The 48399-nt window shown below is 39.4% G+C and carries 46 protein-coding genes, 1 tRNA gene and 3 pseudogenes (1 of these 50 running past the window's edge); 11 read left to right on the forward strand and 39 right to left on the reverse strand.

Features of this window, described 5'->3' with window-relative positions; all coding sequences use genetic code 11:
* The 6 genes from PARA125_RS07885 to aroA form a co-directional block, all read right to left on the reverse strand.
* Positions 1 to 1686, reverse strand: partial view of an F-box protein gene (locus PARA125_RS07885; RefSeq protein WP_213158324.1) — the 5' portion only. 153 nt of this gene lie to the left of the window's left edge; 1686 of the gene's 1839 nt are visible here — the first part of the coding sequence; it begins with the start codon at positions 1684 to 1686; its stop codon lies beyond the left edge, outside the window.
* 442 nt (positions 1687 to 2128) lie between these two features.
* Positions 2129 to 3604: a shikimate dehydrogenase gene (gene aroE, locus PARA125_RS07890; protein ID WP_213158325.1), complete on the reverse strand. Its 1476-nt coding sequence runs from the start codon at positions 3602 to 3604 to the stop codon at positions 2129 to 2131.
* Positions 3585 to 4703 (reverse strand): 3-dehydroquinate synthase, encoded by a 1119-nt coding sequence (gene aroB / locus PARA125_RS07895; protein WP_213158326.1) that lies wholly within the window; start codon positions 4701 to 4703, stop codon positions 3585 to 3587. Before aroB ends, aroE begins: the two co-directional genes overlap by 20 nt.
* Positions 4700 to 5791 carry a chorismate synthase gene (gene aroC, locus PARA125_RS07900; protein WP_213158327.1) on the reverse strand — a complete coding sequence of 364 codons (1092 nt, stop codon included), beginning with the start codon at positions 5789 to 5791 and terminating at the stop codon, positions 4700 to 4702. Before aroC ends, aroB begins: the two co-directional genes overlap by 4 nt.
* Positions 5781 to 6314, reverse strand: coding sequence for a shikimate kinase (locus tag PARA125_RS07905; RefSeq protein WP_213158328.1), 534 nt, complete (start codon positions 6312 to 6314; stop codon positions 5781 to 5783). Before PARA125_RS07905 ends, aroC begins: the two co-directional genes overlap by 11 nt.
* Positions 6311 to 7597: a 3-phosphoshikimate 1-carboxyvinyltransferase gene (gene aroA / locus PARA125_RS07910; protein WP_213158329.1), complete on the reverse strand. Its 1287-nt coding sequence runs from the start codon at positions 7595 to 7597 to the stop codon at positions 6311 to 6313. The genes PARA125_RS07905 and aroA overlap by 4 nt, the downstream gene beginning before the upstream one ends.
* Positions 7598 to 7731: 134 nt before the next feature.
* On the opposite strand from aroA, the gene PARA125_RS07915 reads away from it, so the two are divergent.
* Complete coding sequence (locus PARA125_RS07915; RefSeq protein WP_213158330.1) at positions 7732 to 8400, forward strand: HAD family hydrolase; 669 nt, start codon at positions 7732 to 7734, stop codon at positions 8398 to 8400.
* On the opposite strand, the gene PARA125_RS07920 is transcribed toward PARA125_RS07915, so the two are convergent.
* A complete protein-coding gene (locus PARA125_RS07920) occupies positions 8390 to 8824 on the reverse strand; it encodes a YiiD C-terminal domain-containing protein (RefSeq protein ID WP_213158331.1) in 435 nt (144 codons plus the stop codon). The genes PARA125_RS07915 and PARA125_RS07920 overlap by 11 nt on opposite strands.
* 162 nt (positions 8825 to 8986) lie before the next feature.
* Here PARA125_RS07920 and PARA125_RS07925 point away from each other — a divergent pair, with 162 nt between their 5' ends.
* Complete coding sequence (locus PARA125_RS07925) at positions 8987 to 9433, forward strand: host attachment protein (RefSeq protein WP_213158332.1); 447 nt, start codon at positions 8987 to 8989, stop codon at positions 9431 to 9433.
* A 239-nt stretch (positions 9434 to 9672) separates the two neighbouring features.
* Here the strand turns inward: PARA125_RS07925 and PARA125_RS07930 are convergent, their stop codons facing one another.
* From PARA125_RS07930 to PARA125_RS07975, 11 genes and pseudogenes are all read right to left on the reverse strand, one after another.
* The gene (locus PARA125_RS07930) at positions 9673 to 10920 is read right to left on the reverse strand and encodes an MFS transporter (protein WP_213158333.1); all 1248 of its coding nucleotides are present in this window, start codon (positions 10918 to 10920) and stop codon (positions 9673 to 9675) included.
* A 166-nt stretch (positions 10921 to 11086) separates the two neighbouring features.
* Positions 11087 to 11557, reverse strand: a complete 471-nt coding sequence (locus PARA125_RS07935; RefSeq protein WP_213158334.1) for a hypothetical protein — start codon at positions 11555 to 11557, stop codon at positions 11087 to 11089.
* 417 nt (positions 11558 to 11974) lie between these two features.
* Positions 11975 to 13165: an MFS transporter gene (locus PARA125_RS07940; RefSeq protein ID WP_249274270.1), complete on the reverse strand. Its 1191-nt coding sequence runs from the start codon at positions 13163 to 13165 to the stop codon at positions 11975 to 11977.
* A gap of 549 nt (positions 13166 to 13714) precedes the next feature.
* Positions 13715 to 14230, reverse strand: a complete 516-nt coding sequence (locus tag PARA125_RS07945) for a hypothetical protein (RefSeq protein WP_213158335.1) — start codon at positions 14228 to 14230, stop codon at positions 13715 to 13717.
* Positions 14231 to 15611: 1381 nt separating this feature from the next.
* Entirely contained in the window at positions 15612 to 17120 is a 1509-nt protein-coding gene (locus PARA125_RS07950; protein WP_213158336.1) for a carotenoid oxygenase family protein, read from the reverse strand.
* A gap of 462 nt (positions 17121 to 17582) precedes the next feature.
* Positions 17583 to 17756, reverse strand: a complete 174-nt coding sequence (locus PARA125_RS07955) for an alpha/beta hydrolase (RefSeq protein ID WP_213158337.1) — start codon at positions 17754 to 17756, stop codon at positions 17583 to 17585.
* A gap of 51 nt (positions 17757 to 17807) precedes the next feature.
* Complete coding sequence (locus PARA125_RS10205) at positions 17808 to 18047, reverse strand: alpha/beta hydrolase (protein WP_249274292.1); 240 nt, start codon at positions 18045 to 18047, stop codon at positions 17808 to 17810.
* A pseudogene (locus PARA125_RS10025) lies at positions 18021 to 18446 on the reverse strand (thioredoxin domain-containing protein); the annotation flags it as partial. The gene PARA125_RS10205 and the pseudogene PARA125_RS10025, both read right to left, overlap by 27 nt.
* A gap of 261 nt (positions 18447 to 18707) precedes the next feature.
* The gene (locus tag PARA125_RS07965; RefSeq protein WP_213158338.1) at positions 18708 to 19409 is read right to left on the reverse strand and encodes a hypothetical protein; all 702 of its coding nucleotides are present in this window, start codon (positions 19407 to 19409) and stop codon (positions 18708 to 18710) included.
* A 499-nt stretch (positions 19410 to 19908) separates the two neighbouring features.
* On the reverse strand, positions 19909 to 20271 hold the full coding sequence (locus tag PARA125_RS07970; protein WP_213158339.1) for a hypothetical protein: 363 nt from the start codon (positions 20269 to 20271) through the stop codon (positions 19909 to 19911).
* A gap of 671 nt (positions 20272 to 20942) precedes the next feature.
* Positions 20943 to 21701 (reverse strand): annotated as a pseudogene (locus PARA125_RS07975) (IS5 family transposase); the annotation flags it as partial.
* A gap of 319 nt (positions 21702 to 22020) precedes the next feature.
* Here PARA125_RS07975 and PARA125_RS07980 point away from each other — a divergent pair.
* Positions 22021 to 23118, forward strand: a complete 1098-nt coding sequence (locus tag PARA125_RS07980) for a sialidase family protein (protein ID WP_213158341.1) — start codon at positions 22021 to 22023, stop codon at positions 23116 to 23118.
* Positions 23119 to 23546: 428 nt separating this feature from the next.
* Here PARA125_RS07980 and PARA125_RS07985 read toward each other — a convergent pair whose 3' ends face one another.
* Positions 23547 to 24047, reverse strand: a complete 501-nt coding sequence (locus tag PARA125_RS07985; protein ID WP_213158342.1) for a hypothetical protein — start codon at positions 24045 to 24047, stop codon at positions 23547 to 23549.
* Positions 24048 to 24645: 598 nt separating this feature from the next.
* Between PARA125_RS07985 and PARA125_RS07990 the strand changes: the two genes are divergently transcribed.
* Together PARA125_RS07990 and PARA125_RS07995 are read left to right on the forward strand one after the other, a co-directional pair.
* The gene (locus tag PARA125_RS07990; RefSeq protein ID WP_213158343.1) at positions 24646 to 25848 is read left to right on the forward strand and encodes a U-box domain-containing protein; all 1203 of its coding nucleotides are present in this window, start codon (positions 24646 to 24648) and stop codon (positions 25846 to 25848) included.
* A gap of 982 nt (positions 25849 to 26830) precedes the next feature.
* Positions 26831 to 28102, forward strand: a complete 1272-nt coding sequence (locus PARA125_RS07995; protein WP_213158344.1) for a flavin monoamine oxidase family protein — start codon at positions 26831 to 26833, stop codon at positions 28100 to 28102.
* 79 nt (positions 28103 to 28181) lie between these two features.
* Here PARA125_RS07995 and PARA125_RS08000 read toward each other — a convergent pair whose 3' ends face one another.
* Positions 28182 to 28559 (reverse strand): hypothetical protein, encoded by a 378-nt coding sequence (locus PARA125_RS08000; RefSeq protein WP_213158346.1) that lies wholly within the window; start codon positions 28557 to 28559, stop codon positions 28182 to 28184.
* An 874-nt stretch (positions 28560 to 29433) separates the two neighbouring features.
* Here PARA125_RS08000 and PARA125_RS08005 point away from each other — a divergent pair.
* The 3 genes from PARA125_RS08005 to PARA125_RS08015 are packed head-to-tail and all read left to right on the forward strand — an operon-like array spanning position 29434 to position 32001.
* The gene (locus PARA125_RS08005; RefSeq protein WP_213158348.1) at positions 29434 to 30078 is read left to right on the forward strand and encodes a pyridoxamine 5'-phosphate oxidase family protein; all 645 of its coding nucleotides are present in this window, start codon (positions 29434 to 29436) and stop codon (positions 30076 to 30078) included.
* Positions 30075 to 31115, forward strand: coding sequence for an aminoglycoside phosphotransferase family protein (locus PARA125_RS08010; RefSeq protein WP_213158350.1), 1041 nt, complete (start codon positions 30075 to 30077; stop codon positions 31113 to 31115). The genes PARA125_RS08005 and PARA125_RS08010 overlap by 4 nt, the downstream gene beginning before the upstream one ends.
* A complete protein-coding gene (locus tag PARA125_RS08015) occupies positions 31108 to 32001 on the forward strand; it encodes an aminoglycoside phosphotransferase family protein (protein WP_213158351.1) in 894 nt (297 codons plus the stop codon). Before PARA125_RS08010 ends, PARA125_RS08015 begins: the two co-directional genes overlap by 8 nt.
* Positions 32002 to 32102: 101 nt before the next feature.
* Here the strand turns inward: PARA125_RS08015 and PARA125_RS08020 are convergent, their stop codons facing one another.
* Complete coding sequence (locus tag PARA125_RS08020; RefSeq protein WP_213158352.1) at positions 32103 to 32462, reverse strand: pentapeptide repeat-containing protein; 360 nt, start codon at positions 32460 to 32462, stop codon at positions 32103 to 32105.
* Between the two features lie 42 nt (positions 32463 to 32504).
* Positions 32505 to 32645, reverse strand: a pseudogene (locus PARA125_RS10210) (pentapeptide repeat-containing protein); the annotation flags it as partial.
* 219 nt (positions 32646 to 32864) lie between these two features.
* Between PARA125_RS10210 and abc-f the strand changes: the two are divergent.
* Complete coding sequence (gene abc-f, locus PARA125_RS08025) at positions 32865 to 34463, forward strand: ribosomal protection-like ABC-F family protein (RefSeq protein WP_213158353.1); 1599 nt, start codon at positions 32865 to 32867, stop codon at positions 34461 to 34463.
* 182 nt (positions 34464 to 34645) lie between these two features.
* Here the strand turns inward: abc-f and PARA125_RS08030 are convergent, their stop codons facing one another.
* The 6 genes from PARA125_RS08030 to PARA125_RS08055 all read right to left on the reverse strand — a co-directional run bounded on the left by PARA125_RS08030 (position 34646) and on the right by PARA125_RS08055 (position 37113).
* A complete protein-coding gene (locus tag PARA125_RS08030) occupies positions 34646 to 34825 on the reverse strand; it encodes a hypothetical protein (protein WP_213158354.1) in 180 nt (59 codons plus the stop codon).
* A 177-nt stretch (positions 34826 to 35002) separates the two neighbouring features.
* The gene (locus tag PARA125_RS08035; RefSeq protein WP_213158355.1) at positions 35003 to 35242 is read right to left on the reverse strand and encodes a GrpB family protein; all 240 of its coding nucleotides are present in this window, start codon (positions 35240 to 35242) and stop codon (positions 35003 to 35005) included.
* 9 nt (positions 35243 to 35251) lie between these two features.
* Positions 35252 to 35680 (reverse strand): GNAT family N-acetyltransferase, encoded by a 429-nt coding sequence (locus PARA125_RS08040; protein WP_349305710.1) that lies wholly within the window; start codon positions 35678 to 35680, stop codon positions 35252 to 35254.
* On the reverse strand, positions 35677 to 36327 hold the full coding sequence (locus tag PARA125_RS08045) for a class I SAM-dependent methyltransferase (RefSeq protein ID WP_213158356.1): 651 nt from the start codon (positions 36325 to 36327) through the stop codon (positions 35677 to 35679). The genes PARA125_RS08040 and PARA125_RS08045 overlap by 4 nt, the downstream gene beginning before the upstream one ends.
* Before the next feature lie 4 nt (positions 36328 to 36331).
* Positions 36332 to 36898, reverse strand: a complete 567-nt coding sequence (locus PARA125_RS08050; RefSeq protein WP_213158357.1) for a hypothetical protein — start codon at positions 36896 to 36898, stop codon at positions 36332 to 36334.
* A gap of 20 nt (positions 36899 to 36918) precedes the next feature.
* Positions 36919 to 37113, reverse strand: a complete 195-nt coding sequence (locus PARA125_RS08055) for a hypothetical protein (RefSeq protein ID WP_213158358.1) — start codon at positions 37111 to 37113, stop codon at positions 36919 to 36921.
* Between the two features lie 171 nt (positions 37114 to 37284).
* On the opposite strand from PARA125_RS08055, the gene PARA125_RS08060 reads away from it, so the two are divergent.
* Positions 37285 to 37509 (forward strand): hypothetical protein, encoded by a 225-nt coding sequence (locus PARA125_RS08060; RefSeq protein ID WP_213158359.1) that lies wholly within the window; start codon positions 37285 to 37287, stop codon positions 37507 to 37509.
* Positions 37510 to 37521: 12 nt separating this feature from the next.
* Here PARA125_RS08060 and PARA125_RS08065 read toward each other — a convergent pair whose 3' ends face one another.
* The 8 genes from PARA125_RS08065 to PARA125_RS09860 all read right to left on the reverse strand — a co-directional run bounded on the left by PARA125_RS08065 (position 37522) and on the right by PARA125_RS09860 (position 43950).
* Positions 37522 to 37716, reverse strand: coding sequence for a hypothetical protein (locus PARA125_RS08065; protein WP_213158360.1), 195 nt, complete (start codon positions 37714 to 37716; stop codon positions 37522 to 37524).
* 88 nt (positions 37717 to 37804) lie between these two features.
* A complete protein-coding gene (locus PARA125_RS08070) occupies positions 37805 to 38857 on the reverse strand; it encodes an AlbA family DNA-binding domain-containing protein (RefSeq protein WP_213158361.1) in 1053 nt (350 codons plus the stop codon).
* Between the two features lie 154 nt (positions 38858 to 39011).
* A complete protein-coding gene (locus PARA125_RS08075) occupies positions 39012 to 39530 on the reverse strand; it encodes a metallophosphoesterase (RefSeq protein WP_213158362.1) in 519 nt (172 codons plus the stop codon).
* On the reverse strand, positions 39527 to 40405 hold the full coding sequence (locus PARA125_RS08080; protein ID WP_213158363.1) for a nucleotidyl transferase AbiEii/AbiGii toxin family protein: 879 nt from the start codon (positions 40403 to 40405) through the stop codon (positions 39527 to 39529). The genes PARA125_RS08075 and PARA125_RS08080 overlap by 4 nt, the downstream gene beginning before the upstream one ends.
* A complete protein-coding gene (locus PARA125_RS08085; protein ID WP_213158364.1) occupies positions 40402 to 40995 on the reverse strand; it encodes a type IV toxin-antitoxin system AbiEi family antitoxin domain-containing protein in 594 nt (197 codons plus the stop codon). The genes PARA125_RS08080 and PARA125_RS08085 overlap by 4 nt, the downstream gene beginning before the upstream one ends.
* A gap of 106 nt (positions 40996 to 41101) precedes the next feature.
* The gene (locus tag PARA125_RS08090; RefSeq protein WP_213158365.1) at positions 41102 to 43075 is read right to left on the reverse strand and encodes an alpha/beta hydrolase family protein; all 1974 of its coding nucleotides are present in this window, start codon (positions 43073 to 43075) and stop codon (positions 41102 to 41104) included.
* A gap of 90 nt (positions 43076 to 43165) precedes the next feature.
* Positions 43166 to 43450 (reverse strand): site-specific integrase, encoded by a 285-nt coding sequence (locus PARA125_RS10215; RefSeq protein WP_502920598.1) that lies wholly within the window; start codon positions 43448 to 43450, stop codon positions 43166 to 43168.
* Positions 43339 to 43950 (reverse strand): tyrosine-type recombinase/integrase, encoded by a 612-nt coding sequence (locus tag PARA125_RS09860; RefSeq protein WP_249274273.1) that lies wholly within the window; start codon positions 43948 to 43950, stop codon positions 43339 to 43341. Before PARA125_RS09860 ends, PARA125_RS10215 begins: the two co-directional genes overlap by 112 nt.
* Before the next feature lie 687 nt (positions 43951 to 44637).
* Between PARA125_RS09860 and PARA125_RS08100 the strand changes: the two genes are divergently transcribed.
* A complete protein-coding gene (locus tag PARA125_RS08100; protein WP_213158367.1) occupies positions 44638 to 45498 on the forward strand; it encodes an NUDIX domain-containing protein in 861 nt (286 codons plus the stop codon).
* Positions 45499 to 45538: 40 nt separating this feature from the next.
* Here the strand turns inward: PARA125_RS08100 and PARA125_RS08105 are convergent, their stop codons facing one another.
* The 3 genes from PARA125_RS08105 to PARA125_RS08115 all read right to left on the reverse strand — a co-directional run bounded on the left by PARA125_RS08105 (position 45539) and on the right by PARA125_RS08115 (position 47563).
* On the reverse strand, positions 45539 to 46576 hold the full coding sequence (locus PARA125_RS08105) for a Fic family protein (protein ID WP_213158368.1): 1038 nt from the start codon (positions 46574 to 46576) through the stop codon (positions 45539 to 45541).
* 125 nt (positions 46577 to 46701) lie between these two features.
* Positions 46702 to 47295: a site-specific integrase gene (locus PARA125_RS08110; RefSeq protein ID WP_249274274.1), complete on the reverse strand. Its 594-nt coding sequence runs from the start codon at positions 47293 to 47295 to the stop codon at positions 46702 to 46704.
* Positions 47296 to 47489: 194 nt separating this feature from the next.
* Positions 47490 to 47563 (reverse strand) — tRNA-Ile (locus PARA125_RS08115).
* Between the last annotated feature and the right edge of the window lie 836 nt (positions 47564 to 48399).

The following is a 48399-nucleotide window of genomic DNA, read 5'->3' on the forward strand; positions in this document are numbered from 1 at the left end:
TGAGAGAGCCTCGGAAGGGATGGCATTTCCAATTTCTAACGCCTTCTCTAAGTGACCAGCTTGTGCAAATAAAAGGGAAACATTTTCCAAAGTCGAACTTTTGCTACCTTTATTAGGAATTGTATGCGCAATTTCTAGCGCCTTCTCTAAGTGGCCAGCTTTGGCGAATAGAAGGGAAATATTTTCCAAAGCCAAACTTTGGCTATCTTCATGAGCAATGGTATACGCAATTTCTAGCGCCTGCTCTAATTGACCAGCTTGTGCAAACATATCGCAAATAGTTGTGAGAACTTCATTTTTAAAAAGTGTGTCAGGAATGATATTTTTAAAGTCCAATCCTTTTTCAACTTGTCTAGATTTGGCTAATTCCACGGAAAATTTATGGAAGGTTGTTTGTAATAGGGCGATATTCTTTTGATCTTCGGGTGAACAACCGCGAATCTCCCTACAGCCTATTTTCTTAAACTTTTTTGAAAGCTCCATTGCTTTATCCCAGTGGCCTTTTCTTACTAATGCCGCACATATCTTCAGAAAGATAAATTGACTGTCCTCATGTATTTTGTTAGCGACTTTAAAAGCTTGCTCACATTGATCGTGTTCTATTAATTTTAAAGTTACCCCTTCTAAAAAATTCGGATTTTCATCCAATAATTCTGCAATCTCCGTAACCTTATCAAATAAACTCTCACTTATGAGTTTTTCTATGCTACCTGTTAGGTGATTCTGGCTGTTTATATCAGGGCTAAAAATATCCTCAAAAAGCCAAGGCAGTTCTAAGGCTTTGGTTTGCTCTTTTAAATTTTCTAAAAACAATTTATTCCACCCCTGCCCCCAGGATCCTTTCATAGCAATCAAAAATTTAATTTTTTCGCAATAAATCAAACTTTTCAGTTTAATAAGTGTGGAAGACGCTGAAAAATTAAGGCTATTTTGTAGGCTGTCTAAATAGGCTAATGCTTTCTGATCAAAAACGCTGTTAAGAAATACCCAGGTCCTATATTTTTGCCAAAGACAGTTTTCGTTAACCGTTTTTTTTTGAATTTTATAGTAATCAATTATGAATTGAATAAAATTCTTGAAGAGTAAGGCCTCTTTCTTTTTAGCAATCTCTAATATAGTTTTATGCCATCTCCAATTTACTTCTGAGAAGCTTTTATAATTTTCACTTCCAAGGTTACTCAATATAAGTTCAAATATTTCCTGAGGGAGATCCTCCATCTCAAGAAACTTACTTATCGATTTAGTTTTTTCTATGACTTCACCCTGAACAGTGGGAAGAGGACTACCTTGATCGGTAACGCTAACTTGAATAGCCTTCTCTTGCTTGTCTACAGCTTCTTTAGAAGGAAGTTCAGGAATCGATTGGGGCGTGTTTAAAGTATTCAACGATTTTATTTTTTGAATGATAGCAATAAAAGCATTCTCTTTTTCCTCGGCGTATTTTTGACCTTTACTCTCAACGCTTTTTATTATGGTAGCTAAAATTTTTATATCCTTATTGGTTAAAAAGCGTTGGTTTTTTTTAGCTAGTCCGTAAACGGCTTTAGCTACTTTTAAGGGGTTTGCCGGATGATTGCTACTAGTTAGTTCAGTCGTCAAATAAAGATCATCCGCTCTGCTAATTGCTTTAATTCCCTCTAAATAATTACGAAATTCATCGCGATGATTGGCAATAAAAATTGACATACAAAACCTTTTTTATTGAAACTTTAATAACTAATTATTTTAATTAAATTTTTAATTATTATCAATAAAAAAATCTTCACAAGTTTTTGTTTTATACGTTGGAATTAAGCTTAGAAATGTGGTGGGTGACTTCAGCCATGAGGCGAAGACGTTGTTTTTTTTAGAAGAATAAAAAAAGAGTGATTTAAGAAACTACCAATAGAGACATTAGAGTTTCTAGAATCCAATAAAAGAGGGCAACCTGCCCAAAAATTTGCTTTTCTTAATTTAAGTTAAACAGGCCCGCTGATTTTAATAGTCAAATGACAGTTCAAGCAACCTCTTTTGTCATTTGACTATCACAAGGAATAAAAAAGCGGAGATTCTCCCAATTTTAGGGGCATGTAGTGCCTTAGAAACCCTTTCTTCTTGAAATTGTAGCTTTGGAGCCTCGCTAAAAAGCTTACTCATTCTGCCATAAGCAATTGATCACGCTTTTTTCCAAAATTTCTCTGCATGTATGAAGATTGATCTGGGGAAACCAGTGCCTAAATTGCCCTAACGCCTGTTGGATAAACATCTGATAGCCAAAAATAACCTGACATCCCTTGTCCAAAGCCACTTTTAAAAAAAGGGATTTTTTAGGCCTTGTTTTGATATCCATGATCACAGCTTGCGGAAGGATATCTTGGGGGCGTATAGGCATTTCAATGGGTGAACAATTAATTAAAATATCGTACCCTTCTGTTGTGCAAGCCTCTATTTCATTCAAAGCCTTAGCTTCACAACCAAACGTATGCGCTATCTGATGGGCTTTTTCAAAGGAGCGATTGAGGATGGTCACCTGCGCATTTTTCTGAACCGCTTCATAAATAATTGCCTTTGCGGCTCCCCCTGCCCCAATGACGACAATGCGCTTCCCTTCCACCTTCTTTTTGGCTTCAATGGCCTCTAAAGCCCCTATGCCATCGGTGTTAAATCCAAAAATGTGGTTATCTTGAAAACTTAATGTATTAACTGCCCCCACCTTTTGAGCTTTTGCATCCAAGCGAGTAACAAAAGGAACGATACGCTCTTTCAAAGGCATAGTAACGCTCAGCCCTCGAATGGACAGCTTTTTGGCTAATTCTAGAAATAGGGGCAATTCTTCTAATTTTACAGCTATTTTTACGTATACAGCATTTAGGCCGAGCTCTCTTATGAAAGCATTATGGGTCTCATCACTTATGCTTAAATCCACAGGGTCCCCTATCAATCCATAGACTTCAGTGCTGGAAGTAAGCTTGGGGTAGTGGTAACGCTCCGCAAGCTCTTTTGCCGATAATTGCCCCCACAGATTCTTCGCATCTTCCTCTACAGAAGCAAAGGTCACAGGATGGTTGAAGATAGGTCCTAAGATTCGGCTAATTTGCCCCTGCGCGCCCATGCTAATGGCAATTAGCTTTGAATCTTGATTTTTGGACCATACTAACAAACGCATTGCATCTAAAACGGTATTAGCCCACACAGCTATTTTATAAAAATAGGCGGAAATATTCTGCATCTCCTGATATAAATCGTCCAAATTTTCTGGCGTTCCTTGAAGATTGTGGTAGGAAAGAATCAATTTAATTTCTGGGTGTGAGCAAGAGATAGCTTGAATGACTTTTTCTGGTATATGGCTTTCTACATCCAAATAAGAGGGTTTTAAAACTGCTAGCTGGTGAAGATAAGCAATTTGAATCTCTTGAGATTGGCCAAATTCTCCTCCCTGAGATAGGCTTCTTAAGGTAAAAATTAAGGGAATTGAAAAAGTGGATTGTAGTTCTCGCAGGGCAATCTCATCTATGCTTTCAAAGCAATCCAAGCGTAATTCAATCGCATCTGCATACGGCAAAATCCGCTCGATTTGCTGATAGGCCTCTAAATAGGTAGGTCCTTTAATTACCGCACAGAGCATGATCCATCCATTCTACAGCTTGTTTAATCAATTCATCTTCAATGGGCACACAATAATTGGAGTGAGGGATAAAAGGATCCCCAATCTCTTGCAACATGACAAAGCGAGGCTTGCCATGACAGGATTTTTTATCTAAAATCATGGCTTGAAATAAAGCCTCATAGGAAATTCGCCTAGGTAACCGCAAAGGAAGAGCATATTTCCTTAAAATGTCCCTTATTTGGTCAAAAGAATGCTGACTTAAACACCCTTTTATCAAGGCTAAGTAACTTTCTACGAGTATTCCTATAGCTACAGCTTCCCCATGAGAAAGTTCATAATGCGTTAAATGTTCTAAGGCATGCCCAATTGTATGCCCAAAATTCAACAAATGCCTTTTTCCTCTTTCTTTCTCGTCTTGCTCAACCATTTCTTTTTTGATGCGGCAGCTTTCATAGATAGCCTTCTGAAGGATCGCAGACTCTAAAGCTAATAATCGATCTGAATGTAAGGCTAGGTAGCTGAAATAGGAGGCATCTGCGATTAACCCATGTTTAATCATCTCTACCGCCCCATTTTTAATCTCTTCTCTAGATAAGCTGCCAAGAGTTGACACATCCATGATGACAAGCTGGGGCTGGTAAATACAGCCAACCAGATTTTTCCCTCGAGGGGTATTGACACCTGTCTTGCCCCCAATGCTGGCGTCTACCATTCCTAAAAGAGTAGTGGGGAGCATGACAAGAGGAATTCCGCGACAATAGGTGGCGGCTATAAAGCCGGCTAAGTCTGTCACTACGCCCCCTCCTACGGCAAGAAGGCACGTGTCGCGGCCCAATCCCTTTTCAAAAAGCTGATTTTCTAAATTTTCTTTGGTTGCTCGCGTTTTATAAGCTTCCCCACTTGGAAAGGTGAATAAGGAAGCCTCTAATCCCTCCTTTAAAAGCATCTCTTTTATTTTTTCCCCATATAATGGGCCGGTAATCGTATCGGCAATAAGGGCGAATTTATGACCAAATGGCTTTAAAAACTTAGATAGGTCATTTAAAATATGTCTGCCAATTTTAATCTCATAATGGATCTGGGAAGCAGGAATGGAACAGGTTAGCTGATAGGTCATAATTTGGCGCACCTATTCAAAAGCATAGCATCCGCTAGCACAAGCGCTAGCATGGCTTCTACCACAGGAACCGCCCGAATCGCCACACAGGGATCGTGCCTCGAACCTTCTGGCAATTGAAAACTCGCTTCTTTCCCTTCAGTTGTTAAGGTATTTTGCCTTTGCATAATACTTGAAGCCGGTTTGAAAGCCACCCTCCCTACAAGTGGCATTCCGTTTGAAATTCCTCCTAATGCTCCTCCTGCGTAATTAGTGTCTGTTCGAATGCTTCCTTTGTCATTTTTAAAACGATCGTTATGCACAGATCCACGCATCGACACAGATTCGAATCCAGACCCTATTTCAAACCCTTTTGTAGCAGGGAGGCTCATCATCGCATAGGCTAGATTTGCTTCCAATTTTTGATAAATTGGATCGCCTAAACCCACCGGGACATTCCAAGCGACAAACTCCACGATCCCTCCAATGGAATCTTTTTGTTGCATGGCTTCTTCAATTAAATGCTCCATTTCAGGCGCAAGAAGGGGATCGGGGCAAAAAAGTGAATTTTTTTCAATTTTCACCCGCATCTCCTCGATTTGATCCCATTCAGGCTTTGCTTGTAAATGGCCGATTTGCTTAATGTAAGCCAGGGTTTGAATGCCTTGTGTTCGCAAAAGTTTTTTGGCGATGGTACCTGCCGCTACGCGGCATGCCGTTTCTCTGGCGGAAGCTCGCCCACCCCCTCGATAATCAAAAATCCCGTATTTTTCTAAGTAGGTGTAATTTGCATGGCCTGGTCTCAGTAAATCCTTGATAGGTTCATATTTGCTAGAATCAGCATCGCGATTTGGAATCAGAATACTAATAGGGGCTCCGGTAGTCTTTCCTTCAAATACTCCTGAAAGAATTTGAGCCTTATCCTCTTCACTCCGAGGGGAAGTGTAAAGGCGGCGTCCTGGAGCTCGAAGGGCTAAAGCGTGATGAATCTCTTCTTCTTCAATTTCTAAACCAGCTGGGCACCCATCAATCACCACCCCAATCGCTTTGCCGTGAGATTCTCCCCAAGTTGTCATCTTAAATAGGTTGCCAAACGAGTTACTTGCCATATTGGAACTCCTCATGATTTAAAATGGCAGCTGTCATTTCTTCCTTGTTTAGATTGTGCGCTTCGATTATCACATGGGCAGCGGCTTCATAAAGCGGCAGCCGCTTTTCTGAGAGCTTATAGAAAGCTTTTTCAGGCTCGTGTTGGCCTAAAAACGGAGGAATCTCTGCACAGCTTATTCGATTCCAAATTTCCTTAAGAGGCACCTTGAGATAGATTAAGGTCCCTAAATTTTTCAACATTTCGCTATTTTCTCTTAAATGGAATACCCCCCCTCCTGTAGCAATCACGCTTCGGCGCCGATTTTGCAAGGCTAACACTTGCTGCTTTTCAAGCTCTCTAAAATAGAGTTCCCCTTTGGTAAGATAAATTTGTCGGCAGGAAAGCACATTTCCAAATTCTTTTTTATACGCCGATTCGATCATTTCATCGGTGTCAAGAAAAGTCCACTTCAATTGTGCTGCCAATATTTTTCCAATAGTTGTTTTGCCACATTTAGGCAATCCACACAAAATCAAATTCATGCAAATACCTCAATGTTAGCTCCCAATTGGTTAAAATCGCGCGCGAAGGTGGGAAATGTTTTAGAAATACATTCTGTGGGAGCTAAAGAAGTTTCCCCTATCGCCCCCAGGCCTGCAACTATTAATGACATAGCCATCCGGTGATCATGGTAAGAATGTAGCTTTGCTCCCCTTAAAAAAGATTTCCTGGCAATCAAGCCATCTTCCGTCTCTGAAATGTCCGCTCCCATTTTTTGCAATTCAGCTGCGATTCCTGCAAGGCGGTTGCACTCTTTTTGTCGCGCAATGGCGGCATTATAAATCCGCGTTTCCCCCTCTGCAAAGCATGCTACAACAGCTAAAATAGTAATGGAATCGATAAAGTTATTAATATCTACAGAAATACCCGAAAGGTTTCCCCCTTTTTTAACATAGAGCGTATTTTGCACTGCATCAAAGTGAAGTTTTGCTCCCATTTTTTGAAACACCACGAAAAGCTCTTTATCCCCTTGAGGATCATTCATATCGATGTTTTTTATACAGAGCTCCGATCCTGTAATCAAAGCTGCAGCAACCGGAAATGCGGCAGAACTTAAGTCGCCGGGCACGGTGTAGACAAAACCTTCATAGCAAGTGTTGCCAAAAAGGCGATAACGCTCAAAATCGCAATTTTCATAGGGAATACCCAGGCGATCCAACCAATGAAGAGTCAAACTAATCCACGGTTTTTCTCCTGCATTTTTGACAAGCAATTCAATAGGCCCTTCCGCAAAAGCTGAGGCAATTAACAAAGCTGATATGGGTTGAGAATCTTCTCCTGACACCATGGCTTTTCCTGCTTTAATTGGCCCTTGAACAATGATGGGAGCGTACCCATCCCCCCGCATAGAAAAGGTGGTCGCTCCTAATTGAGAAAGGCCATTTAAAAGAGGCTGCATAGGCCTTTGATGTCGGATAGAATAATCTCCCGTCACCACAATTGGATGGGGGGCTAAGGCCCCAATTGCTGAGCAAAAACGCAAGACAATTCCGGAATTGCCCGCATGGATCACATCTTCCGCATACCTAATTTTTCCAGCTGTTCCGTGTATGACGAGATAAGTGGGAAAAACTTCAATTTTAGCTCCTAAGAGCTGACACGCGCCGATCATCGCTTGCGTATCGGGAGAAGGTAGGTAGTGGTAAACGATACTTTTCCCCTTAGCAAGAGCCCCAAAAAGGATCGCTCGCAAAGTATGAGACTTTGAAGGAGGGATTTGGATTTCTCCAGCCAAAGAGCTTTTCTTAATCACATATTGTCCCATTTTTGGCTCCTCTGAATCTTTTGCTCCTATTTTCCTTCGTCATCCAAATTAAACCAAGCTTCTTTTGAACAACTGGAGATTTTGATCCTTATTTGATAGAATTGTTTACTAAAAAATGAGGACGGGAGGGGGATATGAAAATCCAAGCTGTTTTTTGGGATTACGACAACACAATTCTTGAAACTGCCGAAGCGCACTGGAATAAACATTTTACTATTTTAAGGCGACATGCTATTCACTTGCCCGAAAAGTATCGCCAGCGTGTTTACGAAAACAATGGCATCCAAAATTGGGAATGGATGAAAGCGGAATTAGGATTGAATCTCTCCCAAGAAGCTTATCTGCAAGAGGTTGACGCTGAATTTCACAGCCTTACGAATCAATTAAGCATGCGCCCAGGCGTCTTGCAACTCATCGAATCGATTCAAAAGTTAAAAATCCCCCAAGCCATTATTACCAATGCCCGTCGCAATTCTGCCGAGCCTGTATTAAAGGCTCGAGGAATCGCAGCTTTCATGCAGTTTATCGTATGCAAAGAAGATTATGCAAGCCGAAAACCAGAGCCAGATCCCTACTTAATGGGATTAAAAAAAATGGCTGAAGCCCTCAATCAACCCATTCTATCAAAACATTGTCTCGCCATAGAAGACGATCCCAAAGGGGTGGAATCTGCACATAAAGCGGGCCTGATTGTGGTGCATCGCAAGCTGTATGAGAATGAGATAGATTGCCCCTATGCAGATTTTTCTTGTTATGATAGAGAAGATTTTTTAAAAACTATGCAAAAGATCCTTAAGTTCTAATCGCTGCAAATGTAGCAGAGTAGCCCACGCATAATTTCTTATGTTGGGATATTTTAGCAGCCAACTCAATCCTCGCTTTGCCCCTCATTTTTAGAGTCTTTGTAAATTTTTCCCACTCTTCTTGGGCGGGGAATTCACATTCAACCCTAAAATCCTCATTCACAGGGGCATGATAAGACACAGTACTCTTGGTAATCACAATTTCTACACGTTCATTCAATAAATGGAGATAGAGTAAACTCCAACATGCTAGAGTCGCTACGGCGTGTAGGCTACCTCCAAAAATCGTTTTTTGATGATTGATATTATTTGCCAAAGGGGCAAACAAGACAACTTTTTGCATCGTAGCCTCTTCTACTTTTATTCCCATGGCAAGGCTAAGGGGAATATTTTCGTGAAGGTAGGCTTCTACCTGTTTTTCCATATTCATTTCTTTTTTAAATAAGCGAACTTAATTAAGTAAACCTGTCCATCCAAAAAATATTTGACTTACTTAAAAAACATTCATATAAAGGATAATGAATCATAAAGAGGTTCTCTTTTAACTTTAACAAAAAAAGAAAGAGTTTTTGCAAAGGAGACTTATATGACAACCAAAAACAATTCTACTACCTGGGTAATCGTGGCAGATAAATGCCAAGCAAAAGTTTTTCACGTGGTGAAATTCCCTAAACTTGAGGAAATCGGATATATTGAACATCCAGAAAGCCGAGCTCGTAATCAGGATTTAGTCTCTACAGAGCCTGGGCGCAATTTTCAAAGAGGAGGAGTTACAAGGCATTCTTACCAGCAAGAAACTGAACCCAAACATTTAGAAGCTATTAAATTTGCTTCAGAAATCGCTAGATATCTATCTGTAGCCAAGCAAAAAGAGAAATTTCACCGCCTTTATGTGTTTGCTGAACCTTCGTTTTTGGGACTGCTCCGCCAACATATTGACCCTGAAATCCGAAAAATGATTGTCTCCGATTCCTCCATCAATCTCATAAATTCTACTATCGAGGCAATTGAAACACATCTCCTGGAAATTTGAGAATCTAAAAATGGGCCAAAAATCCGGCGTAAAATGTTAAGGCAAGGGCTGTCCACTCACTTAGAGGAATTAGAGGTACCCCCCTCTATTCCATTCATTGTGTCATCCATTTGATAGCAAAGTTCTCTTTACATTCAAAACCCTTTTCCGTTTAAGCATGGCAAAATTTAACTAAACCCAAACTGCATTAAATTTTTAGGACTCATGACTCCAAGACAGGATTTTTGCAACTTTTTAGCTTAGATTTCTTTTTGCCCCAGCTTAAAGCAGTATCTCACAAAAAAAATACCAGCCGTTATGAGTAAGACTCCTCCTCCTACTTGCATTGAAATATAAGGATATTTTCCCACAAATGAACCCGAAAAAAGTGGACTAATAATAAGAGCGGCTGCATTCACCGCGCTTAAAATACCTAAAGCCTCTCCCTGGCCGTCAGAAGATGCGGTCTGGGAAATTAAGGTTGTGGAAGAAGGCGTTACAAACGCCACAAAAAAGCAAATTAAAAACAAAAGGGGCCAAATTAAAGAAGCCAGTGAAACGAAAGGCATCATTAAAATGGCAAAGGCCGCCATTAAATTTCCCCAAAAGAAAAGTTTTTCGGTAGCTAAACGCTTCACAAATGGTCGAATGAATAGGCCAGTGCTTAAAGCATAGAAACACCCCGCTGCAGCATAGAAAAAACCCAACATGGGAGGAGTAAATTGCAATTGGGAAATCAAATAGACTGGGGTAAATTCAAAAAAATAGGACCACCCAAAATTATGCAAAAAAGAGCAGAAGAGAACCGTTCTAATGCCTTTAAAATACAAAGCTTTTCTTAAGCTACTAAAACCTTTATTCCACTTAAACTGCGGAGGAGAGATCGCAGAATGTGTTTCCTTGAATAAAAAGTAAACCCCTATAAGATTTGCCCCCATTAGCAGGAATGCAAAAAGGAAAGGCAGACTATATCCAAAATTAGATAATATTCCTCCAAAAAATGGCCCAAGGGTAAATCCGACACCTAAGGCCATGCTGTATAAACCAAAATGAGTGGCTTTTTCTTCCTTGCTGCTTAGATCGGCAAGGGCTGCTTGAACAATCGACATATTTCCCGCCGCGCATCCAATAATTACTCGAGAAATGCATAAGAGCCAAATATTGCTCGCTGTCACTCCCCAAAGGGCACAAAGATAGCCCACTAAGGCAACTCCTATGCTTATTAACAAGGGTTTTTTACGTCCCATGCCGTCAGAGATCGCCCCCCATAAAGGAGAGCTAAAAAATTGTGCCAAAGGCATCAAAGCAATCAGAATACCTAAATACAGCCCCCTTAAATCCTGGCTCATTTCTTGTGGTAAAAGAGCGAGTGCTTGATCAAAAAGCATTGCCGCAAATAAGGGATAAACCAGCCCTACACCCATATAATCGACAAAAGCAATAAATAAGGTGGTGTAAAGCGTATTTTTTTTAAAATTTACAAATAAAGTTGGTTGAGAAGAAGACATGCAAAACTCCGTTAAAATTTAAAATGGCAAAATAACGAAGGCGCCGGGAGAGAATTAAAACGAATAATAGATTTTGAGGAGGGTCTAATAGGAAACAGGCTGGAAGGCAGAGGAGGGCCAAAAGAAAAATTCAGATTAGAAAAAAATCAATTGAATGCAAGGCTGTTTATTTAAAATGGAGACGTTTTTTTTTCCTTGCCAGAGAAATATGGAAATCTTGGCCGAGCAGCTTGGAGCTGGCCCCATATTTCTCTCTTAATTTTTCCAATTCAGGAGATTCCACTTGTAAAACAGCATAGCTGGTATTTCTAGAAGATTGTAAGATAATAATTTTTTTTAGCTTAAAATGAAAGATTTGCCCAATTTCTTCTGGATAAACATGCTCATCTGCATAAAAGACACTGATATGGGCACCTGGAGAATCACTCCTACGGAAATAAGGGGGCATTCTAAACCCTTTCTCTTTGAGACCTAGCTTAGGAAAAAGGGTTCGAATATAAGCATCGTCGACTTTAAGGTAAACAAAACCATCCGATTTTGCTGCCAATCTCCCTTCCAAAGGCAAATGTTTATTGGCATAATCTACCGCAGCTTGCCAAGCAGGATTTTCCTGAATGATAGGATGTTTCTTGGACAAGTTTTCTCTTGAACATCCAACAAAAAAGTGAATCGCTAGAGTGAATCCTACAAAGGTAAGAATTTTAAAATGGTTCATGAGATTCCAAAGTAATATGATTCAATAAACAGCCTTCGCTAATCAAAATTTCTTCCCCTATAATCCGCGGAACATTCTCCTCCGCCAAAAATACGGCTGTGGAAGCAATATAGCTTGGCAGCCCAATTCTTTCAAGTACCGCTCGTAATTCTCCCTATTTCCAAAATCGCTTAGATCGATTGTAGCGATACAGATACTTTAACTGAAAGGAGGATAAATTTTCTGTTTGCACTTTTTGCTTAGAAAAGAGGGATAGGGACCAAATACCTTGCTAGGGGATAATCTAAATGAAGGGGGTCACCCCTCTGCTGTAATCCTTGCCACTTTTTAACTTATGCTTCATTTTGAATGATTTTCTTGGGGGGCCTTTATCACAAAAAATGAGACTAGGCCAAGAATAAAGGCTATCGCAGAGCCATACAGATAAACTTCTCTTAGGTCGATTTGAGCAAAGTTTTCTAAGGGGCCCACCCCAAAAGCTGCCATCCCATATCCAAGCAAATAAAAGGTGATGACCATTCCAGGCACAGAAGACGCAAGCGATTTTAACCTTTCACTCCCAAAGCTAATAAGTAGAGGAAGAAGGACAGAACAACCAAAACCTGCCAACCCAGACACCGTTATCGCCAAATAAGAGGCTCCTTGGGGTAATAAGGCAAGCGTTATAAATGCCAACATCGAAATAAAGGGAAATACTTGAAAGATGACCTCTTGCCGAAAAGCTTTTTTTGTGACCGCAAAAAAAACCCTTCCCAAAGTTGCCATTCCCCAAAAGGCAGCCAAAGCAAGTGACTGCAAGTCGTGGGAAGCCTGCATATGCTTTTTCATAAAAATAGGAAGCCAATTTCCATTTAACGTTTCTACAATCCCATACAAAAAGGCAAAAGTAGCAAAAATCCAAAAACGAGGGGAAATGCCATTCGCCATATAGTTTTTTTTCTTAAAATCTTCCTTTTCACCAGGTAGCTTTAAATGAAGGCTAAAAACAAATAAGGCCCCAAAACATACAGCTAGCAGTAAAGGCAAACCCCACCAACACCCTATTGAAATAGAGAAAGCACTAAAAAGAGGACCCACAGCCGTTCCAGCACCTGAAAGTGCATTTAGCATGAGAAGCATAAAATCAACCCGAGACGGATTTAGCAAAGCTGCCGTGGCATTAAGTGTGGGGGCCACCAATCCATATCCTATCCCCACCGCCCCTGTGGCAAATAACAACAGGGCATAACTTAACAAAGGGCAGTGCATAGCAAAAGGACTTGCTGCCAGTAAAATCATCGAAAGCATCGTTAACAACAACCCGCCTAAAAAAACAGCTTTGAAACCAAATTTGCCGCATATAAGGGGATTTATAGCAGAGAACACAATCGACAATAGCGCCTCTGGGATAAATAAGCTGCCATAGGCAGTTGTGGAAAGGTTAAATTCATAAGGGTCGGTAAAAATAGGGCTTATAGCAGGAAACGTAATCACTGCTAACCCTTGAATCAGACCCGCAAAATAAATAGCAAAAGTTTCTTTGCGCACCATGAGGCCCTTCCATTATGAACGAGGAGATTTTTATTCCTCCATTGGCAAACGTCTAGCTGCATAATTGGAAAATAGCTTTTTCGAAGAGGTTCACAACAATAACTCTACCAAAAAAGCCTCCCTCTTTAATAGAAGAATATCTAAAAAAAGATAAAGCCAGAATTGTTTTTATGCCTAATAAGCTAGATTACATTTTCCTTGCAGGCTAGCAGCGAAAATATAACGAGGAATTGAAAACAGAGATGGCTTGCAAAGTCGCTCAGGGTCTTCGAATTTATTACCTTTTCAGTTATTAGTGTGGAGGTAGGCTTAAGATTGCTTAGTGCATAAGAGAAACTCTCTTAAATAGTTTAGCCCCATACGCAAAATGGCAACTTGAGACGAGGATGGAATCAAAAATACTTAAAACCTCTTCTATTGCATTCCCTATCCTATCGACATTGAAGGAGAATCCAGAACTCTTCCATTCACCCCTATTCTATAAGAAAACCAGGAAATGAGCAGGCCTAAACGATGATGCACATAATCGCCCAGCTGGAAATCATCCATTTATTCAATGCCGGGAGATTTCTTTGATACCCTTGGGTGGATTGGGTAGGCTCTTAAGGCTTCTTCATAGGATTCTTCGAACTGGCTTTTAGATTTAAAGGAATCATGCGGATCCATCGTTCGATAAATTAAATCTCCCTGAGAAATTCGTGCTATTGAAATTTGGGGATCATGTAACCCCCTACCCTTCTGATCGTGATTGTAAATGGTTATTTCCACATTTTTCACTGAGAATGGCTTAACCTTAATAAATTTTTGGATCTCTTTATTTTCGTTTATTCCCTTTAGCAAGGTAGAAGCAGACTCTATTAATATTTTTCGCAACTCCTCTTTCGTAAAAGGATATTTTGTGTCAAAACACAGCCTCACTTCTTGGATATGCCCGCCAGGCATCGTAGCACCTTGACCACAAGATTTTAGGTTGTATTTTTTTTGGATAATTTCCGCTGTTTTAGCTAGAATGCAGCTCACAAACTTTTCCGCTTCATAAGGATGATGTTCCTCTCTAGGAGACATAGTCACCCCCGCAAAAATTAATAGTAGCACACACAAAAGGACTATTTTCATAAACTCTGTCCGTTACTTTAAAGGTAGTAAATAATATGTTTTTGCAATTTTTCTCGAAAAGTTGGGCTCCTAAACTCCTGTTTAAAGAAAGGAGGATCTAGCTGTAAATCAAGCTCAATAATTGTCCTTTGTTTCTCTTTTGGCGCAATCAGTTCTTGCTTCCATTGGCAAGCACATAGCTTACAAAACTCGCAGACCATCCTTGATTCATCGCATGGTTTTTAAGCCTTATCAATTATATCCCGAATGCCCTTTTTCTTTTTCCTTTTTTTTGCTCTTTCAATTTTAGCTACCATTAAATGCTAAAACTTTTTTATGGTTAATCTTTTTACCCTCTTTCCATAGGGACACTGCGGTAGCCAATTTTTTTCCGCGAGCAAGAAAGCATGCTTTTTTGGGTGGCGAGATTCCCTCTTTTTGGCTAACGCGTCTTTAAAGGCGACTATGCCAAGTGCATACTCAGCAGCTAGCTTCTTACTTTACGACTTTCTTCTCCAAGAAGTCAGGTGATTTTCTTCGGGGAATTTGGATTTTTTCATGTTCGCGCGCTTTTGCTTAAGGTTAAATTTTTACACGAACGTCTATTTTTATTTGGATAAAATTATGGGGAGCAGGCCAAAAGCTTGCCTAATTTGATTTCTTTTGTGTCAGACTCAGAGCCATGAAGGTTCTTAGATGGCGTTTTACAAACTCCTGCTCGTGGTAAATTCTTATGCAGCTTGTGAGAGTGGGGGTAGCCACTCCAGCAAGTCTTTAGGATATAGCCAGCCATCCAAAAGCTTTAGGAGCCAGATTTTATAGCGTGAAGCCCCTTTCTCAGTCGGATCATCGTTAAATAGGCGTATCGCCAATCATTTTTGGATCTTTTAAAAGGCAAATGGAGAAGAGCCTTTATGGGCAAATACCCAGGTGAAGGGATTTATTTTTGATTAAAAACATTAAATGACTTACTTCAGGGTATTCTCGATTAGTAATGCCATACTCCCCTTTGGCTTGGTATCCCAGAGATTCCTGGGCTTTTATTGCTGTATCACTTTTGACACAAGAAGCCTATCAATAATAGGCTTAGCGCTTAACCCGCGTACACAGGGTGGGCCCTATGATAAATTGTGATAGAATTGCCTTTCAAGGCCTGCTTAATACGCTCTATCTCTGAATCAAATCTTTCAGGCCGGCGCAGGTCGTAGTTGCCCCCCCTACCTTTTTCTTCATACAGCAGCTAAAATGCGCCCTGCCTGGAGGATCAGCGTTTAACTTAGCAAAAGGCTTTAGGTCTTCTTTACATTAAGGAAGTTAAATTAACCGTTTTGCTTTAATAATTATGGCATAATCATTGAAAGTATTGGCCATGAAAGCCTGCAGGGATTGCATGAGGGGCTCTAGCCCGCCCCAATTCTTTAAAACTTTTACCATCTAATATAAGCAAAAAAGAATCCCTAAGAACATGGTCCAATACCACAGCGAGGACAACCCCTTCATCTTCCTCTTTAGCATCGGGGGCCGCTACAAATACAGGCTCCCCTGCGGAACAACCATTTTCAGACCACTTTAGCCACTCTTTTGTGACCGTATTGAGCTTATATAAACCTTCACCATTCAGTAATTCTTTTTTATCTTCGCTCTTATCGTTAAAACCGGTCAAATACACATAGTGATAAGGTTTTCCATCTAACTTTTCGTTAATTCTTGGAAATTCGTTGGATTGAGGGAATAAAATTTCTGAAGCAATTTCGCCCGTTTTAAGAGAGAGAGAAAACCTTTCTAAGCGGGATTGATAGTTACCGCTAGGAGCCGTGTCAGAGTTTACATGCAAACTTTTACCGGTGATAATGCTGGCATCTTCATACGTTACCATGTCAAGGTGGAGTCTGTCATCTTTTTCAAAAGCATTGGCATGATGAAATGCAAAAAAGGGCTTTGTCACATACTTACCAATGATATCCCCATTTTGCCTATTTAACACGATAAAGCGGGTTCCTCTTTGTGGTTGCCAGGTAAAATTTTTAATAAAAGCCTGTCCCTTCACAATTAAATCCAGAGGCTTAACCACTAAAGGAAATTCGGTCAAGATGATATATTTTTCCGTGACTGCAAAACTATGCATATAGGCAGGCTCATCTACAGGGATCTCTGCAAGAATAGTCCTTTGAAAAGAGCCATCCATTAAGCCATAAAGGGTATAGTAGCTAGTCAAGCCAAATTTGATAAGATAGTTAAAGGTGCACTTTTGTTCTCCGTCATAATGAGGATGAGCAGATTCCCAACATTTCTCTTTTGGTAATTGGTCCTGGTAGTTCAGTACTCCCAAGGTATCCAAAGTCTGTGGGTCGAATTTTACAGGTAAAGGTATCTCAGTCAGGGCAATATATTCCTCAGCTAATTTGGCTACATTGACATTGGCATTTTGAATAGAGGGGTGTGAAGGGGAAATAAAAAAAGTTAGAAGCTTTTTAAATAGAGAGCGGCAAGGGTCAGAAGCAAACCCTGAGTAATCCAGTGAACCTTGTTCAAAAACAGTGCGATAAGCATCTGAACGGAGGAACTTGTTAGTATACCTCACCTTCCCCTCCTGAAAGGAAAAAGCGTGCAACATGGCGAGCCCATCAAACCAGTGTACATTACTTTGTCCGTTTACTGTTACATTGATAGGACCATTGCGCACTAATGTTCCTGTCAACCAAGTTGGGACTTTTCCTGTAATATCAAGGGGATGATTTGCAACTTCTTCTTGAAGCTCAGCCAAAACGTCGAATGCCTTCGGCTTTTTATTAAACGAGACAAACACCATAAATTCCCCTAATAATAAAAGAATCACGAGTAGAAATTTGTAAAATTTCATTATCAATCCTTGTTAAAGACATTTAAACCCTTTAAGTGTATTTTTATTAGTTTTTTCAATATTCGCCAACTTTTTTTAACCTTTTAACCAAACATAAAAAATATTTTTATTTTCTCTCTTTGTTTTTTAACCCCTTTCTAAAAAACAGCGCTGCTGCAAAAAATTGTGACAAGGTTCACACAATCAAATTTCCGTCCACTCGTGTATCCTTGTTCTCCCAATTTATAAGCTAGAACCACCTCCCACTCCCGCTGAGAGAATAAAACGGGCTTTAGAGGTAGAAACTACTAGCCCACTCACCCCAATCAACTTAGCTTCGCTCACAAAGGCAGGAGCATTCTTGAAGTCTTTTGGAAGAAACTCATTTTTCCTAAACCTTGAAGTCCGCTTAAAATAACAAGTCGCCAGGATTAAGAAACATTATAAGATGAATCCCTTTCGAGGAAAAATTTTGCCTAAAATTTATAATTTAGTTTTTATCCAATTCATGCAGAGTAATTTCACTTCGTCTGCTACTTCATCAAGGAGGTGTCCTGTTCCTGGTAGTAAATGAAGCTCTTTTGGATTTCGAGCGAGGCGATACACCTCTTCGGAGCAGATGGGAGAGAGGATTTTATCTTCGAGTCCATGGATCAAAAGTAAAGGCTGCTTTTGAAGCTGCTTTGCAGCTTGTACTGCACCCTAACTCTAGGTAGGCAAAGCAACAATACAAACGACTTGTGGGCATAAGCTAGCAGCTATAATCGCGACAGCTCCCCCAAGAGAATGCCCAATCAAAGCAATACGAGTGCGCCCAAGGATAATTAGCTTGTTAATCCCATAGATGACATCCTGCACACAGCTGAAGAGGTTTTTCGGATGTCGATATTTTACACGCAAAGTAGAAACCTTTTCCTTTTCATGGAGTAATGAAAGAAAACCTGGCATTCCATAACGTGCAGTAGGAGGAAAGTAGGTCCCTGCTAAAAAGGGTTTTAAGTCAGGCGTCATAAAAATGGACATAGGCCATCCCCCGTGGCCGGTCATTGTTTACACACATGACATATAAATATGGTCTAAATCTGGGCGTTCCTCACGGTCTACTTTAATATTGATAAAATGCTCATTCAATAGCTGAGCTATCCGCTCATCCTCGAATGATTCTCTTTCCATCACATGGCACCAGTGGCACGCCGAATATCCGATCGATAAGAAAATTGGCTTATCTTCCTGTCTTGCTTTTTCTAAAGCTTCTTCTGTCCAAGGATACCAATTGACAGGATTGTACTGGTGCTGAAAAAGGTAAGGACCTAAGGAAGAGGCGAGGTGATTTGTTTTTTTGCTCATATCCACCACCTTGCTAATAAAAAAAATAGTTTAAAAACTCTTTAAAATTTTACAAAAAGAAAATGAAAAAGCTTTCCCCCAGTACCCCAAGGTACTTGAAAACCACCTCTCCAAATGCTTTTATGTGTGAAGCTTTTCCACCCCCACAGCCTAGATAAAAAAGAGTTAGAGCCCTAATTAAGGAATTTATAAACCCTATCGCATGTGAATTTTTTTAAGTAAGTAATGGATGAAAAACAAAACAGACAGAGACACGTACAATTATGCATTTATCAAATTTGAGCATGTTATTAATCCAGCACGGGAAATAATCGCTTCATCAGACTTTTTAATTAAGATCCTTTCTGCCACTTGCCCCGCTTGAACCACTACCTCTTTCCATTGGTTTGACCAACATTTTAACACCTGATATCTAAATAGGGAAAATAGTCCTCGCGAACGATAGATAGGACAGAGCAAATCAGAACTACCTTCCTTATACAGTCCCACCATCTTTCCTAAAGGATGGAATATTTTAGTAAAGCGCCGCTCATTTTGTCCTGCAAGACGAAGGAATTCTTGTCCAAATATTTCATCATAACAATCACGATTTATTAAGTTTGTAATAAACCATGATCTGCCCATTAATTTCTTGAGCCGGCCGGTTAACTCACCTTGCCGAACAGAAGTGCATACTAAAATTTTTTGAGGCGAACTTCCATCTTCTTGGTCCAAATAAGCAGTTTTCCAACGCCAATGAAAGCAATATTTTCTTACCTTTCCTGTAAATGTGCTCCAGGCAGTTTTCGAAATGTGAAGATACAGGGTAGGTTCAACACTTTCTGAACGATTAGAATTTCCAAAAAATGAGATTTTATAGCGATAAACGGTTTTTCTGTTTCCCTTTAACACATCGTTATTTCCAAAAACGCCTCGTTCTTTAGTATAATGGGTAAATTCAGAATCATCGCCATAAATTTTCATAACATACGCTCCTAAAGGTTTTTCAAAGTTAAGTGTACCATATTCAAAATAAGTGACAATGATTATAACCGCGATCAGCGTTCTGTACTTGTGAATAAAAAGGGGCGGAAGGGAGATTATAGCTCATCTACCCAAAGCACGTTTGGCTATTCGGCATGGATTCAGAGGAAGATGCCTATTTAAAGATAGCTTGTACCATTCTAGAAAAAGCTTCAAGGAGGATCTGCTTAGAGTAGTAGAGAGAATTGAGGCATCGGCTTCTTCTGGATTGCCTGCGATAAAGTTCCTTCTAGGAGGATTCACATCTAATGAAGTTACAGGGCACCCAATGACACAAGAATAGGGCCGAGTATGCCCCCCTCATAGCCCCAATATAAAGCCATCACTTCCTCTGAGGCCTTATTAGGAATTTTGCCCATTATATTTTCTGTATAAAATTTTTTGCCAAAGTCGAGGAATGTCATGAGTTCCTGCATGGCTCTCATTTGGCGTACAGCATTCAATCCCTATTACCACATAAAGAAATACAGCCTTCCTCGTAATTTAGTCTTTCCTGCTGTTCGAAGAGCTCCTTTTGACACTTCATAATGTATTTAAGAAGATCAACAAAATATTTCACAAAAATAGATTTTGAAATCCGTTTTTGGGTAGCCTTCATCTTTTCAATATGATCACAAAGCAGCTCTACCTTCACTTTTTGAGGCAAGTGATAAAAATAGATGGCCGGCAGGCCTTCGATCAGTTTGCTTGATTCTTGTACCTCCTTAAGCAATTGTACTTCTTCTACTATTTTCCCTCTAAAAATAAAGGCGGCCAATATAATAACCAGAGCCAACATTATTAAGGTTTTATCTGCTTTCATTTAGGTTTTTCCTTTATGCGGTTGCATTAAAATTCGGTCAAGGATGGACTCCTTGAAAAACAATTGCCAAAAGAGAGTCATAAAAAAGGAATAAAGGGATTTGAATCATCATGAAAGTAAGTATCATCAGAGCACACCACCAATAGGAAAGACGCTTAGCCCCTTCAATCATTTATTGCTTGATTAGCTGCCTTTGATGGGATTTAGCATACCTTAGAATAAAAGTTGCGAGTGCAATTGAAATAGGAGGTGCATGGGAGCCAGCCTGTGGCTGCTCGAGGACTAAAAAAAATTGTTAAAAGTAGAATAGGCCCAACTATACCTGCGAGATACCACTTTTTGGCACGCCCTGGCAAACCTAATTCCGTAAAATTCCTACCAAAAAATAACATCCAGCCATAGGCCCAGCAATATAGGACGCTAATGCTATTTGAGGGATTGACCAAAGATACGGGTGCCCTTGGATAGATTCTATAAGTTTTTTATTATCCATTTTTTTTGTTAGGTCTCTAAAGGTGCCACCATTGTTGTGCTTTTTTCTAGGCATCTCTTTACTCGTATGATTAGAAGCGAAAATGAAATACAATTTTGTCTTAATTGACAACGGCTGTGTTGAAAAAATCGGTTTAAAAATTTAATTAAAATTTTCAAAAGTTTTTACTCCTTATTTCTCATGTTGCCAATCTTCTCATCTTGTTGAATAGAATACATCTGAACCTGCTTTCAACTTTCTGACGTTCAATCGTTTTTGAAAAGAATTGATCGCCAAATAAGCGTTTCAAACTGGAAAAGGCCGTTTCCACTAAAACCCGGCGATTATAGCCTGTCAGCTTTCCCCAAAGCGATCTAGCCTGTCGATCGCCTCCAAGACCTAATATTTCCAATATGGCTATATCTCTCTCATCGTTTTTGAACTTATATCTGGCATTCTTTGGAGGTAGAATTAAGGGTTTGGCTCCCTTCTCTTTGATGACTTTGCGCGCCTCCTGCCTATCGTATCCTCCATCGGCCATCACTTGTTTTGGTGAACGGGTTAGTTGGTCCAGTAGAGGAGCTGCCATTCTACTGTCTCCAACCTCTGAAGTTGTTGTGATTTCCGCTATGATTTCCAAAGTCTGGGGGTCTACTGCTAAGTGGGCTTTCATCCACTTACGAGGCCTTCTTTGCCCATGCACTTTTACTTTCCATTCGCCTTCGCCTACCACTTTCATACCTGTTGTATCAAGGATGACTGTTCGGCTGTGTGCGTGGGAGAGCTTACCTAACTTTTGAACACACTTGCACATCAGGGTGTAGTCTGGAACCTTGCTGCCTGCTAAAAGTTTTGCTAAAAAGAATTGTGCAAATCCTTGAAGGGCACGATATGCCAGCTTAAATTGAATTTTTAGCATGAAAAGATTCTCAATAAGCACATTCGAGTACTCGGTTGGTCTTCCCTTGGTAGGCTGTCATTTTACGGCTGGCTTGAGAAGTTTTGGATCTAAAAGAAAAGTTAGGCTTCCACGTTGAATGAGTTGTTTGTTATACTGTTGCCAGTTGCGTTCGCGCATCAGAAACTCCTTGGTCTTTTCTTTGGTCGGAAAAAACAAGGAGTTTCTTTTTTTCAAGGGTTTTTAGCAAGATCCTAGAGAGAATTTTTCAACACATTCATTGACAACTAACCATTTTTTCAACAAAATGCTTTGAGAACTACCTAACAAATTGCTAATTAAACCAATTACTTAAAAATACTCAATTCAAAGTTAATAAATGAATCCAATAGAACCTTACCAACCTTTTCAAAGAGAGCCTATTCAATTTCATTCATCATCTATAACTTCTTCGACTCAAAAAGAAGCAAAGGAAATCAAAATTGTTAGCAAAGAATTTATTTTCGATAATGCTCCTTTTCCAACCTGTCATGCTTCTACTATTATCGAAATAGAGCCAGGTATTTTTATGGCAGCTTGGTTTGGCGGAACACGAGAAAAAGCGCCAGACGTTGGCATTTGGACTTCAATTTATAGAAATGAAACTTGGAGTATTCCCAAAGAAACTGTAAAGCATGATGGAATGCCTTTTTGGAATCCTGTATTATTTAAAATGCCTTCCGGAGAAATCCTCTTATTTTATAAGCATGGCCCAAACCCAAGAGAATGGCTAGGATTTTTAGCTCGTTCTTTAGATAGTGGCGAAACATGGAATCAAGAAGAACATATTGTCCTTTCCAATGGAGAAAAAGGTCTCGGGCCTATTAAAAATAAACCGTTATTATTAGAAGATGGAACCTTGATTTGTGGAACTTCCGTTGAAGATCAACAACCCAATATCTGCTATACCGAATATTCAAAGGATGGTGGTAAAACGTGGGAACGCTCAGGCTCTATTGGACCGCTATATTTGAATGATAAAACTTATGGAATCATTCAACCGACTTTATTACAAACAAATAATGGTTTAATAATGTTAGGAAGGCCTCGTGATAATTTAGGCCATGTGTGGTATTCAAAATCTCTCGATCAAGGTTTGTCTTGGTCGCTAGTAGAAAAACTAGACTTCCCATCTCCTGATAGTGGCTTAGATGCTATTACCCTAAAAGATGGACGTCATTTACTTGTTTACAATCATACAAAGTCGGGAAGAAAACGCTTAGATGTTGCTATTTCAAATGACGGAAAAAATTGGACTCATATTTTAAATTTAGAAGAATATATCCCCTCTCCCTGTGATGTTATGCACGTGCAAGAAAAAAAGGAACCTATTGAGTTTTCATACCCCGCTGTTATTCAATCAAAAGATGGACGTGTTCACATCACTTATACATGGAATCGTAAACGCGTTTCGCACGTTATTTTAGAAGAAATATAAGCTCGAGATTTCAAAATAAAATTTAAAGAAAGAAAAAACTATATAGTTAATTGGGTCGAGAAGCTTACAAGAAAGGAGGTTAATGATCACTCTTGTCTTAATTCGTTGGAGGGCTAAACGAGCGCTATCGTTCTCGCCTTCTTGAATTAAGTGAGTTTTCATGGCCATATTCATATTTTTTGTAATGAACTCAGAAATCGCAGGCGCATATCCACTGAAGCTTGCAAGGGATATTAGCAGGGTAAACTTGCTATTTTTTTTATAGTCGTATCCCGTTTCCAGGTTCCAAATAGAAGATTTTACAGGAAAAGACCACTTTTCACAGTCCTAAAAGAGGACTGTGAAAGAAAGGACAAGAATTAGAATGCAATTCCATATTTAATATACATGAGAGGAAAATACATTAAATGGGTATGTTTTGAGTCCATCTACGGTGTTGGAATAGGCACATGCATTTCAATAAAATGGCTGTTGTCACCATTCTTTTCAAGTTCCTTACCAAAAACGAAGTCTGATGATAGTGTGCCACCGCCTTCTTTGCGATTAGTCAAAGTTCCACTTACTGTCAAACCAATGTCAAAATAAACAGAATTTTTTCGTAAAGGACTAAGATAATAATGACCGACCAAATGAGCACCCAGTTGATGGGCGTACCCAATAGTCGAAAAACTAAGGCCTGTGTCCCAACCAAATTGAGAATAGCGCTCTCTATAGCCGATACCAACATTAGGAATAAAGATAACGGGGCCCACACCCAGATAAGCATAGCGATATGCGTCACGTACATCACAATCAAAATCTGGAGCAGGAGCTGCGATATAAGGCTCGGGACAATAAACGTCATTCGCCATAAGTTGACAATAAGCGGAAAACGTAAAAGAAAAATTAGCTAAAAAAGCAAGAATCAGATATGTAATTTTATTTTTCATTTTTATCGCCTTATTTATTTGAATCTAATTTAGCGTGTAATTTTACAATCACAACGCTAAAAAACAACATAAATAAACAGACCTGAAATTATTTTTTACCTAACGAGATAATTTGAAAAATTTTATTTGTTTACAAGTCAACTAAGAATAAGCTGGTCTCTTAAGCTCCGCCATTCTTCAATAGATCCCCCAATCATGCTCACAGCAAGCATTCGGGAAGCACCTGCCCCATGGCTTGCAAATTTGTGCAAGGGACGCGGCCTGGCCAACAGCCGTGCCGGTCATTCCACTCTTCCTTATAGTTTTCTAATGCTTCAATGCCATTCGCCCACTTAGCCTCCTCAAACCAACAGCGGTTTAGGATAATGAAATATTTATGGTCGTTTTACCATGAATGAGGATTGTCTAGCAAATAATCCGGGTGGCGTCCTATCCTTGTTTCTCTGTGAAGAGAATAATCTTAAGAAAGATCAGAGAGTTTGATTGTTTGATTTTTGTTAAACTTAATTTATTTATCTGCATATAAGGCGCTTTTATTTTATAATCTAAGACATTTTTTTATTTTATAATTAGTTGAATTCCAACTAACGAGCTTTTTATGACTTTAAAAATTGATATATCATGCCCAATTTCCTTAGATACTTTTTCTGCTCCAGTCATTAGTCCTTGCGGACACACTTTTGATTTTCCCTATATTTGCCAGCATCTTGAGCACAAAGCTAAATGTCCACTAGATCGGAAACCTTTAACTGTAGAGCAATTGCGAAGCAATCCCATTATAAAAGATTTAACATCGGTTCTAAATAACATCGCCGCAATATTTATTTCAACGCATGAACAGGCTCCTACCTTTAAACACCGATGTGTCCTTTCGCGCGAGTTGCTTACCAATCCAGCAGTCTTGCCATGTCATGACGAACATCCAATGATATTCAATGAATCAAGCCTTATAAAGTTTAGCTGGTCTAGAATGAAATCTAAACTTGGCGTGGGAGCCGATATCCTTTTTAAGGAAAATGCTACGCTTGAAGAATTTGCTACTAATAAAGGTGTTATATCATGCCCTGCTTGCAATACAGAATACGAGCCAACTGAAATCATTAAAAATCAAGAATGGTTAACTGAATTAAAGCTAAAAGCAGCTGAAGAATATGTAGGATTTTTGCAAAGGTTGAAACTATTTAATGCAGCTTTGGCCAAACGTGTAGAAACAGAAAATCTAGATGACAGAAGTGTCGTAACAAGCATTCTTACATGTCCTATTTCTAAGAAAATATTTAAAGATCCTCTCGTGGCCAAGTGCGGACATACCTTTGATAAAAGTTCATTTGCCATGCCAGGAAAATGCCCTCATGACGAGGTTGCCTTAAGCTTAGAGGAAGCAATTCCCAATCTTCTTGTAAAAGATACTGTCGATAGATTAAATGCTAAAGTTTCTTCTATATTTTGCGATTTGCCACATTCCGAAGACATCAGCGGGACTTGGTTGTACTTGAAAAAAGGTTCATCCATAAAAAGGATTAAACAAATTATGCGACAGCTTGGATTCTACCAAGTAAAACCTCCATCCGCTCCTTTGTTTGCAACAGCAGGTGGTTATAACTTGAAAAAAGGTTCATCCATAAAAAGGATTAAACAAATTACGCGACAGCTTGGATTCTACCAAGTAAAACCTCCATCCGCTCCTTTGCTTGCAACAGCAGGTGGTTATAATTTGAATGTCTATGATTACTTAAACGATTGTTCATCTATTTTAGAAAAGGACCCAGTCATAAGACGTACAAATCGCTTAATGTATTAAAAGTAATCCATAAATAGTTTTAATAAAAGTTTTGGCTTTTAGCTTGGCGCTTAGAATTTAGCTTTGCTTTCCTTAGGTGTTCTTAGTCGTTATTGAAAGGCCTTCTTACCCGCTTTATCAAAGCCTATAGTATTACAGGCATGCTGCAAAGGAGTTTGCCCGGATCTAAATCAGACTTTTTCCCTGTCCCTTCAATTGTAAGGCAGCAACAAATATTAATTGCATGCTGCTGGATAAGCATCGCATCAAGCTCAAGCTTTTTCATGATTATAGCTTTTTTTTCGGGGGGGCCGTATATTGAAGAGCTTTTCACGCTTCCGATATTTCGACACACTTTGGCAAGGCATCCTCATTTTTCCTGTCACTCCGAGGGGATTTTTAGCTTTATAATTTTTCCTTGGTAGCAGGAGATAAAATGCCTTTCGAAAGCCATAACTTCCTTTCTCGTTCGCAACCAAAATGTCTTTCTAAACGTCTTATGGGCTTTACAAGCCGTATAAAGGCCCGATATTGCGATGCGACTTTCCGTTTTTGCTTGGGCTTTCTTCTATCCAAGATAGGATCTCTTTTTTCTTAAAGTTAAGAAAAGAATTTACAACGAAGTACAAAACGCCCCCATTGGATTGTGAACCCGAGTCAGATTTTTTGCATTTACGGGGAAAATAAGTTAGTTCCTGCCATTGATTTGGCAAAACGGTAGCCATGTTTGGAAACAATCAAAGCAAAAATGTACATAGAAAAATGGGGGAATTGAATCAGTTAAAAGCTTGGTCATGATTAGCAGCCTTTGACAGCTAGTGCCTTATTTTTGCTATCATTCGATAAAATGAGGGATAAAAGACGGAAAATTGCAAGCCAAAAAAACTGTTTTCTACAGGGAAAATTAAAAAACGGGGGCGGTTGGACGCATTCAGAACTTTGGACTTCTCTAAAATCATTAACTACTGTAACCTAAAAAAAATATTTCCTTAGGTTTAGACTTATGACCAATCTTTTATGTGAAGTTGCTGTTATTGGAGCGGGACTTGCTGGTTTGGCTTCAGCAGATTATCTTAAATCTCATGGCTACGATGTTAAGGTTATAGAAGCAGAAAGTCGAGTTGGAGGTAGGGTATTAACCTACCATTTACCTGACAATACACATTTTGAACTAGGACCCTTTTCTTTCGGTAATGGTGAACAACCCTTATGGGATTATGTTCACCGATTTGCGCTTCCAATTATAAAGCATACGCAAATAGAAAGAATTTTCTGGTTTAAAGATTGGACTGGAAAAATAAGTGAGAAAGGTCCTTTTCTTGAAGGGCAGGAACAAGAAATACCTTTATATCTTTTACTAAATGCCTTTCGTAAAAAATTAGAGGAAATATCTGAAGATATGCCTCTATATGATGCTTTAAGATTGGTTGGAGCTTCTGAAAATGCTATCGAATGGTTACAGGCTAATACACTGATTGGGTTGTTAGGTAATGGTTTTAAAACAAATTCAACACATGCCGTACTCACATTTTTAAAACAATATGATGATTCAACCTCTTTTTATGCTATAAAGGGAGGAAATGACCAACTACCTCAGGCATTTGCCAATCAATTGAAAGAAAATATTATTTTTAATCATCGTGTGCAAAAAATAGAACAATTAAAGGAAAAATGTATCTTAAAAGGTGAAACATTCACAATTGAAGCAAAAAGAGTGATTTTTGCTATTCCCCTCTCAGAAATGAAGAAAATTGAAATCAATCCCTCCCTTTCACTAGAAAAACAATCAGCTATCCAAAACATTGCCTATACTTTATGTGCTCGTATTTCAATTATCGCACCTTCAGCAATTTTTGGTGTTCCGCCTCGAGCAGGTGTTTTTTTATTTTCTGATAGTTTAGGTTGGTTTAGAGAACAAACATTATTCCAAATTGATCCTTATAAAAAAACTGTTCTGAATATAAGTGTAGTAGGGCATCAGGCTGAAAAGTTATCTTTATCTGAATCAGGATGGAAGAAATCTGTTGATGAAGCTCTTTCTAAGCTTTATCCCAATTGGGACCCAGAAAAAGCTGAATATCATACACATGTTTGGAAGGAAGGATACTCCTATTTTTCCGCAACTATGAGCGAACTACAAAATTCTTTGAAAAAAGTTGAGGGAAGAATTCATTTTGCAGGTGAACATACAAGTGATAAATTTTCATCTATGAATGGTGCTTTAGAATCAGGAATCCGCGTAGCAAAAGAAATACAAGGTTATGAAGAAATATAATGGTTAAATCTTTCCAAACAAAGACATAGAAAAGTTATTAATTTTGTATAATCTGGGTAAAATAGCATCAAGCACAGATTCAATCAAAACGAATTGGAGACCTAGAAACTGCATGGCATTTTTGAAGATAAGTTAATAGCTCATCTAGCTTTTCTTTTTTTATAGTTTGTCTTTCAATCCTAATCCCTTTGAAAGTAACATGTTTTTTTGTGCAGTCTCCAAAAAATAATTCTTTAAGACCACCCTCTCTTAAATGGCAACGTTGAATGAGGTCAGCAGGAGAACGGTCAGACACAGAAAAAGTGGAATTGGGAGCGGCTTTCATTAACATATCAATAAATTGATCTGTTATCTTCCCAGCTTGGATGTTGGATTTTAAGCAAAATTGTTCGATAGGTAGTCCCTTTTTCCATTCAATTTTAATCCACAATTCATTACCAGTTTTCTCTAATTCCATAGCATGAACATAAATCTCATCGTTGTCATAAACTTCAGTGTGCTGTTGAGGAGGCCTTCTTGGGATGCAATAGTTGCAATTCGAGGAATGCAAGAAGTAGGCTGAAGACGTGCGTAGGATTGAACGATTTTGAGTTCAATTAAAGAAACAATTTGCCCGACAACAGGAATTGCTTCTAGAACTGCGAGAACTAGGTGAGCGATTCGAGAATCCAGTTGACTTTGAATTCGAACCTGATAAAAGTGGCTTCGACACATGCCCCATAGAAGAGCATTTGTCAGTGTACAGTTTTTCGTGTGAGAAAGGCAAGTAAGACTTATGCAATAAAAACCTACTTTATAGCGAAAACACTATACCAATCATGGATATAGTTTTCCAACTAGGAATTATACTTTGCCTGGGAGTTTTTTTATTATAAATGGCTTCTCATGGCACGGATTAAAAAATTGATTATTGAAAAAGTAATAGTTTTTTTTCTGTTCATTTAACCATGTTTTAGGATTTTGGTTTTAGCCATAGTGGACTATCTTGGCTTCTATCGATGCTTGGGTTGTCTATTCTTGAGAAACGTTTTGTCCTAAACGTTGCTTCCCCAGCCAAGTTAGCATTCCTCATTCTTCTCCTTTTGACTTTTTTGCTGCAAAATGACGGAAAAATTGGCACCTCGTTCGCTTTGACATCGACGATTTAGAAACGTTAGGAAGGGCCTTAATTACAGAATGCAAGAAGAACTGGGTGCTAGGATTGTTACGGTTAACACAATGGATTGGGAAGCCCTTCCATTTTATAAAAAGCTTGGATATTCGGTCGAATTCACCAGAGAAGGTTATGACAAAAATTCCAAGATGTTTATGCTGAGGAAGGCTTTGTAGATATGTTTGTGCAAAAGGATTTCGACATCGATGAAGTGCCTCACAAACCATTAATGGCTCATTTATCGACAGTTGAAAAAGGGGAGCCTCGCGATTCCCGGGCCTGGTTTCTTTGGGAAGATTCCTGCCTCTGGATTTTCGGAACATCAGAAGACGGCTTTGTCAAAAGACTGCGTACCGAACCGAAATGCGCTGCCGGAATCGTGGAATACGACTTGGGAAAAGGTATTCTCAAACATGTAGGCATCCGGGGAATAGCTTCCCTGGCAAGCTGTGATAAAGATCGCCTAATGCGTTTTGTGGCTAAATACTTAGGAGAAGACAAACAAGATTGGAATCCTTGGCTCGTAGCAAACATTGTCGATCCGTTGGATGCCATGATAAAAATCGTCCCTCAATCAATTTTAGCTAAAAACGTCTCGTTTTTAAGACGGGACCGGATCTTGCTTCCTAGGAACTGCCTATGGGAAAAGAAGGAAATCGTAGTGGTAGGCAGGTCATGGAGTTTTTGGAAAGGATTGCAAACCGAGTCCAAAGGGCGTTACGCCAGTTCGTTCCGAATGCAATTTTTTTATTCTCCGCCCTTGGAACGGCTGGAATTTCTTCATCGCTTAACAGTCCTGAATGGTATATTTACAATAATATGATAGAAAAACAATTTCTCTCACCTCACTACATTATTGATTGCTTAAACACCAATTACGACATCGCAGTTAGTAAGCTTATATTTCTTCCTTTAGGGGCAGATATGAATGCGTCCGTATATAAAGCCGAGACGCGTGACGGGACATCTTATTTCGTAAAGCTAAAATGTGGTCATCACTATGATATTAGCGTCACAATATTAGCATTGCTACAGGCGTCAGGAATTCAACAGATCATTCCGCCTATCAAAGCAATAGATGGCGAGTTAACTCAGCACATCAACGATTTCACTCTTACTGTATGCCCGTTTGTCGATGGACAGAACGGATTTTGCTTAAATCTAACGGATGAGCAATGGATTGCTCTAGGCAAGGTATTGAGGCAAGTGCATGAATTTGATGTGCCGCCTTCAATCAAAGATCGGATCAGGAAAGAAGCCTATTCGGACAAATGGCGTGAAGCTGTTCGAGCGCTTGATGCTCATATTGAGGGGAACCCAACCGGTGATGAAACGGCTCTGAAGCTGTGGGCGTTTATGAAGGAACATAGGGCGGTAATTCACCGCCTGGTCAATCGGGCTGAGTCTTTAAGCCAAAAGATCCAGAAACGATCGCCTGAATTCGTGCTGTGCCATTCAGACATTCATGGCGGAAATGTATTGATAGATGGAAATAGCGCTATCTACATAGTGGATTGGGACGAACCTATTATGGCCCCCAAAGAGCGCGATCTCATGTTTATCGGTGGTGGTATCGCTAATGCCTGGAAAAATCTGCGTGAGGAAGAATTTTTTTACAAGGGTTACGGAAAGACAGAAATCAATAGGACAATATTAGCCTATTATCGGCATGAGCGAATCGTAGAAGATATTGCAGAGTACGGACAAGCGCTTCTTTTGACACCGGCCGGAGGAGAAGACAGGTTACAAATGTACAAACAGTTCATAGAGATGTTCGAACCGGATGGCGTGGTAGACATAGCATTCAAAACGGATGAGGGATTATCTCTATTTTCTGAGCGGATGGAAGAAAATGGATGATCTCGCTGATTTGTATCGTCGAAAGCTCAATCTTCCAAATGCTATTTTTACATACATTGATCATGAAGATGCTATGGTGGCTGCCGTATTTAAAATCTCGCAAACGGGAAGCCCTGATCTGATTTTAAAAATCTGCTCTCGAAACGGAGATTTTTTAAGAGAGTCTTATTTCTTAAGCCATTTTGCCGGCAAGATTCCTGTGCCGAAGATCATCCAACTTATAGAAACAGAAGTTGGACTGGATGCGGCTGTGTTGATGGAATGTGTGCAGGGCTATCTTCTTAAATCAAAAACACTCACTAAAGCTTTGGCATGGGAAATCGGTTCGCTTCTCGCCCGCATTCATCTCGAACATGCGGAAGGTTATGGAGACCTCACAGATCCATCCCATTTGAGCGATGATCCTCGAATTCCTTTTACGATCAAATTCGAAGAGGGGCTTGAAGAATGCAAAGGCCATCTGCCTGATAGTCTGCTTGAAACATGCAGACGCCACTTCGATAAAGATATCGATCTTCTTGCGTCCGCCGACGGCCCTTGCGTTATACACCGTGATTTCCGCTCGGGTAATCTTATCGCTTCTGATGGGAAAGTGCGAGGAATCATCGACTGGTCTTCCGGGAGGGGAGGGTTCGCCGAAGACGATTTTAGCCCATTGGAGTTCGGCGAATGGCCTGCAGACTGTAAAAGTTTCTTCTTAGAAGGATATGCCTCCATCAGAAAGGTTCCTGATTACAAGCCGATGATGCCTCTTTTGCGCTTAAGCAGAGCGGTTGCAGCAGTCGGCTTCACTGTCAAAAGAGGAACTTGGGAATCCAGAAACTTAAAGCTTTATCAATTCAATCTCCGCTATCTTGAATCTCTTGCTGCTAGAGGAAGAGCATGATGTTTACACAAAAGGATTTCGAAATCGAAGAAGTGCTTCGCAAGCCGTTGACGGCTCATTTATCGATGGTGAAAAGGAAGCTGTGTTCCTCCTCATGCCTTTTAAACAAGCGAGATATCGAAAGCGCGCAGCAAACCGGCTGCTTCAGGAAATGAAAATTTTGCTGTCGTAATTTTATTCGTCCGTGGATCGATATCATATTGCGTGCTGCTGGAAAAATCTGCATGGCAAAGGCCGCAATTGTGAAAGACCGTTCCTAACAAGTCGACGCCGCTGAAATCAGCTCCTTTCAATGTTGTGTTTGTAAAATGGCTGTCCTTTAATTTACTTCCGTTGTAAGAACTTTTTTTCATGTTCAGATCGGAGAAATTGCAATATTGAAGCAGACAGTTCTTGAAGTTCGCTGAGAAAAATTTTTTATCACACTTGAAAAATTCAGCTCCGGCAATCTTGCAATCCAAGAAGCGAACCTCGTGCAAACGGCAGCCATCCAGTTTGACGAGACTGAAATTGCAATTCGAGAACGTACATGAGCAGAATTTTGCACTTCTTAAGACAGCTTTAGAGAAGTCGCAGCTGTTGAAGGCGCATCCAGTAAAAGAGCATTTATCCAGATTTTTCTTGGAAAAGTTTTCCGACTTGATGGTCTATCCTTCTATATTTTTTTCAATTTCGGGCATTTATCGCTCCAAAAATAGGCATTGCCTCCCTCTTCCAATAGGAGCGAATGCCATAAAAAACTTGAGATAGGCAGGAATTTGTGGTAAAATAAAAGCAATAATAGCCTGTTAAAGGAGCCTCGTCCAGTGAAAATTTAAGTTTGAATCCATCCGTTCATTAAAAACAAACCAAGGATCAAACTTATGTCTCGGCTCTTTATACAATTTTCCCATCTTTTTAAATCTTTCGGCTCTTTTTCTCTTTTCGAGGATATAGCTCTTTCAATCAACGAAGGCGACGTTTTTGCTCTGATCGGAGAAAACGGGGCTGGGAAAACAACGCTTCTTCAGCTTTTGGCTGGAACAGCGCAAGCTGATTCGGGAGATTTCAGCAGAGCGTCCGATCTTTCGATTGGATTCCTTAAACAGGAAATCATTCTGGCCGATTCTTCAGTTGCTGTAAGGGAATTCATAGAAGGAAGTTCTCTTTCTAATCTCGAAAAAGAAATGGCTGCTTGTCTCGAAGACTCAAGCCGTTTAACGGAATGGGCGGAGCTGCATGAAAAATATGAGTGCTTAGGCGGATACCGCCGGATCCCGATTGAACAAGTGCTGCGCGGATTGAAGCTCGAGAGCAGCCTACTGGATCTCTCCATGTCGAGTTTAAGCAGTGGGCAGCGCGTGCGTGCAGCTCTAGCCCAAGCATTGATTGAAAATCCTAAACTTCTTCTCTTGGACGAACCTACCAACCATCTCGATCAGGAGATGATTCAATGGCTGGAAGCAGCTTTGAAACAAAGAGAGGGAGCATGCGTGATCGTCTCCCATGACCGCAAGTTTCTGAATGCTGCCTGCAACCGCCTGATCGAAATTAAAAACGGAAAGCTTGCCAGCTATAGAGGAAGCTACGATTTCTACTTGGAAGAGCAGGACAGGATTCTGAAAAGACAGCTGAAAGCTTACGAAGCTCAAGAAGAGGAAAGGGCAAGCCTGAAGCAAAAAATCAAGGCGGTTACCTTTTCCAAAGGAAAGCCAGCTCCTCCGAAAGACCGCAACATCATGGGGGCCTACGACAAAAGAGGCGAGAAGCATCAGAAGTCGCTGCAGCATAAGCTCGATGCAATGAAAGGGCGCCTCGAGGAAATCGAGTCCAATCTTCTTCCCCACCCAAGGCCCAAAAGCATCAAAGGCCTCAAATTTGGCGAATCGCCTTTGGCATCCCCCGTTGCTATCGAATTGGAACATGCGGGCAAGGCATATGGGAATAAAATCTTGTTTTCCAACCTCTGCAAGAACATCTGCAAAGGAGACAGAATTCTTGTCACAGGTCCGAATGGATGTGGGAAAACGACTCTTTTGAAAGCGATTGCTGGAATCATCCCACTGGATGAAGGAGGCATCCGCTCAGCGCCTACTGCAAAAATCGCTTTCCTAGACCAGGAAGTCGAGCTGCTGCCTATGGATCAAACACCCCTTCAATATTTTGAAAGCCGGTTTATCCTCTCTGAAGAAGACTTAAGGCGCGAACTTCATAAAGCAGCCTTGGGTGGAGCGGATTTGCTGAGGCGTCCATTTTCCACACTGAGCACAGGGCAAAGAAAGCGGATGATGCTGCTAGCCCTCGTTCTGGAAAAGCCCAGCATTCTCTTATTGGATGAGCCGACGAACCATCTTGATTTCATGACCTTGGAAGCCTTTGAAAAGTCCCTTCTCGAGTTCGAAGGCGCCATTGTAGCAATATCGCACGATGCCACCTTTATTGAAAAAATTGCTACCCAGGAATGGAAACTTGGAATTGGATAGATTTGTCGATTTTTTATTTTAAAAAATTCACTATAGGGCTTCTATCGGCTCGTCCTGAAAAGCAGCCTCCCATGTAATGAAAGTTCGGCCCAAGAAAACGAACCAGTCCCGTGTTGTTTAGCGGAAGCAGCATATCCCGCTCCGGTGTACGGTCGATCTGTTCCCCTAACCTTTTTAATCGTTCACTGAAAGTCTGGGTCTTCACCTTGCATAATCAGTCTGCAGGTATCCCTAGACAATTGCTGGGAAAAGAGGATATATGTTTCGACCATTTTTTCTTTTTCTGAAGTTGCTAATTTAGGAGAACATCGAATTTCTTCAATGATCGAATGATGTTTAGTGGGTGTTAACTCGATTAACATACATACTTCTAGATTGATTAACCAACCATAATAAGCCTAGATCGACTAACTTGAGCATATACATTTCATATTCTTCAATCTTCTCTTTTGGCAGATCCAGGCTTTGCAACCAGGCTTCAATTTCAGCACCAATGGGTATTTTGGAGAGTTCTTGTTGAAAAGTTTCAATGGCTTGTACTAATTGATCTTTGGCCCTAGGCTTTCTATTTTATGGGAAGCACTCTCGATATCATTTTTGGCAACAGGCAAACCTATGTCAATGATGCCTTTACCACCAAGGCCTGGAATGGCTGTACTACCGATATGCTCAATATCAAGGCATTCGTTGTTGAGAACATTCAGAATTCTTAATTTTTCCTTTAAAAATATTCCTGGAAAAAGATCGCTATTGGGTTTGTAAACATATTTTTGTTTCATATTATTGAATCACAATTCTTTTTTTAAAAAATACATTTTTGAGTTCTTTTGATAACCCTCACGCACAAATTCAATTGTATATCCAAGCTTTTGGTAGAAGGGTAAAGCTTCCCAATCCATAGTATTCACAGTTGCAAAGCTACAATCTTCCTGTTTGCCTAAAGTTTCAGCTTGTTGCATTAATTTGGTGCCCCAGCCTTTGTTTCGTAACTTACTACTTACCCAAAGCATATCTACATAAAGGCAACCGTAATAGGCGATGCCATTAACTCCTCCCAAAATTTCCTTTTGGCTATTTTCTATACTGAAACAAAAAGTGCGAATGGGATTTAGCCCTTTTACTCTTCCAGCCTCTTCGTTAATGCCATTAAATAAGATATCTTCACATTCGAGAGCGGATGTGTCGTTTCTTGGTACTAATGCAAAATCTTCCTTCACAAATTTTTCTCCAACGATTTAGAAGCATAGACTTCAATTAAGTTATCGATGTTATTAGATGGTTTAGTTCGTTGGAAATCAATACATAGCTGTTCATCATATGTTTTTATATGTTTGATATAAAACCCTACGCTTTTTAGAAAGTCACAGATTGAATCTTCGCTATGAAAGTACCTGTTATAGGTGTCTCCATTTTTTGAGGTGTAGGTGGTCATCCCATTTTTAGGATTATAATAACCCTCCTGAGCTTCCAAACAAGCTGCTGAGCGAACTATAACAAAAATCCTTCCAGTCGATTTTAAAATTCTATGGAGTTCTTGTAGAGCATTTTGGAGATCAGGCTTGGGGAGGTAGTGAAGAACTAATCGGGCATAGACAAAATCAAAAGATTCATCGGCGTAAGGAAGAGGTTTTGCGATGTCTTCAATTTTTACTTTTATCCTATCAGATAATGAAGCTTGCTCAATCTGATGCTGTGCAAAATTTGCACCTTCAAGCTCAATATTTGTTGCTAAAATATGTCGATTTGGAAGGGCTCTTGCCATTCGAATTTCCGCTATTCCTCCTGTAGACATACCGACACTATAAATATTTTCTTCCTGATTAGAAATGAGTGATAACCCATGATTTTCGCTATTAGAATTCATCGATTTAACCTACATGAATACGTTGTTTTAGCCAGGAGCCTTCTTTCAAGTAAAATTGGTACCGATGGCTCTTTGTGTATTCGCTTTCCAGATGTAACGCTTCCCAAAAAGAGGGAACTGCACAAGCTATCCTAAATGTATTAGGAGTTTCTTCTGGAATGATTAAATCATCAAACTCGCAGTAGGCTTCTTCTATTTTGTGTTTGAGATCATAAATTTTCTTTACATCAGAACGTACCATATTCCAGTATCGTTTAGCTGTCTCATATGCAGATTCTGAGGTATCAAGAACTAGCTGAACTGAAACAATAATTTGTAAAAGTTTGCTTTCATTCACGATATTGATAAATATTTGCGGTTGATTTACAAATTCTTTCCATTTGTTTGACCCTGTGTGAGTAAGGAGAATAGGACAGCCATCTTGATTAAATTCATAGATACGCATTGTGCGAATACGTGGACAGTGATTTTGTATAGTAGCAACTGAGCCAAATAATGGCTTTTCTGGATAAGCGAAGAGATCTTTAAATAGTTCGACAAGCTCTATTGGCAAATAAAGTGTGTATTTCATTGAAACCTTCAAAAAGAATTTTAATCCTTATTAGATTTTGATTTTTCATTTAAAGCTTCTTGAAATTCAAAAAGAGTGTATAAATATTGCCCATTATTATCCCCTAAAGCAAAAGCAAGCACGAAATCGTCAGTATTGGTAAAGAGAGCATCCGGCCATCTCTGAATATTATCAGGCAGCCGAATACGAGCTAGGGTTAGATATGGACGATACAAGTTATCACTATCATCAAGTATAGTAAAGCTTGACTTGAAATGCAGTTTAAATCGTGCCAAATGAACTGAATTGTCAGGAATTAAACAGGATTAAGTGTGAAATGTGCAAAAGGAGTGGAATCCTGACAAAAGTTCTGAGATAATGCCATGTGAATTATGTGTATGGCGAGTATGCCAAAACAAACCCTGTTGATTCCAAGCGAGTTAAAAAAGTGGGGCAACTTGGACTTGAACCAAGGACCAGCGGGTTATGAGGGAGGGGGACTTCGCTTATATCCAGTACCATCCAACCTAAATCAGCTCGATGATAGCCTATTCTTGAATGAAAAGTCCACCGGTTTTTGTTGGTTAGTGTCGGTGCAATATACAAAACAGTGCACTTTTTTGCACCGCTGAAATGAAGGTGTGTTAACTTAGATTGGCGATTTTTTCAATTTCCGCTTTGAGTTCCTCGTCGGATACTTGAGCATCTGTAAATTCAACTATTTTTTTAGCAATTTTAAAGACAGCTTCGACAAGATCGGTAGAGACTTCTTCGCGGCTTACTTCCACTTCAAATGAAATCTTAGGGGCGGAAATCTCCGTTGCTCTAAAAAAAGGCACTGGATGGTCTAGCGGGAGATAGACTTTTCTACATGGAATTCGTTCATAAGTGTTTGAGATAAGTATTTGAATTTTGAATTCGCTCGTCTTAGGGCATAAATCCGAAGCATTGCCCTAAGAATCCCACCGCACGATAAACAGTTAAAAATGCTTGTAGAATTAAAAATGGCTTACCAGATCTATTTGTGTCATAAGCAGAGGTTAGCTCTTCCCGATAGGTTACTAGCCCTGAGACCATCATACCAAAAACTGAATCCAAATCCCCATCAGCATAACGTTTGCTAGAGGCAAGGATAATGCTTCCGCCGCTGAGATCATATGATCCCTTTCTGATCTCAAAATCGGGGCAAGGAAAGGACCAACCTCCATGGAAGAAACAAGATCTACTTAATTTACTCTGAAGGGTTTTAGCATCGAAAAGATTTTTTTCATAATTAGAGGGATGAATCACGATCTGAAGAATGGGATCTGACAAGGGCGGAAGTGTTGTAAGTTCTTTGTCAAGTAGGTCCTTTTCTCTTTGCCAATTTTGCAGAGATTCGCGTTTTGCTAAAGGGTCAACTGTTTTTTCCTGAGCATACCGGCCAATCAAAGCACTGATAGCTGATGTAAGTTTTCCCCCACTCTTTAGAACAGCCCTATCGATTAAATCAGGCATGTCCTGTTCGGTCGAAATCTCGCAAGTTTGAGCGCTTCCTGTTTTACTCCTAATATATATAGCACCTGAGCGCAGAATCAGCCCTTTCTCGCCGTTAATTGAGAGATTTTTTGAACAGATTATAGGTATTTCTGAAAATTCCTTTACGTGAATGATGATGGCTTTTGTACCTTCTGGGGACATCCCTGAATATACGCTAAATGTTGGTTCAGGCTTGCCATGTGATTTTACTTTGTCATGCACTTTGGTACCATCGAAAGACTTGATTATTTCGTCACTGCAACCTACAGCTTCCTTTGTTCCGTCCTTCTTTCCAATAATAATGAAACCGCCTCCTTCTCGATTTGACATGCCCAGTATATCTTTTATGAGACCATAGACTTGTTTTTGGGAAGTTGAATCCAAAGAAAAGGGTTCTTTGAAATCTACTCTATCTTCAGGTTGATCCCAAAGTTCTGCAAGTAACGCATCGTAATCAGTCATAGCTAAGCTCTTGTCAAGAATTGTCATACACACCAAATTTGAAGAAATCATCCGGGATTATATCATTTCTTTGTTTCTTGATTGATAAGTAATGCGCATTTATCGAGTAGGCTCGACGAGCAACATAATTGAATAGATCAACGCCTCTCTGATTTCACTTTGTGTTAGATTCTTTGGACGCTTTATCCAAAAGGCTAACAATAGCCTTTTCGGGAACCGGCTTGTAGTTCCAGACTTCTACACAAAGGTTCAGTTGGTTGGAGATGATTTTACTTGGTCTTTTATTGTGAACGTGACCATGCAATTGAAAGTGGTTTGGAGGGCTTTCTGTTGGGATATAGATTAATTCAACAACATGCCTGCCAATTTTCAGGAAGGCCGATTCCAAAACAATGGCAAATCCTACGCGATGCATCCAATTTGAGTTTCGATCATGGTTGCCTCTAAGGCAGACTTTTTGACCGTTCAGTTGTGTACAAATTGAATGAAGGTGATCGGCATCGCCTAAGCCAAAATCCCCGAGAAAATAGACCTGATCATTCATGCTAACGCAATTATTCCAATTTGCAATTAGGCTATGATCCATCTCTTCAACTGTAGCAAAGGGACGATTTGCATATCGGATGAGGTTTGTGTGGGAGAAGTGAGTATCAGCAATAAACCATTTTTTCATGGCTCACCTGATTCGCAAAGACTCGTATTAATTTTCAACCAAGTGTTGATCAATGCTATGACGTCTTTGATTCTGTAAGGAATCTTGTCTTTTTTCGAAGAAAACGTCTTTTCATGGTAATTTTGCCAGGCAGATTGCAGTACTTCTGCTGCTTCAGCATCAAGTTGAATGGGCAATGATTCAATCTGTGTCTGCCGATGTAGAAATACTGCTTTAACTACTTTTTCGGTATAGCCTCTATCCAAACAACCCTCTAAAGAAATTAGAGAAATAAGATCGTGAAAATCTTTCATTCGCGAGTTACCAATGCCTCGATGCACAACGGTTTCGAGTTTCTCCGCAAAAATAAATTCCTTTGGGTAGGATCGTACCTGGATTTGACTTTCAAATAGAGGGCCTTTTGATGTAGCTGTTAGGTTCAGTGAATGGCTAATAGGCTCAACAATATCACCAAAACCTAGATCGATTTGAATATAGGATTGCGGACTACCTAATTTTGCTAATAGCAACACCTCTATTCCTGTGTAGTCCATGTGGGGATGTGGTAAATTGCCGATTTTGACTTTTTCAAATTCAAACCCATCTGAAAGGCTGATGCGGCAAATATCATCAAAAGCTTTTCCAAGAAACTCCTCGCTATTTTTAAGCCGTTCAACAAGAAAATCTAAGTCTTTGGTTTCTCTCCCTATGGGAATGTACCTTGCTAGAAGAGTTCCTCCTTTTAGAATGAAATTCGTCTTGTACTTGGATTGACAGAGACGTGCCAAAAAGCGTTCTAAAATCAGATTGTGCCAAACTTCTTCAAATGTTAGATCTCGTTCTTTTGCAACGACTTTAAGCCTCTCTTTCAAGGATTGCTTTAGAGATTTGTTCATGTTGTCAGGGCCATTACATAAGGGTAAATATTCATACGCAGCTTTTTAGCATATTTTAAAAGTTTTTCGAGATTCGGTTTGGGCTCTCTTTGCTTTAGATATGCCTGCAATGCTTTCAGGGCAATTTCATGACTAAGATGTCGAAAAGCATCTACAACCGTCCTCTCCCTATCAAATATTTTCAGACGATCTTCTCCCACTGTGATTTCCGTTTGTCCCAATTCGATATTTCTCATGCGAATGATACGCGTCTTGGGTCTTTTTGGACTCTTTAATGCATGGGGTACAGCAATCCAAAACTCTCGCATGATTTGATCGGTTAAACCGTAATAGCAAAGAGCGGAGATGAGACAGATCACCCCATTTGGTATGCTCATGGCTACTAGGGCAAGATCTTCCCATCGGAAATCAATATCTACTTCAGCAGCTCCTCCTTTATAAATACCCCGGCTGATTCGCTCAATAAGTCCTCTTTTACAAAAATGCGCGAGCATACGAGGAGGAATTCCAGCCTCGCGAGCTTCATTTGCCGTAAAAACCGCCCTTTCGGCAAGCCTTTCAATTATCTGATCATATTTTGACTTTCTCATACCCTACGCGTAACACAAGCACCCAAATATGTCAATTGGGTTCTTTTATTACATAATAGAGAAGCCTATTATCCGCATTGATTTTAATAAGCAAGGGTCTTTGTTATTAGCGTATTAACTCAGAAAAATCGTCCTCTAGGCTAATCGGTACAGAATTGCCTTTTAGATGGGCTGATAAGAAGCTTTCAATTGCTGCAAATAGTTTTCGTTGATTTTTAGGTTTCGCAATAACATGACCTTCATCTAAAAATACTACGTGAGTAACAGGCAAGTGATGCTCTCGCATAATTTGAACCATTTTTTCACCTTTACATTCATCAAGATCATTAACTCCATCAATAACCATCAAAGGTTTGGTAATCTTATTAATATGACAAAGTGGTGAACGGGATTTTAAAAATTCTTCTTCTTTGCCAAAATATCTATGCCACCAAGAGCTTCCTACTCCCGACATTTTACCTACCATTTCAACTAGATCAGTTGGGCCCGCAAGGTCAATTCCGCAGCAAAATTCATCAGGCGTAAATATCAATCCTGCTAAAGTATTATATCCACCAAAACTATGACCCATAATCGCTACTCTTGTAGGATCAATATATCCTTTCTCTATTAGCCAGTTTTTTCCATCAATTAGATCTTGAGATATCTTGCCTCCCATCTCTAAAAAGCCAGCGTGCATATATTTCTTGCCGTAGCCACTCGAACCTCTGTAGTTTACTTGAAGAACTGCATATCCTCTATTAGCAAGTGCTTGGACCATAGGGTTAAATTCCCAATAATCTCGAGCCCAAGGTCCTCCATGAACAAGAATAATTGCGGGTAAATTTTTTGCTTCAATAGATTGAGGTAATGTCAAATAGCCAAAAATCTTCATTCCATCTTGAGCGCTGAAATTTATTGAAGTAGTGTCATTCAATAAGTAATGGCCAATGCTTTCATTCTCACTAAATAGAGGCTCAACAGCTTGTGTTTTCACATCGTATACAAAATAGTGAGGTGGACACTTATCTGATTCGTGAAGTACAAGCCATACATGGCTTGATAAATCTGTTGCTAAAATTCTAATTATACCTGGATAAAGGTTTTGTAAAACTTTCAAAGCCGTAGAGGAGTTTGGATCGATAGCAATTTGTTCGAATTTTTCTCTTATAATAGCTGCAAATTGAATAGTGGAATTTTCTTCTGAAAAGATATTTGCTGAACAAAAGTCATATTGAGGATCTTCAGCAAGAATTTCATAATTTCCTGTATGCAAATTTACTTTTAGCAAACGGACTGTGTCATTCTGTAAATCAGAAAGTAAGTATAGTTCTGAATTATCCTTAGAAAATCCTATAAAGGGGCTTGTAATTCCATCTTTATTTCCATCTCTTCCCTTGCTAATAAGATGTCGCCAATTTTTATTATCTTTAACGGTTATGTGCACTTGGTTATCTTCGGTTGTAGATAAGATGCAGGAGAGGTTAAGCTCATTATCTATACCCCAAAAAGCTACGTTACCAGGATTCTCCGAGTAAAGGGTCATTTCACCTGTTTCTAAATTGATTTTATGAAGACCCGGGCATTTATAATTCTTTTTTTGATCTTCATTAAGATTCATGGGAAACAATTGAACAATTATATTATTCGGATGCTGGAGATGGTAAGCAATAATTTTTGTAAAAATATTGTTTAAAGGGGTGAGGTCTTTAATTTGTCCTGTTTCAATTTGGATTTGATACAAATGGACATTAGCATTCATATTCTCATCATTGGCAATCAAAATATATTTGTTATCGAATTGCCAACGCATTTCTCTAATTCCATCTGAATTTTTATAAGGAATAATTTTTTTTACATTCTTAGTGCTGAATAACTCTTTAATCCACAAATAAGAATTTCCAAATTCATCTGGGGCTACATACGCTACAAATTGACCATTCGGAGATAGGCTTACACAACGCTTGGTTTTTTGTTGAAATAAGACTGAACGGGGTATAAGGCTTGAAACACGTTTTTCATTGTTGGTAACTTGATTGCTAAAGGCTATACACGGAATAAGGATTAAACATGAATAAATTAATTTATTTATAATTTTCATATGGTCCTCTTGATGCTTTTGTTTAGAAAATGAATATACTCATGAAACAAGTTAATTACCAGTACGTTATGTAAAATTGCACTACTTCATTTATATCCATTGTTTAGCTTCCTTATTGGAAGCCCCATCTTTAGCTGCTAGAGTAGCAAAGGTATGACGCAGATCATGAAAACGGACTTGGCTAATACCAGCTTTTTTCAAAGCGACATTCCAAGACTTTTTAGGATCTAACCGTCCAAATGCTGTACGGCTTGCAAAAACTCTTAATTTATGTGGATCACGTGTTTGATACAGTTTTCTGAGTTCTTCGATAACCGGATCTTCAAGAGGAATGCTTCTTGGTTTTCCATTTTTTGTCTCTTTGAGGTATGCCAGCTTATTTTCAAAATCAACATGTTGCCATTCAAGATTGAGTGTCTTGCACCAGTGGTAATAGCTATAAGGACAATGCAGTAAAGATAAGGAGAACGACTTTGTTGACAAGCATCCAGCAATCGATCTGTTTCATCATCACTTAAAATTCGGTCTCTTCCCGGATTTTCCTTGAGCTTCATTAAATGCATGCAAGGACTCTCATGAATCCATCGAAGTTGCTTAACCGCATAGGTAAAACAAGCTGAAAGACTTGCTAGATAACGATTCACAGTGCTTGAAGTGCGTTTTTTGCCTTGATGGGTTGAAGTTTCAAGTAAAACTTGTCTTTCCTTTCCTAGGAATTCGGAGGTGAGATGAACGAGTGCATATTTGCCAAATCGTTCACGCCAATAGTTTAGATGACGCAGAGTATCATCTGCTGAACGATGATGCTCGAGCGCTCCATCATTCACATATCGATCAACTAAATCGTTAAAGGTATATTGTTTTTTGTTGGCCAAATTTGAATTGACCTTGCTTGATGCGATTCTTGGTTTCCTTTTCCCAATCTTCTGCTTCTTGCTTACGCTCGAAAGTTTCACAGATTGGAGGGTAACCTTTAATACGAATGACGGCTCGCCATGTGTAGCCATTCTTGAGCTTTCTTTTGAAAATAGAAGTAAACCACCTACCAAAAATCAATTGTTTATTGATTCAGGTCGGGTGGTTCTCCCTCTTATGCAGGGACCGACTGGTAAAATTGTTTTTCAGTGCACCATTTTTGCACCGTTTCAATTATAAGCGCGATGTGTAGCCTATCTCATAGCGGTGGTTTTTTCACTTATTCCCTAGTAAATCAAGGGTTTAAAAAAGTGGGGCAACCTGGACTTGAACCAGGGACCAGCGGGTTATGAGTCCGCAGAGTTCCCTCACTTCACAGCAGTTATTCACTGCTCACAGCAAAAGGATAGCATGAACATAGTCTAAAGTTCAATTGTCAAGTGATGTGATTTGTTAATGAAAATAAGGTGGTACTGTGCCATCAGTGTGCCAGCAAATTCCTGATTTCAAAACCTAATAATTATTGCGTTGGCGGTTTTTCTTAGGTAAAATGCTTCTTCTGATTACTCGTATTGAATTTCTCAAGGACATTCTTTTTGATTAAATTTCTTACTCTCACGATTATGTTTACAGGGAATTAGCTAAATATGAAGCAAATCATCAGGCATGGGGCTTATGGAATTGTAATTCAAGGCTCTAAAATTCTTCTGACTCAGAAAAAATCAGGACCATATAAAGGGTTGTGGGGTTTGCCTGGAGGAGCTATTGAATTTGGAGAAACGCCAGAAGAGACTTTAAAACGTGAACTGATGGAAGAATCTTGTATAGAGGTCTCTAAACTAGAACTTTTAACTGTCGCAACTTCTACTGGTAATTATCACGATAACGATATTCCATACAGTTTTCATCAAGTGGGTCTTTTATATAAAATATTAGATTGGAAGGAACGATTTGAAGTTTTACCAGAAGAGGAAAATTATTGGTTTGAATTAGCTAACATTCCTCAAAAAGAATTAACTCCTTTTGCTCTTCAAGCAATTTCTATTCTGCCACAAAATCAAGTATGGCGGCCTCCTAATAAAATTCGAGGTAAAGTCATTGGTCTTGCTAAGCATGATAATAAATTACTTGTTTTTGAAGTACTTGATGACCAAGGAAACTTAAAAGGATGGTGCCCGATTGGAGGTGGCATTGAATTTGGCGAAAAAGCAGAAGATGCTTTAATTCGAGAAATTAATGAAGAACTTAAGTGTAATGTCACAATCACAGGAAAACCTATAGTTTACGAAAATATTTTTGAACATCATGGCAGTATAGGTCATGAAATTATTTTTGCATTTCCTATTAAACTCAGTGAAGAAAACATTTATAGTAATACTCGATTTCAAATTCGTGAAGAAAGAGGAAGTACTCACTGGGTGGAATGGATTCCAATTGAAGAGTTTGAAAAAAGTGAAGCCATTTTGTTTCCTTCGATATTAATAAACAAACTTAAAGAGTTGTCATAAGTTGTGTCACAAGTTTGTCATAAGTTGCGACAGGAATTTGTCACAAGTTTATCATATAGCGGCGGTCATTGGTTGAGCCTTCTACCTTTAAAAGCCCTATTTCAAGCAAATGTTTTAATTCTCGTTGTAGGGTTCTTTTACTTGTTTCAGGAAAAAGAAGTTGAAACTCTTTAATAGAAAATCCTTTTTCATCTAGAGCTTGTTCAAGAGCTCCTTTTTCTCTTTTAGAAAGTTGATGTTGAATGCTCAGAATGTCTAGTTTCATCACTTGTTGGCCACGATTTTGAACTTCCTGTAGCTGAGTCGCTAATCCATTCACAAAATACTCTAACCAAGAAGTCATATCCATATCGTTTTCTCGGACGGATTGAATCGCTTTGTAGTAATTTGAACGGTCTCTATCATAATATTCGCTAATCGTAAAAAGGCGTTTAAAATCATAACCTGTTTTGTAAAGATAGAGTGTTGAAAGCAAGCGTGCTGACCGTCCGTTGCCATCTAGAAATGGGTGAATGTGTACAAGCTGAAACTGAGCTATTCCAGCAATAAGGACAGGGTTAATTTCTTGCTCAGTTTTTAGCCATTCTACTAGCTCTGTCATCATAAGAGGAACTTCAAAAGCTGAAGGCGGGGTATAAATAATTTCCTTCGTTTTAGAATTGGCAACGTAGTTTTGTATCTTTCTGTATTCCCCTGGAGTTGCAGAATTTCCTCTAACACCTTCAACAAGTCTTTTGTGAATTTCTCGAATGAGTCCTTCTCGTATAGGCTCTCCACTACCTAAATAATCTGCAACTAAATCAAAGGCTCTCTTATAGTTCAAAAGCTCTCTAACATCTTCAGGGTCAGCATTCTCTATTTCATGTCCAGTTAAAAGTTGTTCAGATTGGTCCAGGGTTAGGTGAGTACCCTCAATATGTGTTGTATAGTGAGCTTCTAAAATTAGAGTTTTAGCCTGCATTTTAGCAATCCATTCATCTGACAGCCGTGCAGCTTCTAAAAAACCCCTTGTGCGCTCTATTTTTACAAGTGCAGCGGTAATACTATTTGTGATATTGAATTTTGGTAGAAATGGCATGGCTCTCATCTTGTGACATTTTTAATAAAATTATGTCATAAGATGATGCGGTTGTCAAGGATTATAAATGAAAATTCAAATATTAGGCGTCTTTGAACCCAATTGCATTCCAAAAAGCTGATAGTTCAGGCTAAGCGATAATGAATGAGAGTCATTCCTTCTTTTTGTTCTATAAGTAGAATGGAGATTTTTCCTATTTCTGAGCTATTACGTACTTGTGTTCCTCCATCTGCAACACTACCGTCGATTATCCAACCACACTCTTTAATGCCGTATGTGAAGACTGTTGAGAGAGTAGCCAAATAACGATTGACAGTTGAGTTTGAACGTTTAGTTTTCTTTGAAGTCACGCCCTCAGATAGCTCTTGCCTACATTGAGCAATTAAATCAGGAGAAATTCTTGTAAGTCCATATTTGCCAATTTTATCGCGCCACCAGTCAAGATGACGCTTCATGTTTCTTGCATCTTTGGGCTTTGTAGGAAGAATGATAGCGATATATCTATCGATTAGATTAGCAAGCGTCTGCTTGCCTTGTATCTGGTCAGTAGGGCCGTATCCTTGTCTTCTACGAGCTTTTTCTTGCTTTTGCCAATCTTTAGCTTCTTGAAGTGTAGGAAAAGTTTTGGATTTTGGAGGAAAGCCATCACTTTCTCTAATCTGAACTCTGTAGCTTATAATATTTGTCTTACTGATTCTTTTTTGAATGCCTTGTGCCATGCTCATGCTCCATTTGGCTGGTTAGCGTGAGCAGTGACATAATCACTGTAATGATAGTTGCTGTGATTTGCTGAGGTGTATAGGGTCGAACTGTGCCACCTGTGTGCCACGACCCATTTTAGTGGCTTGGGTTTTAATGATTGAATGTCATCATTATAAACCTTAAGCACTGTTACTCAACAAGTTATAAAAATTGGGGCAACTTGGACTTGAACCAAGGACCAGCGGGTTATGAGTCCGCTGCTCTAACCAACTGAGCTATTGCCCCTTTGAAGAAAGACATACTTTAGCAAGTTGGCCTGGAAAAAGCAAGGCTTTTTATGATCGAGTAAAATGAAAAGACTATTTTCATGCGGAAAGCAGCCCTGTAATAGGTAAGCTGATGAGCAAAATTAGCGTAAATAATATGATTGCAGCCTCAATTGGTTCAAATGGCACCGGTGTATTTTAGATTTAAGCAACGCAAAGCTGTGACATCCCCTTGAACAGCAATAGCGGGAACGCTGATACCTGCTTGCATCAGCTTATGCGCATATGCTTTCCCCTCTACTAAAAGAGAGTTTTAATCTGCTGTAATTAGACGATTAGAAATTGTCTCCCCTTTGTGCGCAAATCACCGACTTGAATTTGTTTCATGATCGGGCTGGAGGTCCCCCATTATCTGAAACGGTCAAAGGCAAAAAAGAGAGATGATTGCCGACTACGTTAGCTAAAGACAAGCCATTAAGCTTAAGGGAAGGCGAAACGAATAAACAAAGGAGAGTAAAGCACCCAAATCTACGAAACCCTCTCATTGATTGAAGCCTATAAATTTGCGATAATTTTTTGCCCTTTAAAAAATCGCAAAATCACATAGAAACAAGCATGAAGGATGATTCGCAACCAACTTTCTAGAGGCGTTCATAGGCTAATAGAGCAAAAGGAAACATCCTTGCAGTTCAGGAGAATTCCCTTTAAAGAAGCCAAAGTTTAAAGGGTAATAAAATAAAAAAACCCTAGCAACAAGGTTACTAGGGTTAAAGGGTTCCATTTAAAATGGAGTAAAAAAGACTTGGCGGCGACCTACTCTTCCACACTCTTGCGTGCAGTACCATCGGCGATAAA

It is taken from the genome of Parachlamydia sp. AcF125 (assembly GCF_018342475.1).
GTDB lineage: Bacteria > Chlamydiota > Chlamydiia > Chlamydiales > Parachlamydiaceae > Parachlamydia.

Excerpts from the sequence above, each read along its gene's own strand:
- aroE (WP_213158325.1), bottom strand. The coding sequence starts at position 3,604 with ATGCTCTGTGCGGTAATTAAAGGACCTACCTATTTAGAGGCCTATCAG.
- PARA125_RS07940 (WP_249274270.1), bottom strand. The coding sequence starts at position 13,165 with ATGGTGCGCAAAGAAACTTTTGCTATTTATTTTGCGGGTCTGATTCAA.
- PARA125_RS07970 (WP_213158339.1), bottom strand. The coding sequence starts at position 20,271 with ATGAAAGCAGATAAAACCTTAATAATGTTGGCTCTGGTTATTATATTG.
- PARA125_RS07965 (WP_213158338.1), bottom strand. The coding sequence starts at position 19,409 with ATGAAAATTTATGGCGATGATTCTGAATTTACCCATTATACTAAAGAA.
- PARA125_RS08035 (WP_213158355.1), bottom strand. The coding sequence starts at position 35,242 with ATGAAACAAAAATATGTTTACAAACCCAATAGCGATCTTTTTCCAGGA.
- PARA125_RS08005 (WP_213158348.1), top strand. The coding sequence starts at position 29,434 with ATGTTTGTGCAAAAGGATTTCGACATCGATGAAGTGCCTCACAAACCA.
- PARA125_RS08100 (WP_213158367.1), top strand. The coding sequence starts at position 44,638 with ATGAAGCAAATCATCAGGCATGGGGCTTATGGAATTGTAATTCAAGGC.
- PARA125_RS07950 (WP_213158336.1), bottom strand. The coding sequence starts at position 17,120 with ATGAAATTTTACAAATTTCTACTCGTGATTCTTTTATTATTAGGGGAA.
- PARA125_RS07990 (WP_213158343.1), top strand. The coding sequence starts at position 24,646 with ATGACTTTAAAAATTGATATATCATGCCCAATTTCCTTAGATACTTTT.
- PARA125_RS07995 (WP_213158344.1), top strand. The coding sequence starts at position 26,831 with ATGACCAATCTTTTATGTGAAGTTGCTGTTATTGGAGCGGGACTTGCT.
- PARA125_RS10205 (WP_249274292.1), bottom strand. The coding sequence starts at position 18,047 with ATGCCAGGTTTTCTTTCATTACTCCATGAAAAGGAAAAGGTTTCTACT.
- PARA125_RS08010 (WP_213158350.1), top strand. The coding sequence starts at position 30,075 with ATGATAGAAAAACAATTTCTCTCACCTCACTACATTATTGATTGCTTA.
- aroA (WP_213158329.1), bottom strand. The coding sequence starts at position 7,597 with ATGGGACAATATGTGATTAAGAAAAGCTCTTTGGCTGGAGAAATCCAA.
- PARA125_RS08075 (WP_213158362.1), bottom strand. The coding sequence starts at position 39,530 with ATGAAAAAATGGTTTATTGCTGATACTCACTTCTCCCACACAAACCTC.
- PARA125_RS07925 (WP_213158332.1), top strand. The coding sequence starts at position 8,987 with ATGACAACCAAAAACAATTCTACTACCTGGGTAATCGTGGCAGATAAA.
- aroC (WP_213158327.1), bottom strand. The coding sequence starts at position 5,791 with ATGGCAAGTAACTCGTTTGGCAACCTATTTAAGATGACAACTTGGGGA.
- PARA125_RS08060 (WP_213158359.1), top strand. The coding sequence starts at position 37,285 with ATGCCAAAACAAACCCTGTTGATTCCAAGCGAGTTAAAAAAGTGGGGC.
- PARA125_RS07930 (WP_213158333.1), bottom strand. The coding sequence starts at position 10,920 with ATGTCTTCTTCTCAACCAACTTTATTTGTAAATTTTAAAAAAAATACG.
- PARA125_RS08110 (WP_249274274.1), bottom strand. The coding sequence starts at position 47,295 with ATGGCACAAGGCATTCAAAAAAGAATCAGTAAGACAAATATTATAAGC.
- abc-f (WP_213158353.1), top strand. The coding sequence starts at position 32,865 with ATGTCTCGGCTCTTTATACAATTTTCCCATCTTTTTAAATCTTTCGGC.
- aroB (WP_213158326.1), bottom strand. The coding sequence starts at position 4,703 with ATGACCTATCAGCTAACCTGTTCCATTCCTGCTTCCCAGATCCATTAT.
- PARA125_RS07905 (WP_213158328.1), bottom strand. The coding sequence starts at position 6,314 with ATGAATTTGATTTTGTGTGGATTGCCTAAATGTGGCAAAACAACTATT.
- PARA125_RS08085 (WP_213158364.1), bottom strand. The coding sequence starts at position 40,995 with ATGAGAAAGTCAAAATATGATCAGATAATTGAAAGGCTTGCCGAAAGG.
- PARA125_RS08070 (WP_213158361.1), bottom strand. The coding sequence starts at position 38,857 with ATGACTGATTACGATGCGTTACTTGCAGAACTTTGGGATCAACCTGAA.
- PARA125_RS07945 (WP_213158335.1), bottom strand. The coding sequence starts at position 14,230 with ATGTCTCCTAGAGAGGAACATCATCCTTATGAAGCGGAAAAGTTTGTG.
- PARA125_RS08050 (WP_213158357.1), bottom strand. The coding sequence starts at position 36,898 with ATGAAATACACACTTTATTTGCCAATAGAGCTTGTCGAACTATTTAAA.
- PARA125_RS07980 (WP_213158341.1), top strand. The coding sequence starts at position 22,021 with ATGAATCCAATAGAACCTTACCAACCTTTTCAAAGAGAGCCTATTCAA.
- PARA125_RS08045 (WP_213158356.1), bottom strand. The coding sequence starts at position 36,327 with ATGAATTCTAATAGCGAAAATCATGGGTTATCACTCATTTCTAATCAG.
- PARA125_RS07985 (WP_213158342.1), bottom strand. The coding sequence starts at position 24,047 with ATGAAAAATAAAATTACATATCTGATTCTTGCTTTTTTAGCTAATTTT.
- PARA125_RS08030 (WP_213158354.1), bottom strand. The coding sequence starts at position 34,825 with ATGTTAATCGAGTTAACACCCACTAAACATCATTCGATCATTGAAGAA.
- PARA125_RS08015 (WP_213158351.1), top strand. The coding sequence starts at position 31,108 with ATGGATGATCTCGCTGATTTGTATCGTCGAAAGCTCAATCTTCCAAAT.
- PARA125_RS08080 (WP_213158363.1), bottom strand. The coding sequence starts at position 40,405 with ATGAACAAATCTCTAAAGCAATCCTTGAAAGAGAGGCTTAAAGTCGTT.
- PARA125_RS07920 (WP_213158331.1), bottom strand. The coding sequence starts at position 8,824 with ATGGAAAAACAGGTAGAAGCCTACCTTCACGAAAATATTCCCCTTAGC.
- PARA125_RS08090 (WP_213158365.1), bottom strand. The coding sequence starts at position 43,075 with ATGAAAATTATAAATAAATTAATTTATTCATGTTTAATCCTTATTCCG.
- PARA125_RS08000 (WP_213158346.1), bottom strand. The coding sequence starts at position 28,559 with ATGGAATTAGAGAAAACTGGTAATGAATTGTGGATTAAAATTGAATGG.
- PARA125_RS08105 (WP_213158368.1), bottom strand. The coding sequence starts at position 46,576 with ATGCCATTTCTACCAAAATTCAATATCACAAATAGTATTACCGCTGCA.
- PARA125_RS07915 (WP_213158330.1), top strand. The coding sequence starts at position 7,732 with ATGAAAATCCAAGCTGTTTTTTGGGATTACGACAACACAATTCTTGAA.